Origin of the sequence: Thiobacillus denitrificans DSM 12475, from assembly GCF_000376425.1 — a bacterium.
In the GTDB taxonomy this organism is placed as follows: domain Bacteria; phylum Pseudomonadota; class Gammaproteobacteria; order Burkholderiales; family Thiobacillaceae; genus Thiobacillus; species Thiobacillus denitrificans.
In genome coordinates this window covers 1-56,291 of sequence record NZ_AQWL01000001.1, presented here as the reverse complement: position 1 = coordinate 56,291, position 56,291 = coordinate 1, and the positions used below count along the sequence as shown (strand labels likewise).

Genomic DNA, 56,291 nt, shown 5'->3' with positions numbered 1-56,291 from the left:
CAGGCGGTTGCGTTCGCCTTCCAGCGCGCTCTGGATGCGCTGATCGATCGCGCTTTCCCGCGCACGCAGGCGCTCGTTCTCGGCCTTGTGCTGCTTGTTGTCGCCGAGCGCGCTCTGCAGCTCGGTGCGCAACTGCTTCACCTGGGCGACCAGCGTGGCGACGGTATCGCGCGGGGTATCGCCTGCGATGCCCAGGGCTTTCATCTCCTCGGGCGTGAGCGTACTGGCCGCGCCCTTGGGGGCGGGCTGGCCGCCGGGGGCGCCGGAGAACAGTTTGATGCCGACGAACACCAGCAGCAGCGCCATCGGGATCAGCAGCCACTTGAGCAGCGGATTACTCTTCATCGCGCGCTCCTCCGGTCGAGCCGGCCGCGGCGGCCGGCGGCAGGTTCACGCTGGCGTCGATCGGGCTCAGCGCCGGCAGCAGCGACTCGGCCAGGCCGTGGCCGCGCGTGACCAGGTAGAGCACCGTGGTGTCGGACGGGGTGCCGGCCGGCCCCAGGTTCGGATGCTGGAAGGTCGCCGCCACGAAGTTCCCCTGCAGGGCGCGCGGGTCGAGGTCGAGCCAGCGCGCGGCGGTGTTGGTGAGCCGCACGGCCGTCACCCACTGGTCTTCCAGGCGCCACGCGGCCAATGCCCGCGCGCGTACCGACAGCGTCGGCAGCAAAGTGTCCAGCGCGAGGTCGCGGCGCAGGTTCACGCGCCCGATGCCGGCGACCGGCTCGACGGTGCGCAGCGGCGCGTACAGGTTCTGTGCGGCATGACGCGTCAGCACGACCGGCACCGGCGTTTCGCGCCGGGGAACGGATTCGTCTGCGGGCCCATCGGCCCGCTCGTCCGCACCGCTTGCTGCACTGCCGCCGTAGCGCTTCGCGGGGGCTTCCGCTGCCACGATGCGCACCGGCTCCAGTGGCGCCTGGCCGTCCTGCGCTAGTTCGGCGGCGATGTCGAGGAGAATGAACGCGCCGGACTCCACGTCCTGCAACTGCAGTCGCGTCGGCGGCAGCGGCTCGCTGGCCCGCAGGTAGATCGCGCCGCCCGCGCTCTGCACCCGCAGGTGCGCGGCCGCGCTGTCCGGTACGCCGACACGCACGTTGCGGTCGATGAAGATCACCCGCTCCTGGCCGACCACCAGCGGCACCGCCAGCGGCAGGCGTTCCCAGCGCAGGATTTCCACGGCCTGGCTGGCCGGCACGAAACCGAGGATCAGCAGGACGCCGGCCAGGGCCGACGAGGCGACGGATTTCATGGGGAGCCTCCCTGCAGGCGGCCGGATGCGTTGGCGGGCGCACCGGCCCGGGTCGGCGTCGGCGGCGGTTCGATGCGCTGGGGTGCGCCGGCGTAGCAGTCCAGCGCCAGGCCAAAGGGGTTGCGCTCGGGATCGATGTCCAGCCGGACGACCTTGATGGGGTAGCGCACCAGGGCGCGCTTGACCTGCTCGGAGCCGTAGTATTCGTCCGCGCTCACGTCCAGCGTGACGATCCAATCGCGGCCGGAAACCACCTTGACGCGCGTGGCCGGATCGTCGCCGTAGCCGCGGCCGGGAATCTCGTAGATGCCGCGCACGCGCCGACGCAGCTCGCCACTGGCGCGCCGGTACTCGTAGTCCTGCTGCAGGAAGGCCCGGCAGCTCGGCGTCAGGTAGGCCGACAGCGCGCGCAGGTTGCGTGGATAGTCTTCTTCGCCGTTCGTGGGCCAGCGCTGCACCTGCTGCCAGATGTAGAACGAGAAGGCATACACGCTCTCGGGCGGCACGTCCCACCACTTGCGCGTGCTGCCCGAGCGCAGGTCCGGCGGCACATGGATGGTCAGACTCTTCGGCGCACTCCACCAGCCGAAGCCGAGCAGCAGCGCCACCACGAACAACGCGCCGGCCCCCAGGCGCAGCGTCTTCAAGTGCGCCTGCAGGTGCGCAACCTCGTTCTTGAAACGGCTCACTGAACTACCCTCCTGTCGCTGACGCGACATCCTCCCCGAGGGAGGTTCGCGCGCCCTTCGGGCGGCCGTGCGGGCGCGCTCATGGCGCACCTCGATCGGCGTTGCGCCGGGTAGTCCAGTAGCCCGAGCGGGTGATGAGGCGCTGCCCGCCCAGGAGCGCCGCCAGCGCCGGGTGCCGCAGGGCCAGCCGCCACTGGAGCTGCCGGTACAGCCAGGTGTCGGGCCGGCCCCGCTTCTGCGCGCGCAGAAAACCACCGCCGACGAAGACGCCCAGCGCGATGCCGGCGACGATCAGCGTCGGCACCATGGCGATGCTGTGCGTGAGCCAGGCCAGCGGCAGGCCGAGCGCGAATCCGGCTGCGGCCGACAGGCCGGCGCAGATCCACAACTCGTCGGCGGTCAGCCCGCGCACGACCACCGGCTGGCGGTTCAGCCGGTGCGGCAGGAAGGTCACCAGCGTGTCTTGCGGGGTCTCCGGAGGGACGGCCATCGCTTGCCGCCCTCACAGCACGCCGGTGGCCTTGGTGAGCAGCCAGATGCCGACCACCAGGAGGATCGCGCCCACGGCGACCGTCAGGCCGAACTGGCCCCAGGTGGCGCGGCCGGTGTGGATCTCCGAGTAGCGCGTGTAGGCGTGATAGCAGACACCGACGAACATCGATGCGACCACGAGCAGCGCGATCAGCAGCACGATGTCGTAGCCGTAGTTCTGCAAGGTCTGCAGGATGCCGCTGCCCTGGCCGCGCGATGGGTCTTCCATGGTCGGCAGGCCCTGCGCGAAGGCCGACAGCGGCAGGCCCGCGAGCGCCAGCGGCAGCAGCGGAGCGGCGATGCGGGACGGAATGCGATGGGGTGTCGGTGGCGTGTTCATGGCGTATGGCCCTTCGTGACGGTCAGGAGAGGAGAAAGAAGGTCAGCATCAGGTACATCGCCACGAAGCGCACGATGACGCCGAGGAACTGACGTTCAGTGATGCGGTGCTCGGCCCAGCCGACGTAGGCGGTGCGCATGGCCCACACGCCCCACAGCAGCAACACGGCAAACACGAAAGCGAGCACCACGGCAGAGACGGCCGAAGGCGCAAAGCCGCCGTTGGCCTGGAAGGCGGCGACCTGATCGGCAGAGGGCGTCATGGCGACGGCTCCTCGTCGTCGGCGCGGTCGCGGCGGACATAGTCGCCGGCCAGCGGGACGGGATCGCGCGGCTGGGCGCGCTGGGGCACGAGGTAGTCCTGCAGGCCGGCGCGAACGCGCTTCAGGTCTGCGCGCAGTCGGGCGTAGTCGAAGTGATAGCGGGCGCGTTCCTGCGGGGCGGAATTGGCGGCGTGCTCGGCGAGGCGGTCGATCAGGTTGAGTTGGCGGGCAAGGGCCGCCAGTTGCTCGTGTTCAGCGCTGGCATCGTCGGCCGATGCGGGCGATGCGCTGGCCAGCGCGATGGTCAGCGCCAAGGCCAGGGCCGGCACACGGCGGCAGGCGGTCGTCAGGTTGCCAAGGGGTGTCATCACGCCGTTCCGCAGTCGTCTGGATGGCGGGATGCTGCGGCGTGAGGCCGGGGTGTGCCGCAAAGAATCGGAACGGGCGGCGCACCGGATTTGCCTCGATGGTTGGCGTAGCGCCGTTTCCGGACAAGGCCGGGAGTCCAGGACCTGGCTGTTAGAACAAGACAGGCCGGTCACTGATGTGGAAACCCTGCTGGCGCGGTGTGCCTACTTCTCTCCGACCGAAGCCGATGCATTCGCGGTGCTGGCCGAGGTCGTCACCGCGGTGGCTGCTTGGCGCTAGGTCGCACAGTGCCTGCTGGAGGGGCGATCCCCTTATACGAGCGGGCCCCTTCTCAGAACGGCAACCGGATCACCAACGACAATCAGGCACTTTTTCGGAAAAGTCGGTACTAATCGGCACAAAACGCTTGATTTTGGCAATCCATCAATGTAGTTTATGGAGGTTAATTTGCGGCACTGTGTCCGGATTTCGGGTTTCCCGGAGACCTTCGGGCTTTTACCGAAAANATGATGAACGAAGGACGAAGGCTATGGATGAGAGATGGCTGACGGTCGATGACATTTGCAAATACCTGAATGTAAGCAACGAGACGGTCTACAAGTGGATCGAACAACGGGCTATGCCCGGTCATCGCGTCGGCCGTCGCTGGATGTTCAAACAAGACGAAGTGGACGAATGGGTCCGCTCCGGCGGTGCGGCTGACAAATCCGATAAGCCGGACACCGAGCAATAAGGAGCGACCATGGCCGAGCCGATTCACGACAAGATAAAACGATCCCTCCAGGCAGCCGAAGGCTTGTATCACCGTCTGGTGTTGCTGGTGGGTGAGACCGGTTCCGGCAAGACCGGCGTTCTTCGGGATATTGCCGAGGAATTCGGCTCATCTGTCGTCAACGTCAATCTGGCGCTTTCAGGCGAACTGCTTGAGCTGACGGCAAAGCAGCGGTCGCTTCGGTTGCCGGGCATCCTCGATCAGATCGCGGACCAGGCTCAAGCACCGGTGGTGCTGGATAATCTCGAGATCCTCTTCGACAAGGATCTCCAGCAGGACCCCTTGCGCCTGCTGCAGTCCATTTCCAGAAATCGGGCCGTGGTGGCTTCGTGGAACGGAATTATGAATTCCGGGAGGCTTTTGTACGCCGAAACCGGCCATCCCGAGTACCGCAGCTATGACTCGGTCGATGCGCTGATTGTGGGCATGGATGGCACGGCCACGGTCGATTCGGCAAAAAATAATAGAGAGGCAGGACAAGCATGAAATACGGAGACCTTATCCAATTCGACCCGATTGAGTCGGTCGTTCAGTTGCGTGACGCGGACAAATCGAACGCCGCGCAGCACCTGGTGAACACCTATGTCATTTCAGATGAAATGGCCGAACGGCTCACCCAGCTTGTCATTCCTCAGATGCAGTTCGACCACCCGGTCGACAACAAGGGGCTGCTGGTGGTCGGTAATTACGGCACCGGTAAGTCGCACTTGATGTCGGTGGTCTCCAGCCTTGCCGCAGATGCCTCCCTGCTGGAAGGGCTGAAGAACGATGGTGTCCGCGACGCAGCCTCTCAGATCGCCGGTCGGTTCAAGGTCATCCGTACCGAGATCGGTGCCACCACCATGTCCCTGCGCGACATCCTGGTGGCCGAACTGGAAGAGCACCTCGAAAAACTCGGCGTGGAGTATGTGTTCCCCGAAGCCGGGACCATTACCAGCCACAAGCGGGCCTTCGAAGACATGATGGCCAAGTTCGGCGAGGTGTTCCCCGAACACGGCATGCTGCTGGTGGTCGACGAGCTGCTCGACTACCTGCGCACCCGCAAGGACCAGGAGCTGATCCTCGACCTCAACTTCCTCCGCGAGGTCGGCGAGGTCTGCAAGGACCTGCGCTTCCGCTTCATGGCCGGTGTCCAGGAAGCCATTTTCGACAGCCCGCGCTTCGCTTTTGTCGCCGACAGCATCCGCCGGGTGAAGGACCGCTTCGAGCAGATCCTTATCGCCCGCAGCGACGTGAAATTCGTCGTGGCCGAGCGCCTGCTCAAGAAGACCACCGAGCAACAGGCCAAGATCCGCGACTACCTGATGCCTTTTGCCAAATACTACGGCGGGCTCAATGAGCGCATGGACGAATTCGTCCGACTCTTCCCGGTGCATCCCGATTACATCGACACCTTCGAGCGGGTCACCGTGGTGGAAAAGCGCGAGGTGCTCAAGACCCTGTCCATGGGCATGAAAGGCATTCTCGGCAAAGATGTGCCACAGGACGAACCCGGCCTGATCGCCTTCGACAGCTATTGGGGTACCCTCAAGCAGAACGCTTCGTTCCGCGCCATTCCCGAAATCCGGGCAGTCATTGATTGCAGCCAGGTTCTGGAATCCCGCATCGAGAACGCCATCACCCGCAAACAATACAAGCCGATGGCGCTACGCCTGATCCATGCGCTGTCCGTCCACCGCCTTACCACCGGCGACATCTATGCCCCCATGGGCGCATCCGCCGAGGAACTGCGCGACCGTCTCTGCCTGTTTGATCCGCTGATCGCCGAGCTGGGTAGCGACGAACCCGACAAGGATCTCCAGACCCATGTGGAAACGGTCCTGCGCGAGATCCACAAGACAGTCAGCGGCCAGTTCATCTCCTTCAATGCTGACAACCGCCAGTTCTATCTCGACCTGAAGAAGACCGACGACTTCGACGCCCTGATCGACAAGCGGGCCGAAAGCCTGGGCCAGGCTCAGCTCGACCGCTTCTATTACGAGGCGCTCAAGCGGGTCATGGAATGCCAGGACGCCACCTATGTGACCGGCTACAAAATCTGGCAGCACGAACTGATCTGGCAGGAGCACAAGGCAGCCCGCTCCGGCTACCTCTTTTTCGGGGCACCGAACGAGCGTTCCACCGCCGTGCCGCAGCGGGACTTTTACCTCTACTTCATCCAGCCCAACGATCCGCCGCGCTTCAAGGACGACAAGGTCAACGACGAGGTCTTCTTCCGCCTGAAAGGCACCGACGAGGAATTCCAGACTGCGCTGAAGAGCTATGCGGCCGCACTGGATCTTGCAGCCACCTCATCGGGCCATGCCAAGGCCACCTATGAATCGAAGGCCAACGGCTTCCTGAAGAAGCTGGTCCAGTGGCTGCAGAAGCACATGAGCGATGCCTTCGAGGTCACCTATCAGGGCCGCGCCAAGTCCATGACCGAATGGGCCAAGGGCAAATCCATCCGCGACCTGTCGGGCCTGTCGCCTCACGAGACTATCAACTTCCGCGACTTGGTGAACACCATCGCCGGTGTCTGCCTGGCACCGAACTTCGAGAACCAGGCCCCGGACTACCCGTTCTTCTCGGTCCTGATCACCGGCAACAACCGCGCCCAGGCCGCGCAGGACGCCCTGCGAGCCATCGCCGGGCAGAACCGCACCAAGCAGGCCACCGCCGTGCTGGACGCCCTGGAGCTGCTCGACGGCGAGAAGATCGACCCCTACAAGTCGAAGTACACCAAGTTCATTCTCGATGCCGTCAAGGCCAAGGGGCACGGCCAGGTAGTCAACCGCAGCGAGATCATCCAGGACGACCACGGGCTGGAATACATGAACCCCGGCGGTGGTCGGCTTGAGCCGGAATGGGTGGCGGTCATCCTGGCTTCGCTGGTCTATTCCGGCGACATCGTGCTCGCCATTCCGGGCAAAAAGTTTGACGCCACCGGACTACAGCAGCTTGCCGCGACCGGCATGGACGAGCTGGTCCGCTTCAAGCACCTGGAGCAACCCAAGGAATGGAACCTGCCCGCGCTCAAAGCGCTGTTCGAACTGCTCGGCATGACGCCGGGCATGGCCCAGCTTGTCACCCAGGGCAAGGACGAGCCGGTGCAGAACCTGCAGCAGGCGGTGGGCAAGATCGTCAAGCGCATCGTCATGACCCAGCAGACCCTGCGCGAAGGGCTCTCCTTCTGGGGCCTGGACCTGCTCGCGGGAACCGACCTGGCCAGCCAGGCCAGCGGGCTGGACGAGGCCAAGGGCTTCTTTGAATCGCTCCAGGCCTACTCCTCGCCCGGCAAGCTGAAGAATTTCCGCTACAGCGCACCCGAAGTGCTGGCCCATGAAAAGGCCGTGAAGGCCCTGGACGAGCTGGACGCCCTGCGCGAGTTCATCATGGACCACAGCCCGACGGCATCCTGGCTCTCCACCGCCGAGGCGGTGCTGCCCGCCGAGCATGACTGGGTGGATCGCATGAAGACCACCCGGCAGGACGTGCTGGATGCCCTTAAGCAGGCCGACCTGACCGAGCTGGCCAGCCAGTCCCAGTCCATCGGGGCCAAGCTGCAAAAGCTGAAGAAGGATTACACCGTCGCCTACATCGGTCTGCATACCAAGGCCCGGCTGGGCGTGAACGACGACAAGCGCAAGGCGGGCCTGCTCAACGACCAGCGCCTGCAAACCCTGCTCAAACTGGCGGGTATCGACCTGATGCCACGGCAGCAGCTCACCGATTACCAGAACCGCCTGGCCGGGCTGAAGAGCTGCTTCGCCCTGACCGAGCAAAACCTCGACGCCTCGCCGATCTGCCCGCATTGCGGGTTCCGGCCTTCGGTGGAAACCTTTGCTTCGGCAGGCTCGCAGATGATCGACCAGATGGACGCCCAGCTCGACGCCATGGTGGCTGCCTGGACCTCTACCATCCTCAGCAACTTGGAGGACCCGATCACCCAGGCCAACATGGATCTGCTGAAGATCGACGACCGCGAGCCCCTGGAAGCCTTCATCAAGACGAAGGAACTGCCGGTGCCGCTGGACAGCAACTTTGTTCACGCCCTGAAGGAAGTGCTCTCCGGTCTGGTCAAGGTCACCGTCAAGGCGCAGGAGCTGCAACAGGCCCTGCAGGTCACCGACGGCCCGGCCACCCCGGCGGAGATGAAGAAACGCTTTGAGGAGTACATTGATCAGCTCACCAAGGGCAAGGACCCGGCCAAGGTGCGGATCGTCATGGAATAAGAGTGACTAAGCGAGTGACCAACTCCGTCGAGCTTGGTCACCCGCGAAGTAACCAAGCTGAGACACAAGACGAAAGCCAAGGATTATGAAGATGAAAGAAAACAGTTTGTTCGACTCGCTGCTTGAAGAGCCGCAGAAGCCCTCCGGCCCGGTGACTTGTCTCGGCATGACGTTCGAGAACGACGAGGCCCGCCGTGCTCACTTTACCGAGGAGCTGCGCAAGAAGATGCAGGACCCGGAGTTCCGCAAGATCGAAGGCTTTCCCATCGGCAGCGACGAGGACATCCTGAACCTGAGCGATCCGCCGTATTACACCGCCTGCCCGAACCCGTGGATCGCCGACTTCATCGCCGATTGGGAGGCGCAAAAGCCGGAACAGCCCGATGGCTACCACTACCACAGGGAACCTTTTGCGGCCGATGTAAGCGAGGGGAAGCAAGATCCAGTATGCATGGCGCATACATATCACACGAAAGTCCCGTATCGAGCTATTGTCCGATATATTTTGAATTACACCTCACCTGGCGATGTGGTTTTAGACTGCTTCGCCGGCACCGGGATGACCGGAGTTGCAGCACAAGCGTGCTCTGAGCCTCCATCAGACCTGAAAAGAGCAATCGAAGACTATTGGCGAGAAACCGGGCGAGAACAGCCCTCATGGGGAACACGCCATGCGATCATGGTCGATTTGTCTCCATTCGCAACTTTTTTGCAAAGAAACTTCAATTCCAGCCTTAGTTCACGAACCTTCCAAAAATGTGCGGAGAGACTCCTGAATGAAACGGAAAAAAATTTGGGCTGGATGTATGAGACTGACATTCCCGGTGGCAAATCGAAGGGAAGCTTCGAATACGGATTGTGGTCTGATGTAGTTTTTTGTGAATGTGGTGAGGAGGTGCTTCTTTGGAACCCGGCGCTTGATGAGGGATCTCAAGGTTTCAACGCAGAAATGAAGTGCCCAAAATGTGGAAGGGAGATTAAAAAAACAGCTTCCGGTCGGGCGCATACAACATATTGGGATGATGAGTTAAAGACTTCTATAAAACAAAACCGACAAGATTTGGTTCTAATCCAGGCTCGCGTAGGAAATAAGACTTTTTCAAAGCATCCATCTAAATTTGATCGAGAGCTAATGTCTCGCATCAATAGCTTGAAACCCACTTCGTTTTCGCCATCGGCCCCAATGATGTTCAATGGCGAAAGGTGGGGCGATATGTTTAGGGCCGGAATCCATTTTGGCATAACTCACGTCCATCATTTTTGGACGAAGCGTAATTTGATTGCACTATCTGAGCTATTTGCAGCAGCACAAAAAAGCTCATACCCTCATGAAATGGCCTTTTTATGCACTTCGTTCGCAGTAAAAACCGGCAGTCGAATGCACAATGTAGGCTTCAAGGGCGGGAAAATAAATCTAGCTGGCCAGACATATAACACCTTGCAGTTCCCAAGTGTCTCTGCTGAGCGAAATATTTTTGTACTTGCTAAAGGGAAAGTCAAAGACATCTCCAATGTCTTCGAACTGAAAAAACAGCCAGGCAGGACAATTTCAAGCACACAATCAGGAACCAATCTACAGCATATCCCGTCAGGTAGCGTTGACTATATCTTTATTGATCCGCCATTCGGAGACAACATCATTTATTCCGAGTTGAGCTTTCTGTATGAGGCATGGCTCAAGGTTTTCACTAAGCAAGACTACGAGGCAATAATTTCAGGAAAACAGAGCAAAGGCCTCAATGAATACAAAGACTTAATGACAAGGTCGTTTGGCGAGCTTTTTCGAGTCCTTAAGCCGGGAAGGTGGATTACCATCGCGTTCCACAATAGTAAGAACGCAGTTTGGAATGTTATTCAAGAATCTCTCGGGATAGCTGGCTTTGTGATAGCTGACGTGCGGATTCTTGATAAGGGGCAAGGAACATACAAGCAGATGACAACAGCCGGAGCTGTTAAGCAAGACTTAGTCATATCTGCATATAGACCAAATGGTGGTCTTGAGGATCGCTTTGAACTTGAGGCCGGAACCGAAGACGGTGTTTGGGACTTCATACGCACTCATCTTGGCCAGCTACCCGTTTTTGTTTCAAAGGATAGCCAAGTTGAGGTTATAGCTGAAAGACAAAATTACCTTCTGTTCGACCGAATGGTCGCATTTCATGTCCAAAGAGGCGTAGCTGTACCTCTGTCTGCCTCGGACTTCTACTCTGGCTTAGATCAACGATTTTCATTGAGAGACGGAATGTATTTTTTGCCGGACCAAGCGGCAATGTATGACAAAAAGCGAATGACTGTTAAGGAAGTGCTTCAACTGCAGTTGTTTGTAATCGACGAATCCTCTGCCATTCAGTGGCTCAAGCAACAGTTAATAAGGAAGCCACAATCATTCCAAGATCTTCACCCTTTATTTCTCAAAGAGACCGCTGGTTGGAGCAAGAGCGAAGTTCCGCTTGAACTGTTGACATTGCTGGAGCAGAACTTCCTTCGCTATGACGGCAAAGGCCCGGTACCCGAGCAGATCCACGCCTACCTCTCAACCAACTGGAAAGAGCTGCGCAACCTGCCCAAGGATGATCCGACCCTGGTCACCAAGGCCCGCGACCGCTGGTATGTGCCCGATCCCAACAAGGCGGGCGACCTGGAGAAGCTGCGCGAGAAAGCGCTGCTCAAGGAGTTCGAGGAATACAAAGAGGTCAAGAAAAAGCTCAAGGTCTTCCGCCTGGAAGCTGTCCGCGCCGGATTCAAGAAAGCCTGGCAGGAACGTGATTACGCCGTCATCGTCGCCGTGGCCGACAAGATCCCCAACAACGTTCTGGAAGAAGATCCCAAGCTGCTGATGTGGTACGACCAGGCGGTAACGCGGATGGGAGGGGAATAGCCCATGATCACCAAATGGAAGGTCTTCAACTTTAAATCGATTCGTGAGGAGACTGAGCTGGACCTCGGCCCACTCACGATCTTCGCTGGCGCAAACAGCAGCGGGAAGAGCACGTTCATCCAATCCGTCCTTCTCGTAGCACAGACTTTGGCCCATAAGGTCGGATCGCGATCTGTCGTATTGAATGGTGCTCTCACGAGCCTGGGCCAGTTTGACGACCTGAAATCCAATGGTGGTGCTTCAGACCAGATCACCATCAAATGTACCTGTCGGCCACTTCCGGATCAGGATGCTGCAATAGGCAGGCGGTCTCAGTTCGCGCCCCGTGGTGCTATTTACTATGGACCGCGCTCCAATCAGCTTCAGGAAATCGCTTGTGAGATTTCGTTCGACGCTGATGCTTCGAGCTCCCAGCGTGATTTGTTCCAAATCCAACCTCGGCTTTTTGCTACGCAGTTGTCCTGCATATCCAGGGACGAGGACAACGTGGATCAGAAAGCCGATATATCGATCCATCATTCCACCAAGGCCATCTCCGAGATTGAAGGAGCCGACAGCGCCAGTGAAATTGACGATCAGCTACGCGCCAGTTTGGCTTACGCTGTTGAGCTGGACGATGGCTCCATGGCTGAGGTGAAGGATGACTTTCGCTCGGCCAAGCCAATCGGCTGCATGCTTCGACACTTCCTTCCCGAGAGAATTGTTTACGCCATCGATACCATCGAAGAGGACGCAAACGCCATCGCCATGGCTCTTCAGGATGATGGCCGTCGTGCCATTGGCTTACGGCGCAACATGGGAAGGGAGATTCTCCTTTCCGAAGAGATCGTTGCGGTGTTGCGCGAAGTCCTCGAAGGCACAATCGATTTTGATCAGACTTTCAAGGACAAGTATCGGCAGGAGTCACTCTTCGGTTCCGAGGCCGATACGCTTACATTCAGGTCTTGGTATGAAAGGTTGCGCAGCCTCCCACGCGACGAGCGCCTGAAAGTTCAGCAGGTCCTGCGTGAGCGCGATGATCTTTTTGATCGCATCCACCAAGCCATGAGGGCATCAACGGCAGAGAAGCCCGAGACCCATGCCTTCGTCCAAGCCAGGCCACCTCGCTTGATAACGGAAGCTACATGGTATCTGGATAATTTCTTCGCCTCTGCCTTGAAATACCTCGGGCCGTTGAGGGATGCTCCCAAACCGCTGTATCCGCTCGCGCCAGCAGCGGACCCACATGACGTAGGCCTACGCGGAGAGCACACTGCTTCCATTCTTGAACTGCATAAAAACAAGAAGATCCGCTATATCCCGTCCGTAAATTTCAAAGAGCCGGTAGTTGACCGTAAAACAGTTACCCGGACTCTCGAAGCGGCGGTTATCGATTGGCTCCAATATCTGGGAGTCGCCAGCTCAGTCAAAAGCCGAGACCAGGGCAAATTGGGGCACGAGCTGAAGGTGGGGCTTTCCAATTCGGATAGCACGCATGACCTCACGCATGTGGGTGTAGGCGTCAGCCAGGTCCTGCCGATCCTCGTCATGTGCCTTCTCGCCGACACGGACTCTACACTCGTTTTTGAACAGCCGGAGCTGCATCTTCACCCGAAAGTTCAGACACTACTCGGCGACTTTTTCCTTTCGATGGCGCTCTGCAATAAGCAGTGCATTGTTGAAACCCACAGCGAGTATTTCATCGACCGCCTTCGCTTCCGAATTGCAGCGGCAACACCCGAGAAGGAGCTGAACAGTCAGACCAAGATCTACTTCGTGGAAAAGCCGTCGCAGGGTTCAGCTTTCCGAGAGGTGGTGATAAACGAGTACGGAGCCATCTCAGACTGGCCGGAAGGATTCTTTGATCAGTCCCAACAGCAGGCCGAGGAAATCCTCAGAGCTGCGGCGATGAAGCGCAAAGCAAGCCGGAGGAATAAAGATGCATAGCCTGCCCAGCGTAACAATTGACGCAGGCGTGCTCGCTGTTCCCCATGTTGATTGCGCCAAGGATGATGCTTTCCAGTATGTGGATACGCTACTGGACTGGAGCAAGTTGCTTGATGAGCCCTGGGTGGCCATTTACATGAGCGAGCGGGCTTCAGAGTCCCTGTTTGCCGACGGATTGTATCCACTGAGGGAGCAACTCAGAGAACTGTTCAATGCCCATGGCATAGTAGAGTACGACGTCAATACGGTTGCGAGAATTGCCAACCAGCTTCTGGCGATCACTCCATCCTTTGAAACCTACTATCGGGTCAAGGATGTCTTGGCAGAACATCTGGAAACAGATCCGGATGTTATTCGGCTGACAACACACGACGGCCTCCAGTCCGATCTTGCCCGATGCATCACGTTGATCGCCGTCCTACGCAAGCACTGCTCCCAACCTCTTGGCGGCCATTCGCTCATACTGAGAGAAGCGCCCAAACAGGTAATCCAGGTAAGAGCCCATATTCACGAGCTCGAGCATGCCAGAGACGATATCCCGGTTTTGCCGTGCCCACCCGAGTTCTTTGAAGGCGATGTGTTGGTCTGTGACGATTTTCGGGGCCTGATCGATTGTCTCGATGAATCCGCCATTCTGGTTGGCGCGTCTGACGACCTTGGAATTGAACTCGCCGTCCGAATCGCTCTATTCAAAAACGAGATTGCTCAAGGTGATTCCCCTGACTGGGGTGGCGTGATTGTTCCAGCCATTGGAGCCAGATTCCGGGAGTTGTGCCAGCAAGTTTGCGCCGACCAAGGGGATTCCGTGCCGCCTAAGATTCTCCGATCAATCGTTGAGACTATCAAAGGGCACAATCTTCCAGCCGTGCATGCTCTGCGGACAGGGCCAGGTGGAAATGATCCGCAAAGAATGCGTGGCTCTGATAAGGCGCAGCGTCGAGATATCGATAGGGAATTCCATCTTCATTACTGGGAGTGCGCCGACGGGACGGTCGAGTTAGCGTCCGTGGTTTATCACAACGATTTTTCAATTCCGGGATGATGCCGATGCAGGATGTTTGGCAATATAGCACCGTTCATAACAGCGCCTGCAAGGTCATCGAAGAACAGACCTTGTGGGGGCAGACGGTGTGCCGTGTCTGGTTGCCGAACCAGGACGCGGTAGTGCGCGTGCCCCGCTCCGCCTTGCGGCCGCTGAGTGCCGACCTGCAGCCGGAGATTGAAGCCGGGCGCATAGCCTATGTGGCAGCCGCAGCCAAGGTGGCCGAGGTGCTCGAAGGCTCCACCAGCGCCACCGAGGGCCATGTGCTGCTGGCTCCCATGGAGTCCAACGTCATTCCGCTGCCGCACCAGATCCACGCCTTGTCCCGGGCCATCTCCGGCGACCGCGTGCGCTACCTGCTGGCCGATGAGGTGGGTCTCGGCAAGACCATCGAGGCCGGTCTGGTCATGCGCGAGCTAAAACTGCGCGGGCTGGTTCGGCGAATCCTGGTCGTCTCTCCCAAAGGTATCGCCACCCAGTGGGTGGCGGAAATGCAGACCCATTTCAACGAGCAGTTCCAGCTCGTGCTGGGCGACGACATCGGCACATTGCAACGCCTGGCTCCAGGGGCGGATCACCGGAGCTCAGCCTGGTCGATGTTTGATCAGGTCATCGTCTCCCTGGATTCGGTCAAACCCATGGACAAGCGGCGCGGCTGGACTGCTGAGCGCGTTGCCGAATACAACCGCAGCCGGTTCGAGGATTTGATTACCGCCGGTTGGGATCTGGTGGTGGTGGACGAAGCGCACCGTCTGGGCGGCAGCACTGATCAGGTCGCCCGCTACAAGCTCGGCAAGGGGTTGGCGGAGGCCGCGCCCTATGTGCTGCTCCTTTCCGCGACTCCCCACCAGGGGAAGACCGATGCCTTCCATCGCCTGATGAACCTGCTGGATGACGACGCTTTTCCGGACATGGACAGCGTCTCCCGCGAGCGGGTGGCCCCGTATGTTATTCGTACCGAGAAGCGCAAGGCCATCGATGCCGACGGCAAGCCGCTCTTCAAACCCCGGCGCACGCAGATGGCCCCGGTGGCCTGGGAGAGCCGTCATCACCTTCAGCAGCTCCTTTATGAAGCGGTGACCGACTATGTGCGCGAGGGCTACAACCAGGCCCTGCGCGAGAAGAAGCGCCATATCGGCTTCCTGATGATCCTGATGCAGCGCCTGGTGGTTTCCAGCACCCGGGCGATCCGCACTACGCTGGAACGGCGGCTCGCGGCGCTAAAGGAAGGCGAACAGCAAGCCAGCCTGCGCCTGGCGGAGCTGGAAAACGGCGCGGATGGTTCGGAAAACTTCGACGAGCTGTACGACATGGACGGCCAGGAGCTGCTCGATGAGCTGCTGAAATCCCATGTCTCGGCTCTTCAGAGCGAAGGCAGCCATGTGGAGACCCTGCTGGATGCGGCGGTTCGCTGCGAACAGGCTGGACCGGACGCCAAGGCCGAGGCGTTGATCGAGTGGGTCTACGAACTGCAGGCCGAGGAAAACGAGCCGGACCTGAAGGTGTTGATCTTCACCGAGTTCGTGCCGACCCAGCAGATGCTGAAGGAGTTTCTGGAAGCTCGGGGCATATCGGTCGTCACCCTGAACGGCTCCATGGATATGGAGGAACGCAAGCAGGCCCAGGACGCCTTCCGCAAATCGCACCGCGTGCTGGTTTCCACCGATGCGGGTGGTGAGGGCCTGAACCTGCAGTTCGCCCATGTCATCATCAACTACGACATCCCCTGGAACCCAATGCGGCTGGAACAGCGAATCGGCCGTGTGGACCGTATCGGCCAGCCCAAGAAAGTGCGGGCAATCAATTTCGTGTTCGAGGATTCGGTCGAGTTCCGGGTCCGCGAAGTGCTGGAGCAGAAGCTCTCGGTGATCTTCGACGAGTTCGGCATCGACAAGACCGGCGACGTACTTGACTCCGCCCAGGCCGGTGAGATGTTCGAGGATGTGTTCGCCTCGGCCATTCTCAATCCTGACGGCATCGAAACCTCCGTCGATCACACGGTGGCCCGGCTTCGTGATGAGATTCAGCAGGTGCGCGAGGCCTCCGCCATCTATGGCATTTCAGAAGAACCGGATGTGCAGGCGGCTGAGCGTCTGCGTTCCCATCCGCTGCCCCATTGGGTGGAGCGGATGACGGTGGGCTATCTCAATTCTCACGGCGGCGCGGCCAGCCGCAAGCGCTCCTGGTGGGAACTGAATTGGCCGGACGGCCAGGAACATCGCAAGGCCGTGTTCAACGCCCGGGAAGCGGACCGCCTGGCCGATGCAACCTTGCTCAATCTTGAAAACAGCCGTGTCCGTGGACTGGCCTTGAACCTTCCGCAAATCGCGGCAGGTCAGCCATTGCCTTGCGCAACTGTGAGCGGACTGCCAGCCAGCATCTCCGGACTCTGGGGGCTCTTTGAGATCCGCCTTCAGGCCGGAATGCACCAGAAGACACAACTCCTGCGCATCCCCATGGTGCGGCGGGGCTATGTCAGCGTGTTCTTGAGCGAGGAAGGCAAACTGTTTCTGCCCACGGCCCGGCATATCTGGGATGCGCTACAGACAGCGGAAGCCGAAGTGCAAGCCACCCTCGGGCAGGATGAATCCATCACCGCGCATGAGCGTTTGCAGATTGCTGCCGAACAGGCCGGACAGGAGCTGTTCGACGCCCTGCAGCAAGCGCACCTCGCTTCGGTGAACCGGGAAGAGGAACGTGGCATGGTCGCCTTTACCTCACGGCGGAAGGCCATCGAGCGGGTGGGGCTGCCCGAAGTGCGCCAGTACCGTCTGGCTCGCTGTGATGCCGAGGAAACTGAGTGGCGGCATGAATTGCAATCAGCGCGGCAGATCGTACCGGAAATCCGGTCGTTGCTGATGCTGCGGATCATCAAGGGAAGCGCTCAATGAGTAGTTGGAGAGACGCCATCCTGAACGATTTTGTACCCAACGTCAGCAAGCTGACCCTGGTCGCGGACCCGGATTGTCTGCTGACCGAGGAGAAGCTGGCATTGGAGCTTCGCGGGCGCGGGTTCGACCTGATCGAGTTCAGTGACCCGGTCGAATTCAGATACGCCTATGAGTCAAAGTACCGTTCGATCTGGGACCGGGGTGAGCACACCGATCTGGTGGTAGTCCTCCGCTTGCAGGATGCGGAGCTGGAATCCTTGCCTTACGACCTACTCCAGGCGGGCCGCAAGCTTTCATTCAACTTGGGGGATCTCTTTCCCAACCTGAGCTATCCGGTCATTGAAAAGCTCGACAGGAGCTTGCTGGATTCGCTTTTTGAGGCCCAGCGCAAGTCGCCGCCGGATCGCATGGGCGACAACGCCACCAAGGATTTCATTCTCCGTCATGTGTTCGGCATTGCAGCGGAACTAATTGGGGGCGAGGTGGAGCTGCTTCGCGCATTGCTGCGCCTGCACTATGGGAAGCTACAGATCCCGCTGATGCTGGCTGAGCGGCTTATCCAGGTTCTCAAAGGGCATGATGGATTCAAGGCTTGGCCGCTCTCTGAAATCGTTCCGGACGATGAGGCGTTCTTCGCCTTTTTGCAGGAACGCTGGCCGCTATTTCTTTCCAGGCTCGGCAGCGCTCATCAGGTACGGGAGGATTCGCCGGAATACGGCCTCAAGTATCCCGGCCCTGATCGCCTGCCGTTCGACCATCAGGACATCAAGGTCTACATCGACAACCTGTTCCTGGAGGGGAAACTCACCCCTGTCGAGGCCAAAGGCATTGAAGTGGATGCCGGGTCCTGGGTTCGTAGCGGCATCGCCACGTCCGGCGTGGACGATGACGATCTACGGATCTCTCGCTTGTTTGGCCTTGTCGAGAAGGAGCTGCCCACTGCGGAAGCGCGTTACTCTGATTGGACCGCTTTCGCGCTGAAATGGGCCGAGCTCTCTTCGCTGGTTCATTGTGGCAACAGCACCGAGCATCAGACCCGACTCAAGGAAATCGGCGATGCACTGAACACGACCTTTGCCGGTTGGCTGGCGGACCACTACTCCAGTCTGATCAACTTACCGCCGACCAATCCGGCCATGCTCCACCATGTGCCGCGCCGCCTGGCTCGGGACATCGAGGACTCCGGTAGCAGCCGGGCCGCGCTGATCGTGGTTGATGGTCTGGCCCTGGACCAGTGGGTGACCATTCGCCAGCTACTGCAAAAGCAGGATGCCAATCTGGTCATGCGCGAATCCGCGACCTTCGCCTGGATTCCGACGCTGACCTCGGTATCGCGGCAATCGATCTTCTCGGGCAAGCCGCCGCTCTATTTCCCGTCATCCATCAACTCGACCAACAGCGAAGAGAAACTCTGGAAGCAGTTCTGGGAAGGCCATGGCCTGTCTCGGCTGGATGTCGCCTACCAGCGCGGCCTTGGCGACGGCGATGCTGCGGGCGTCCTCGACTCCGCAATCCATCCCGGAAAGACCAAGGTGGTTGGGCTGGTCGTGGACAAGGTGGACAAGATCATGCACGGCATGCAACTCGGCTCGGCCGGGATGCACAACCAGATCAAGCAGTGGTGCCATGCAGGGTTTCTTTCCGCGATGGTCGGCCAACTGCTGGATTACGGCTATGAGGTCTGGCTGACGGCCGATCACGGCAACATTCAATGCGAAGGCAAAGGCCGCCCATCTGAGGGTGTGATTGCCGAGACTCGCGGCGAGCGGGTTCGTGTCTATCCCACGCCGGAACTCCGCGCTCAGGTGGCCGGGGCCTTCCCGTTTGCCCACGAGTGGCAGCCGGTCGGGTTGCCCGCAGATTATTTCCCTCTGGTAGCCGGTGGCCGCGACGCATTCGTGAATCCGGGAGATGCCATCGTAGGTCACGGCGGTGTAGCCATCGAAGAAGTCATCGTGCCCCTTGTGAAGTTTGAAAGGAGAACACGGTGATGGGCAAAAGACATGAAGCCATTGGCATCAAGCAGGCGATCCGTTTCGAGTGGATGCAGAAGGCAGCCAATCTGCTGCTGGCAGGCCTCGACGCCAAAACCATCCGCCAGGAGCTGCATGAGTTCCTCGTGGACAGAAAAGGCAACGGCTCAGAGCGCGAACGAAGCGATCAGACCCGGACCTTCGTGGTCAACAACTTGATGAAGATCTGGGTCTCTCCTGACCCCGAGTTGATCCCGTTCCGGGATGCCTCGCTGGCGCTTCTGCGGGAAAACCCGGCCATGGCTCTGGCGGTCCACTGGGGGATGATCTCGGCGGTGTATCCGTTCTGGTTCAATGTGGCCCGCCAGACCGGCCGTTTGCTGGCCTTGCAGGATCAGGTGACCCAGACCCAGATCATCAACCGCCTGAAGGAACAGTACGGCGACCGGCAAACCGTCAGCCGCTATGCCCGGTTCGTCATCCGCTCCTTTGTCGCCTGGGGAGCCCTGAAGGATTCCGAGACCAAAGGCTGCTATGAGAAAGCCGCTCCGGTGAGCATTGCCGAGCCAAACCTGGCCATCCTGATGTTTGAATCCGCACTCCTGGCCACACCGGAGGCCAAGGGCGCATTGGGTCTGCTCCTGAACAACCCGGCATTCTTCCCATTCCAGCTCCCCGTGATGACCGGTGACTTTGTATCCCAACGCAGCGAGCGTATCGACGTGGTTCGCTATGGACTGGACGATGAGCTGTTGAAGTTGAAGGATCAGCAAAATTGTACATACAGTAAAAACTACTGCCGAGCAGATTAAACAGCCGGGTTCTTTCGAACCCAGTGAGGGGGTCCATGCATCAGCAGACGCAGCCAGCACCAAGAGAGCATCATTTCTACGTTGCGATTGCCAAGTTCCTTTTTCACCATCCGGAGCACGGCGTTGTATCAGTGCAGGACCCGATCAAGGTCAAGGACGCAGAGCGGTAGGGGCTCAGCCCCCTCATACTCTATGGATTGACCGTTGCCGGGTTGCCCATTCGGTGGATGACCTTTACCCCAGCCGATCAGCCCAGGGCCTTCCGGGATGTTCTTTTGGATGCGTGGCGTAACGCCAAGGGCTTGCGTGGCCGACCGGACATTCTGCGGATCAATCGCCACCTCGCGACGGCCAGCCCTGAACTGGTAGGGGAAATGGCAAGAATCGGAGTCCAGGTCGAGGTCGCTGATGCCAAGGAGAAATCCCTTCCAGCGTCTCTGCGCTCGGCCCAGGACTCCAGCCGGTGTCTGCTGAGGAAGCACGACGGAAAAGACCGATCTCTTACCGGGTCCATCCAGGCCCTTTGCCGGGACGCTCAGAATGACCACGATTTTCGTATCAGGGATGGTCACAGAGGCGTGAACAGCCGCGAGGTCGTGGTCAGAATCCAGCAGTGGCTGGCCTTACCGGCGCAAGTACCGGTGCCAACAATGACAGGTGGGCTCGACTGGGAACCCGGTCCATGGATGTCGTCCTGGGAGACCTCTCTGCCGCCCGATCAGCCCCGTTATTTCAACCTCGACGGGTTCGATGGCAGGACTTGGCTGGTGACAGGTGAGAAGGCACCGGACGGCATCGTTGAGGATGATGATTTCTGGGCCGACAGTGACTATGACAACGCAGCCGAAATCGCCAAGAACCTCGTGGCGTGCTGGCCCAATTCGCCTGCAGACGTTGCCAAGTGTGCAGGGATCACCCTGCGGGAACTTCAATGGTTCACCTCGGGAAAGGCTCCCCTGGGCCGACATGCACGCTTTGACCTGGAAGACTTGCTCGGCATCGAATACGACGAACGCATGGGTAGTTATGTAGGGGCCGGGCCTTATGTGCTGGTGGCCCACAAACCCCAGGCCATCAAGGAGGTCTACGAAGCCATGTCCAAAGGCGGAGACGCACGTCCCTGTGAGATTGTCCCTCGCCAGGGAGCCGCAGACCCAAGCTGGCGATACGTGTTGATCAATACGTATGGAGAGCCCCCGAGCATTGTGATGGCACCTCGCGGAGCAAATATCACGGAGCGTCTTCCGGACTTGCTTATGAATTATGACGGCATCAGGGCTGTCGCTCCGGAGTTCTACCGGGATGTCGTTTCTACCTGCGCCCGGGCCTGCCGCGAACCTGCCGTCAACATCCGGGAGATGAAAGACTTTATGAAACGCTACGAAGCGCACTGGGCAGATTGCGCCTGGCAGCCAGAGTGATCTACAGGTACTTCTTAAACGTCGCCGCCGCGATGCACACCGCCACGCCGAGCAATGCAGCGCTGGGCAGCAGGATCAGCAGCGGGTTCACGCTGACCGGCAGTGCCAGGTAAGTCACCCACGGCAGCACGGCCAGCGGGATCAGGCTGGCCCTGGCGCGGTGATAGATGAACCCCGACTCGCGGCCCGCGCCGAAGCGGCGGATGTCCCGGCGCACCAGGCCGTCCACCAGCCCGACGAAGGCGGCTATCAGGAACAGCGGCAGGGTCAGGCACAGCACCAGCAGCCGCACGAGGAAGACCAACGTCGTGTAGGCCGCCGCGATCAGGTAGCTCTCCACGTTCACGTAGACCAAGCCGATGTAGTAGCGGAAATCCTTGGTCGGGCGGTGGCTGCCGGCGCTGGCCTGCGCCGAGGCGTCGCGTATCCAGTCCAGCAGACCGCTCTTCACGAACAGCCAGTCGTAGCCCTGCTCGACCAGCCGGTGCGCGGTGCGCCCCGGCTCCTGCACCAGCGCGCTGCGCGTGAAATGCGTGGAGAGCTGGTCCAGCTCGTAGTGCAGCATGCCCTGCGCGTGGCGCCAGTCCTGATCGGGCCAGAAGAGGTGCATGCCGACGCATTCGATCAGGATGCACAGCAGCAGCGCGCCGCACAGCACGCCGAAGAAGCGGAACGGCAGCGTGACCAGGCCGGCGATCAGCCCCTGCTGTCGTTGCTGCTGGCGCTGTGCCGCGACGGCCGGATCGCTCATGGTTCGGCCTCTTCAGCGGCGGCCATCTGCTTGAAGTCGTCCAGCAGGTCGTCGGGCAGCGCCTTGTCCTGCAGGCCGGGGATGCCTTGGTTCTCCCACCAGTCTCCAGCCTCGACGTAGTGCTGTCGCATGTAGCCGGCCAGCTCCTGCAGATCCTTCGGCATGGCTTCGTCGGGGTCGGGTGCCGGCAGCGGCATGCGGACTTTCCAGAGGTTGCCGCCCTCGGTCAGCGCGAAGCACTGCCCCTTGGGCAGCGCCACCACATGCGCCGGCTCGATCAGCGGCACGCTGTTGCTGCTGATGCGGTCCTGGGTGTTGGACGTGAACGCGGTATTGCCGTGCGGGTCGGAGCTGTCGGTGGCGCCGCTCATCAGTGCCGTGGCGTACACCTCGACCTTGGGCAGTTGTCGCGTCAGCAGTTCGGCGGTGGCGGTCTCGCGCACGCGCAGCATGAACAGGTTGTTGAAGTTGCCGACCACCTGGCCGGCCTTGGCACGGTTGCCGATGCGCGCCTCGATGTCGCTCAAGGTCTGCGTGTAGGCCGTCACCTGCACGCCGGCGCCGCCGCCCTTGTTGACCATGGGAATGAACTCGTCGCCCATGAGTTCATTGAATTCGTCGGCGTGGACGTTGATCGGAATCTTGGCGCCCGCCGCTGCGCCGGGCAGCCCGTCGTCGATGCCGAACTTGTAGATGTGGCCGGCGACCGAGACCAGATCGCTGAACATCGAGTTGCCCACCGCCGCCGCGACTTCGGCGTCGGACAGCGCATCCAGTCCCACGTAGACCACCGCGCGTTTGCGGATGACCTGCATCCAGTCGAAGATCGGCCGCGGGTCGGACAGGTCGGAATAGTTCGGTGCGAGCAGTTGCGCGATCTTGCCGGTGGTGAGCTTCTCCAGCAGCGGCAGCAGCGAGGCGACGATCTTGTCGAAGTACGTCCGGTCGTAGCGCACGGCGCTGCGCAGGCCGTCGAGCACCGGGTCATAGACGCGCACCTGGGACAGGTACTGTTCGAGGGCCACCACGCGCTTCTCGCGCCCGATCATGTTGCGCGGGATGTTCTTGTCGTTCAGCTTGCCTTCGAGCTGGACGATGACCTCCCAGGCCTTCGGCTCGTTCCTGGCGAAGTAGTGCTGGGCGTACTCGATGAACAGCGCGTCGATGTTGATGACGTGGCGCTGGATCAGCAGGTAGTCCGGCCGCTGCCCCAGCTCGACCAGGGCGCGCGCGATGATGTTGACGAAGCGCCAGGCGAATTCGCGGAACGCGGCGCTGTTGCCTTCGCCCGAGAGCTGTCCGGCGATGCGCGTGGCCACCTCGGAGATCCGCCCGAACCGGCCGACGGCGTTGTAGCGCGCCGAGATGTCCGGCCAGCCCAGATGGAACACGTAGAACTCGCCTTCGCGCCCGGCGCGCTTGGCCTCGACGTACATGCGCTTCAACAGGTCCGCATCGCCCTTGGGGTCGAAGACGATCACCACCTCGTGCTGACCACCAACCTTGCGGCGGATGTCCTGGGTGATGAACAGCTCGGCCAGCCGCGTCTTGCCCACGCGCGTGGTGCCCAGCACCAGGGTGTGGCCGACGCGCTCGCCCAGCGGCAGGGTGACGTCGACCTCGGCCGGCTCAATGCCATGCAGGCGCGGCAGTCCACCGACTGGCGGCAGTGGCCGCGCCGGGTTGAGCGGGCTGTCCCAGGCCAACGCGCGCGCCAGTGTCGAGACGGGAAACGGCGCGAACTCAAGCCGCTCCTCCAGCCGCCGGGCGGCCCGGTAGATCGCCGTCGGCTCGACATAGCGGCGGAACCCCGGCCGGTAGGTCTGCATCAGCCGGTGCGTGTGCCGCTGCTCCCAGCGAAAGCCTCGGCCGACGAACAGCCGCTGTTGGCTCACCGGCACGTCGCGGCTGGTCATCACGTAGCGCGGCAGGCGGCGGATGTTGCGGCGATAGCGCAGGATCGCCCAGGCATCGCGCAGGCGAATCGCGCCGAAGGTCAGGAAGGCCAGCGCCGCGCCCAGGCCGAGCAGCGGGTTCAGCGCGAGCGACCACGGTGCCACCAGGCACAGAATCGCGGCGCCGGTGCAGACCGCCACGGTATGAAGCTCCACCGCTGGCCGCAGCAGCACCTCGACCGCATGCGGTTGGGCCATTGGCGCACCTACTGCTCGACGCCGGTGGACGTGATGAGCACCGGGTAGTGGCGCAGGCCCAGGCGCTGGGCCAGGTCGTCGCCGGAGGCCGGCGAGAGGGTCAGGCCGGGCGCCAGCCTGCGCAGCGCCGTCAGCGCGGCCATCGACTCCACGTTGACCACCAGGCCCACGGCCTGCAGCTCGCGCAGCGCGGCCTGCCGCTGCCGCAGCCAGGCGCGCGAACGCTCGTCGTCGCCGATCAGGAACAGCGCCGTCAGGCCCGGCGCCCGGATGACGCGGCGCTGCACCTCGCCCGGTGACAGTTGCGTCGAGCGCACCGGCAGCATGGCGGCTTCGGCGTCGGCCGCATTGCGCACGCGCGGGGCCGGCATCGGGGCCGGCGGCGTGGCCTGATCCGGCTGGGGATTCAGGGACCGGTAGTACGGCAGCGCGGAGGTGCCGCCGCGGTCTTCGACGACGATCAGGGGCGCGGAGGCGGTCTGGGCGAAGACGGTGGTCGTGGACAGCAGCCCGATGGCGGCGATGAGGACGATGTGGTTCATGGCGTGGTAGCCTGGAGGGTTGGAACGGGAACGTCGGGGTCGAGCACGCGGGTCAGGTGCCGATGCACGCTGCGCCGGTAGCGCGCCGCGGGTGCCCCGCCGGCGGGCCGGTGGTAGCGGCCGATGGCAAGCAGCCAGTCCTCGCCCGGCGTGTGCTGTTCGCGCAGGATTTCCGCAGCAATGGCGAGGTTGCGGTACGGGTCCAGCAGCTCGCAGGGCTGCGTGTAGCGATGCGTGTGGTAGCCGAGATTGACCTGGCCGAGGCCGGCGTCGATGCGATTGGCCGGCGTGTGGGCGAGCGCACGGTGCAGCCCCGCGCAGGCCGCGGCGCGGGTGGCATAGCGCTGCGGCGAGCCGGCGACGTTGAGCGTCCACGGCCAGGGGATCAGGCGCCCGCGCAGCATGGCGCCGCTCTCCTGCAAGGCCACCGCGTACAGCACCGCCGCCGGCACGTCTGCACGATGCGCCGCCAGTTGATAGGCCGGCGGCGGCACTTCCCGCGCCAGGGCGGCCAACGTCCAGCCGCCGGCGGCGAGCAGCAGCGCGGCGCTGGCGCAGCGGATGGCGACGCGGGATGGCCGACGCTTCCGGCCCGGAGTCCCTATTGCCGCTGCCACTGGCCGTTCACCTCGCGCACCACGGCCGGCAGATTGCCGGGCAGGCCCAGCGACAGCCAGCGCCCCGCATCGTGGTTGAGTGTGATGGTGCGGGCGCGCACCCTGGCCGGGTCGATGCCCGCCTGGGTGGCCCATTGCCGGATGCGCGCGTCGTCCTGACGGCTGCCGACCATGTAGAGATCGAAGGCCGTGCCGGCCGCCTGCAACTGCTGCACGCGCTGCGCGCACAGTGCGCAGTCGGCCTTGACGAAGACCGCCAGGCGCCCGGAGCCGGTGTTGCCGGCACCCTGCGCATTGGCGCCGGGCAGGCTCACGCGCGGCTGGCCGGGAAACAGGCGCTGCCACGCCGCGTCGTAGGCACGCTGGTAGGCCAGCGTCTTGCCGACGCGCCGGGCCTCGGCCTGCACCTGCAACTCGGCGTAGCGGCGGCGTTCCTCGTCCGTGCGCGCTTCGATCCCGAGGGCCGTGAGCGGGTCGAGGTTGGGCGAGTACACACCCAGCGGCCCCTGCATCAATTGGCGGTAACGCGCCCATTCCTCGGGCTGCAATCCCCAATCGCGCGCCAGGCGCTCGTCGAGTGCCGCATCGGTGTTGGGCTGTACCTGGCTGGGCACCACGCGCGCATTCGTCACCGGAGATTGCGCGGAGGCCCCCAGGGAGACGGACAGAAGCACGGCAGCAAGCATCGGCCGCAGGGTCATGGCCCGCCCTCCTACGGCACGGCAAGGCGCTGCACCTGGCCGTCCACGCGGAACACGGCGGCGCGAGCCTCGATGGATTGCAGGTGCCAGCCGCTCTCCGCATCACCCTCGCGCAGTAGCCGGACACTGCCGAGCGAGGTGGCGGCCATGGGTGCGACCGACAGGAAGCGCTCGCCGCCGCGCAGTTCCACGCCGACCACCTGGAACGGTGGAACCGGCAGCGCCGGCTTTGTCACCTCGGGTGCTCGACGGGGGGCGACGGCGGTAGCTTTGCGGGCTTTTTCCAAACGGGTTTCGATCCCGTGCACACGAGCCTGCAAGGTCTGCAGGTCGATGGCGAGGCTGTCCGCAGACTGTGCCGCCTCGACACGCGCGATGCGCTCGTCCAGCGCCCGTTGCGCGGTGGCGAATTCGACCTGCCCGAGCGGCGCAGGCCGGCGCCTGTCCACCTTGGCCTGCTGTTCGAGTTCGGCCAGCCGCAGGCCCAGCGCCTGGACCTGGGCGTCCTGCGCACTGGCCTCGGCCTGTTCGCTGAGACGCGACAGGCCGACGCTGTTGACAGCGGCCAGGGTGCTCGTGAGCAGCAGCCAGACGGTCGCGGCGATCTTGAGCCAGCGTGTGCGGGCGGCGGACTCGGACGGTGCTTGGGGGAAGCTCATCGCGTTGCCTCCACGACAGCATCGACGGCCGCTGCCACCGGATCGGCCACGCGGGTGAAGCAGACCTCGCGGCTCAAGTCATCGACCGACAGCGTCCAGGCCGGGCCGGCCAGGGTCAGCAGTGCATCGCGCAACAGCAGCGGGCCAAGGCGTAGATGCGCGGCTGGCAGCGGTAGCGCGTAGAGGGCGTCGGCGTCGATGGCATCGCAGAGCCGGTAGCCCGAGCGCAGCAGGACATGCCGCATGGCGTCGCCCACGTTCGCATCGAGCGTGGGCGGGATGGAGACTTCCACGGTCTGCTGCAGCAGATCGCGCTGGGCAGGCTCCGGCGCCAGTTCGACCAATGTGTAGCGGCCGTAGCGTACGACGGGGATTCGTTTGTCGGTCAGCGATGCCGAGACAGTCGGGGTCGGGGGATAAGGCGACGGGATCGGAGACGAGCTGGCGCAACCGGCCAAGCCGCTTCCGATCAGCAGGATGGTCGCGAAGACGCGGCGCCGGGCGCCGCTGGAGAGCAAGAAAGGTGGCACGCATCGATTCCCAGGAAACCGTGATGCGATACCTTCGCAAGGTAGGCTGGCTACATCTGCAGAAAATGGGAACCAGCGCTGCACCGCATTAGGGGGCAGTGGCATCTGAAGGATTGCTGAGGTCCTTGAGCGTGTCGATGCAGAGATCGTCGGACATTGGCTACTGACTTGAGGCAGCGCATCAGCATGGTGGCCGCCGACTAAAGGAATGATGCAGTCAACAGGCGGCCAAATGCCGCTGGATTTGCTCAAACTCTTTCAAGTTCGTCGACCTCGAACCAGCCTTGTCGGACAATGGCCGTCGCGAGTTCATCTGGACTCTCGGTGTAGGCGACGAGTGCCAAACTTTTCTGCGCCCTCGTGCAGGTGACGTACAGAAGACGGCGTGTGCGATCAATGCCGGTCTCACCGCCTTCAGCCATCCTCTGGTGATCGCCGTCGGACAGCGGTTTGGCGCCGAACAACTTCTCATATGAGAACAGGAACCCCTTGGCTTCGCTGTCGTCAAGCACGACGAGGACGCGTTCGAACTCCAGCCCTTTGACGCCTTGGTGGGTTCCATACGGCCCGTGGTCGCTGATGTACTCGATGAAGGGCACGATCTGGTTGTAGGGCGTTTCGAGAAAGGTGCGCCACGCTTGCAGACTCGACGGAGAAGTCTCGACGTCACCCTCATCGGCTTCCTCATCTAGGAGAGAATCTTGCGGGCCTTGACCAGTTTCCGCTTCGGTGGTCACGAACGGGCGCAAGCTGGCCGGGATTTCAAACAACCCGTGGACTGCCACGCATTCGAGAACATCGAGAAACTTTGTGGCTGGATGATCGACGTCGAGCGCTGTCAGCGCCTCGACAGCCTGCCGCGCCGCTCGCAAGGGGTGTCGGGATCATCGCTAATTGCGAGCGTCGCTCGCCGGAGGAGCGGAGAGGTTCTGCGAAGGTGTGCCATGACACCAAATTTGTCATTGGCGGCCGAGGTCGCGAGCAAAGGAGCGACACGTTCCGTGAAAAACCGGAGCCCGGCCAGGTCACCCTTTCTCAGGCCTGTCGAAAGCCGCGAGTCCTGATCGAGAGCCTGGAACATTGATAGGAATCCGCAGCGTGAGGCGGCCATATGATGTCCGAGCGTCAGGGTCTTGACGGCTGTTTCCCCTTCCTCCCAGCCTTCGTCATCGCAGATTTCCGCCATCCGCTCGCGGATTTGCTGCTCGACCGCGGGTTTGTCCAGCGTGGTGGCCGATGTGATGAACAGTCTGACGATGCCGGCCGCGCTATCGTCCCGAGCCAATTGGCGCTGACCGTCGACTGCAGATCGCAGGGAATTGCCCAACTGGATCACCCGCTGCGGCGACCGATGATTCATTCTCTTGACCGGCTTGGCCCAATCCTCAGGAACATCTCGCCCAAGATCCGGCTTGCCGTCCGCGTAAACTCTCTGCATGGTGTCGCCGAATAGTCCTAATGCAAATCGGCCCGTATTCGCCGCTGCCAGTGCGAGGAAGGCGTCCATCAGGACTTTGCTCGTGTCCTGACTCTCGTCGATGAGAAGGAAAGGGAACTTACTGACAAGAACAGCCTGCATCGATGGCTTGGAGACGATGAAGTCCGCGGTGATTTTCAAGACTTCGGAATGTGAGAGCGAGTCGGAGCCGAAGTTGTCTCCATTTGGGTTATAGGTGAAACGACGGGGTGTGTGAAGCCATCCGATGCGCTTGAGAATGGCTGTGATTCCACGCTCGCGATCCAGTGCGGCCTTCGTGCCGGCGCGCCCCTTGACCTGCTTCTCCTGCAACTCGGCAAGATCCCGCGGTAGGTTTGCGAGCAGCCAGGCTTGAATGTCAGCGTGATAGGAGCCGATCTGAGACCAACAAAAGCTGTGAATCGTCGAAATGGGAAAGAGCGGATCTTGACCGACACGCGACGCGATCTCGTCGGCAGCGGCATTTGTGTAGGTGATGACCGCGACCTTCTTGCCGGCACGCCGGAAGCCAGCCCCGTATCTCTCTCGAAAGCTTTGCAGAGCGCTCTTGAGAGAACGTGTCTTTCCTGAGCCGGCGCCGGCGTAGAGGAAGAAGCTCTTCGGCGCCTTGGCGTCCAGGCACGCGCCGATCTCGGCGTCGACAGCGTCGTCAGTATCAGATGAACCGAGTGCTATCACTTCTACAGTCATACGCTTACCGCCGTCGGTTCGTTTTCCGCGATGTCCTTCCCAACGGCGCGCTCGAACCAAGTCAGGCCGTCATGGATGTAGCGAGGCGGGATGACCGCCCTCGCGTCCTCCAGCATCAGGCAGTCAAGCGCGAACGCGGCCTTCTCCGCTGTTTTCAGCAGTTGGAATAGCTCATCCGCCAGTTCATCACCAGACAGGCCGTCCGTGACAATTGCCTTTATCTTGTCGCTTGTCCTTGATCCGGTAATGTTCGCCAGAACCTCGAGATTCTCCAGAATGAGGGCGTCCTCGAAGGTCCGCGGAATGATCTCAACTCCGCTACCGTCACCTGACGGTATCAAGAGTGGCTTCTGGTATGCGACGTAAAGGTCATACCCCTCGCAGCTCGATGACTCATGCTCTTCGGACTTGAGTGCCACAAGCTCGTCGATGAATTCCTTCGATGGGTGCCAGTCCTTGAGGACGGGATTGCCGGTCTTTTGGTCTGCTCCACGCTGGGGCTTCGTCGCCTTCCAGCGGATCGCTTCGGTTCCGGCCTGAGTCTGCACCTTTGTGGCGACGGTCGCATCGAGATCGGCGATGATCAGCGTCGTCAGCCCAAGTCCGTCGACAAGCCTCTTGAAACTGTGGGCGTGACTGCCGCCCAGATCAAGCAGGCTGATATAGCGGCGGGATAGCGAGTCGAAGTGATGCCGGATGAAATGGGGAACCAGAATGCGTTCAGCCTGGCCTTCGACGAATATGATGCCGTCGGCGAAAAACAGATCACAGTGCGTTGCTTTCAGATAGCGCTTGGCGAATCGCTGAGTTTCGTCCCCTTCACCGAAGATATATGACAGGTTGGCGACGGTCGTAGTCGGCGTCTCACCAGATGAAGTCGCCGGAAGTCTGCGGAAGTAACGCAGATTTGCGAAGTCAGCCTCATGCGCCACATGGCTCGAATGAGTGCTGACGACCAATTGCGTCGAGAACGTTGTGCTGTCGCCAAGTTCATCGTGCTTGCGCAGAAGCTTATAGGCCTTCTTAATGAAGACCTGCTGGACCTGCGCGTGAAGATGTGCCTCCGGCTCCTCCACCAGAACCAAGTGCAGCGGTTGGATCTGCGTTTGTGCCCCAGGGTCGGTGTCCGCCGAAGCCTTTCCCACCCGCATCCACTCGTCACGATAGCCCATCAGCATGAAAACCATGGCGATGAGGTTCTGATAACCGAGACCGGAATAGTCTTCCGGAAGTTGGAGGGGCTTTAATCCTTCTCCAGCAAGGTCCGTCACCTGATACTGCACCGCGGAGCCATGCTTCAGCCCGTCAGTCGCCCGCAGTTGTGTGGTGATTTTCAGTTTTGGATTGCTGATTCCGGGATAGCCAAGATCCTCAAGTTCCTCGAAGGCAGCGGCGAAACCAACCTCGAGGCGCTTATCGAAATTCTGCTCAGCAGTCTGGATTGCGTCGAGAGCCTCATAGTCCTCTGCGGATGGCGTTTTCGCAGGATCGAGGTGACGATCATAGTAAGAGCGTAGTTGGTCCGAAAGACGGCGCTTATACCGGCGTGTCGACATATCCTGGGAGTCCTCGCCTGTCGGAGCCCGCTCACCAGCATCGGCGAAGTCACGCTGGGCCGCGATTTCGTCAATTTTGATCAGCTGCTTGAAAGGATTCTTCTCCAGCGGAAGCATGTTCTCCGGTAATGTTTGCGGCGTCGCCAATCCTTTCACTGGGGGGGGTGTGGGCGGCAGGATCAAGGGCGAAAGCCTCAAGTGCGATGTAGGTTCGCAGGCGTCGTTCGAGGAATTCGGTGAGACAGGTGGGCCAGACTTGAATGTTTCCTACTTGACCTCCCGGGGCTTTCGCGCCCGCTTCGAGAGCGGCGCTGCGCTGTGCGACGTAGTCGGCTTTGAGCTTCGCGATCAGCTCGACTTGGTATTTCAGCCTAACGCCGAGCAGACCACCATTCCAGTCCAAGGTTGGAAGGATATGAACGACATGCTGGATTTCGGAGAGAGGGACATCGAGCCAGACGTCGAGGCTGGGTAGCAGATCATTGAGATTGACCTCCCCAGCTGCGCCGTTTTCCCAGGCATCTCCAATCGCGTCGATCGTCGGCCAATTGGCGATCGTAATGTCGCGCAGGGCTAGTCGGTTGGGAGAAACAAGGAAATATCGAAGAGCAACCATCGCGGATGTCTTACCGCTGTTGTTCGCGCCAACGAATATTGTTGTTTCCTTGTCGAAGTCGAGGTGCGTCGACTTCAGTCTGCGAAAATTCGATATTTCGACGAACTTGATCTTCATTAGCGCGCCCTCCCAGCTGAGCTGACGCATTTGTACTGCGCCTGATGTTCCAACGCCACGTAGCTACTGGATGTGAGTATATCGAAGGAATGTGCGGAGGCTCACATGGAGCACGGGCGAATCATGTCGGAGAGAGTCACGCCAGACACCATCTACTCAGCAAGCGTCGATCGCGATGAAGAACGCGGCCCCCGAAGGGGCCGCCAAAGATCAAGCAAAGCTCAGCGCACCAGCTGCCGCGCCAGCGCCACCTCCACCGAGTCGCCATCCTGGTTCAGGACATCCAGTCCGGATTCGGGCACGTCGCCCGAGGTGGATTGCGACACCATGATCTTCCTGGCCATCAACCCCAGGCAGGTCATCTGCGAGGAATTGGCGTAGCCGAGGTAGACCACGCGCACCGGCTGCTTCTGGCCGATGCGCCATGAGCGCCGGGCGGCCTGCTGCAGCGAATACACGTTGTAGCCGGACTGGAGGAACACGATGGTCGGGAACTCCAGCAGGTCCAGGCCGGTTTTCACCAGCTCGGGATTGGTTATGAGCACGTCGATGCCACGGTCCAACTGCTCGGCGATCCAGTCCTCGCGGCGGGAGGCATCCACGCTCGCGCGCAGTACCGCCACCTTGAAGCCTTCCTGCTCCAGCAGCACCTTCAAACGCGACGTGGTGTCGCGCGTGCCGGTGTAGACCGAATAGACCAGGGTCTTGCGACCTTCTGCCTTCTCCTGCTTGCAGATCTCGATCAGCTCGCGTTCCTTGGGCATCACTTCCAGCTCGTTGAACTGAGCCGGCACGAACGCCAAGGTGTTGCGCGTGCGCGGATGCACCACTGTTTCCGACCGGAAGCAGCAGTCCGGCCAGGCCAGCAGTACGTTGAGGACCACACCGAGCAGCGTCGTGTCGCGCTTCGCCAGGGCCTGCTTCAGCTCCTGGGTCAGCCGACCCGCCAGATCGCGGTAGGCCGCGGCCTGCGCCGTGTCCATCGCGACTTCGCGGAACTCCTCGTCGTAGGGCGGCAGCACGTTGCCACCGATGTCCTTCAACTTGAGGAAGACCGTGAACGGCAGGACGCAACGCAGCACGCCCTTCGGACCGAAGCCCGGCGCCTTGACCGTGCGCACCGATACCTTGGTGCCCTTGGCCGTCTTGTGCGCCGTGCCAGTGCTCTCGGAATAGATGTCCTTCAAGACACCGTGATCGCGCATGAACGCCATCGCGGCCGACGTCATGCTGCCGCTCTTCGTCGGCCGGTAGCCGTCTTCGATCATCCGCCCCGGCAGGGCTCGGAACAGCAGGTGGAACAGGTCGTCGCCGTAGCCGCCCATCAGCGTGCCGGTGAGCAGCAGCGTCTTGCGCGCCTTGGCCGACAACACCCCCATGGCCTGGCCCTGTGCGGAACCGCCGTTCTTGTACTCATGCGCCTCGTCGGCGATGAGCAGGTCGAACGTGCCTTGGGGAAGCTGCCTCTTGATGAACTCGGACGGCTGGTAGCCGCCCTCGCCGAAGCCGAACTCCATGTTGGCCATCGCGCGTTCCATCCGGTGGGCTTGCCGGTCCGAGAAGACCAGCTCGCCGTTGCCATCCATCAGGTTGATGAACTCGTGGATGTTGTCCCCGAGCATCGACGCGAGGAAGGCGTCACCGAACTTTTGCATCAGCTTCTGCGCGGTGACTTCCCCGATGGTTGGAATACGCTTCAGTGCCTTGAGCACGGTCGAGGACTGGTCGCTGGCGGACAGGCCTCTCGGACGGATCAACGACCACAGCGGTGCACGGCAGTGGCTGCACTTGCGGCGGGACTCCTCGGCTTCGAGTTCGACCGGGTTGATCGGCTCGCCGTCGAGGTCGGTGATGACATGCCCGCAATCTGGGCAGGCCCCCACGTCGCCGTGAGGCGTGCGCCGGCGAACGAAGACAGGTTTCCAGTGGAACCCCATCCGCATCCGCACGCGGCCCAGGACGAAGAACTCCTGGCCCTGCGCCGGCACGCCCAACTGCTCGCGCAGTTTCAGCAGCTTGACCAGCGTGTCCGGGCCATTGAGCACCCAGACCTTGGCGCCGGCCACCGTCTCCTGGATTTCGCGCCGCCACTTGTAGACCAGGTGCGGCGGAGACAGAACCAAGGTACGGCGGTAGCCTTCGGCATTGAGTACGGCGGCGGTGGCAATACCCACCGTCGTCTTGCCGCAGCCCATCTCGCCATTGACGATCGCGGCGCGTTCGCCACGATCGACCAACAGCTCGGTGACGGCATGGACCACATCGGCTTGCGCCGGGAACAGCTTGCGCTTGAGCGCGGCGAGGATCAGTTGCCGATGCACCCGCACCTGGCCGGTGTAGACCGGAGGATTGGCGCGGTTGAGCGAATCGAGCAGTTCGTCGCCGAACTCCGATACGAAGTCCTGCAGGCTGAGCGTGAGGGGTGAAGCGGCCGCTTCGAGCAGGTCGCCCTGCACAGGCGCGTCATCAGCGGTAGAGGGAACGGTTTCGAGAACGATGGACATGGTGATGCTCCAAAGAAATGGGGCATGCACCTCCCCACGGGGCGGTGACATGCCCCGGGGTGGGAAGAATGAAGCGGCGCGAGACCGCTGGATGCGGATCAGTATTCGCTGGGCAGCAGCAGCGTCGTGACGCTGCGATCCCATTCGGTGATGATCCAGAGCTTCAGGTCGCGCGTGACCTGGTAGGACGAGAACAGACGATCCTCGCCGGACTTCAGCGCGGCGTCGTTCTGCCGCCGATCGCTGTCGCTCAGGTCGCCCCATTCGCCATGAAGATGGCGGCGCAGGTACGGCGTGGGGTTGAGCCGGCCTTGTCGGACCAGCTCGTCGACGCCGGCGGTCATGACCACCTGCCCGGGCGAAAAGCGTGCTTGGGACGCGAGGTTGAGGACTGCGAGTGCCATGGTGGTATCTCCTTCTGGAAGATGGGGCCACGGCACCCCATCGGGGCAACGTGACCCCGGTGGGTGGATGAAAGCGACGGTGAACCGTCAGGGAACAGCGATCAGCGGATAGTCAGCACTTCGCCCCACGTGGGCGAGCCCAGCGTCAAGTCCCATGCACGAATGACCGGCACGAACTTGTCGGTGAGGATTCGCGTCTCGGCCACGGAGCCGTCGTCGCGCTCGGTGTACTCCGTCTGGAGCATCTTCTCCTTGTGGGTATCACCTTTGACGACGAGCACGCGCCCGCTCTTGGACGTCACCACGCCGGAGATCGCGCCTGCGGCCAAGGCCAGGGCGAGATGCCAGTGCGACAAGGCCCGCGCGGGCGGACGCAGCGATTGCTGCGCGGCGCCCAGGTGGGTATCGAGCGCCGGCCAGAGTCCTTGCAGCCGGCCGACTTCATCGGCGAACTGCTCGGGCTCCATCGTCACGCGATAGAAGTGCTCCGGCTCGGCCGGGCTGGCAGGGACGGTGTACGGCAGGAACGGCCATTCGAGCGGCAGCTCCTCGGCTTCGGCGTCGCCCTGTCCGATCTGCAGCAGCAGACCGCGGGTGGCCTTGACCGAATCCGATGCCTGGTCGCGTTGACGAATCCTGCGACCGAAGATCACCACCTGCTTGAACTGCGTTTCGACCGCACGGTAGATGCGCAGGTCGGCAAAGTGGCGCGTCAGCCATCCGACCAGCTCGGCGTCGAGCACGTAGGACGGCACGACGAAGATCAGCACGCCGCCGTACTGCAGCAGCGGCAGCGCGCGCTGATAGAACAGCTTTTCCAGCCGCGCACGGCCTTGGCCCTGATAGCCGATGTTGCCGTTCACGTCCTTGCTCAGGTCGCCATACGGCGGGTTCAGCCACAACAGCCCGAAGGACTGGCGCGAGATCAGCATGTCCATCAAGTCGCCGTGGATGCAGCGATCGACCAGTTGCCGTGCGTGGCGGGCCCGCTCGGCGTCGTACTCGACGGCGAAGGCCTGGACCTGCTCGCGCCCGAGGGCGTGGGCCGCTTCGGCAATCGCCACGCCTTCGCCGGCGCAGGGATCGAGGATGGACATGGAGCCGGGAGACGGCGCCAGTGCGGACAAGGCCCGCTCCAGCGTCGGCTCGTCGGTGGGGAAGTAGCCGTTACGGATGAAATTGCGCGCCAGGCGCGGAAACATGAGTGCCATGGATTACTCCTGATGATGGATGAGGGAAGGCGGGCACGCGCGGCGCGCATGCCCGTTGGGATGGCTCACGCCACACGCCGAAGCGGTGCGTTCGCGGCCAGTTCGTACTGCGTGGCGCCGAGGGTGCCGTTGCGGATCAGCTCGCCCAACGCCTTCGTCAGCGCCGGGACATCGAGGGCCAGCCGATGCCCTTCCAGCGGCCCGAGGGCCAAGGGGAGACCGGTCAGCATCCGCCGTGTCTGCAACAGCTCCAGCACGGTGTCGCGCCAGTGGTCGAGCAGTGGCAGCGGGCAGGTGTCCTGCACCAGCGTCCACAGCCGGTCGAGCCGGTGAGCGGAATCCCTGGGCAGAAGCGCCAGCGCGCTGGCGTTGGCCTTGTCTGGCTTCACGCAGCGACGATCGAACAGCCACACATTCGTCAGCGAACCGAACAGCGTTCGCCGATAGGCGCGGGTGATGCGCTTTTCCAGGTTCTCGACGTTGCCGACGAAGACCGGGATGGATGCGCCCTGCTCGGTGATGACGTGGAACTGATCCAGTCCCTGTTCATCCCGGCTGAGGGTCAGGCGGGCGAGGAACTCCTGAACGGCGGTGTCGCGCGCCCAGATCGACAGAAAGACGAGATTGCCCTGCTCGTCACCGACGCAACCGTCGGCCATGAGGTCGGGGCATTCGTCGATGCGGTACAGCGGTTTCGCGGAAGAAGGTGCAGGCATGGTGATGTCCTCTTGGAAATGAAGGAGCAACCACAGCCCGCGGGGCCGTGCTCGCCCCGGTTGGGTGAAGGAAGATGCGTGCCGCTAGACAGCGCGCCCCGCGTGGAAGCGGTGAACCCGCTCGCGCCACTCGGGGCTTTGCACCGGCGCCATGTCGAGATAGCGCAGCGGGCACGAGTAGTAGTACGGATGCACGGACTCATCGAGGGACTTGTAGCCCCAATCGCCGCCCGAGCTTTCCAGCAGATGGCAGCCGATGTAGCAGACGGACTCACCGGCCGCGAGGCCCATGACGCCCGCCTGCCTGGCGGTGACGCGAACCACGGTCCACAGAACGTCGCCGTCCAGCGTGTGGTCGATGACTTCGCAGCAAGCGCGTTCGGACGCCTGCGGAGCGATCAGCTCGCGGATCAACTGATCGCGCGTCTGACGAACGAAGGTCCAGCCCATGAAGGTCTCCTTGAAGAAATGGCCGGAGCCCTCCCCGTCGGGGGAGAACCCCGGCGGGTGGCGGAATGCCGCGCAAGGCGGCGGATGGATCAGGCAGTCTTGAGGTGCCAGTCCTGGGACAACGGAGCGAACTCGTAGCCCAGCTTGTCGAGACGGTCGCGCTGCTGACGCAGCACACGACGATCCACGGTCGCATCGAGCTTCACGGTCTCGCCCAGGGGCCACAAGGCACCGAACAGCGCCGCGTCGTCTGCCTCGGCCGAGGCCGCAGCGGACACGGGAGCCGGTTCGCTGCCGAACGGCGTGGTATCGACCAGGGGATCGCGCGGACTGCGCGGCTTCGCCTTCGGCTTGGCCGGGGGCGTTGCCGGCACGGGCGCCTGCGCTTCCTCGTCGATCGGATCGACTTCCTGCGGACTCAGCCGGCGGGCTTCGTCGCGGCTTAGGGCGTCGATGTTGGACAGCGTCATCCCGCCCAGATGGGCGCGGATCTCGATGACCATGCGGCCGTTGGCGTTGTACGTGGAGGGGCGAATCTCGACGATGACGAAATCACCGTCGTACTTGCCCTCGCGGTACTGATCGAGCTCGGCGTTCTTCACGACGAACTCGCCGATCGAGGTCGCCAGGCGGCCGACGTTGAAGTCGCCGTTCCTGCCGTGGATGGTCTTGATGGCCAGTTGGCCGGGGATGGTGATCATGAAGGTCTCCTGCTGACGAAGAGAAGACAAGGCCCCGGGGATGGGGCCTTGCGGATCAGAACGACTCGGCAACGGCCAATGCGGGGGCATCGGCAGCGTCGTCGGCAGCATCGGCGAGGGGCTTGGAAGGCTCCGGTGCCGAGGCTTGCTGCGCGGCGGGCGCGTCGGACGTCACAGGGACTTCCGGGTCCCGCTCGTCGGTCTCGGTCGGCTTGGGTTCGGCCTTGTAGACGAGCTTGCCGTCGACCTTGATCCAACTGACGAACAGCAGGCGGGCCTTGAGGCTCACCCCCTGCTCGCCGGCACGCTTGCCCTTGGAGTAGGTGAAGGTGTCGGTCCACAGGTCGCCCAGGCGGAAGCCGATCATCACCTTCTTCTCGGCGTCGACCGCCTGAATGCAGCGGCGCACCAGGTGCTGCGCTTCCGATCCCGATACGCGCGTGTCGAAACGCACGTACGAGACGTCATCGCTGGGACCGTTCAGGGCCGCGATGTCGCAGGCCAGGAACGCATCGCCTTTCTTGGGCTTCACTTCGCGGATGCGATTGAGATACCCGAGGCCGGTGATGTGCAGATCGAAGTAGGACTTGTCGGTGGAAGTGGTCATGGTGAATCTCCTGAGAACAATGAGGCGGAGACACACCCGACCCAGGCGGGGAAGGTGTGGAACCCCCGCGTGGGTTGAAGGAACAGCTTGGTGGCATCGCCATCGAGAACCGATGGCCGTTCGCGCATGGATGCCGGTGCGAACTGGGGTGATCTACACGGTCGGAACCGCGTCGCAGCCTTGAAGATCGTGGCTGCCTGGGCATGTCGCTGACGGACGTCAGCGGAACATGGCCGGAAGCGTCGCGCCGGGACGGCGCGCAGGCGAGCGGCAATCGGCACTCGCGGCTGTCCGCATTGCCGGGAAGAAAGAGGCCCCCGGAGCGGGGGCCAGGGATGGGCGGTCAGTTACCGCTGGGCGTGGGAGGAACCGCCTGCAGCGATAGGTGTGTCGCGGAGGCGGACACGTCGAGGTCGTCCTCGCTGCGCAGGATGCGCGCAAACACGCCCTCCTGCGGATCGAAGAACTCGCCGAAGTCGTCGCCACCGAACTCGGCGCGCGCCAGCTCCCACCAGTCATCGAAGGCATCGACATCCGGGTTGCAGCCAGCGGCATAGGCGATGGTCTTCTGGCGACCATCGGGTCGGCGCTCGCCGCACTCGGCCAGGAAGTACACGCCCTGATCCTTGACCAGGATGACGCGGCATTGATTCGCCACCGCTTCGGCGAGCACGGGCCGCAGCTCCGTGCCTTTGAATCGAACAGTCATGGGTGTGATCTCCAGGGGGCAGGAAAAGAGGCTTCCCGCCGCGAGGGCGGGAAGCTGCTGTGAGATCAGTGCCGGATAGCCTTACGACACGACAGGCACTGCACGCGGATGCGCCGCCAACTCCCGTCGTCGATCAGCCGTTCCAGCGTCTCGCCGAGGGTGTCGAAGAACACCTCATCGACCCGTTCGACCAGCTCGCCGTCGCGGTGCAGCTCCACCGCGTAGAGGTCGAGGCCACGCTCATACAGCACGGTGACGCGACCCTGGAACTTCGTCGTGGCGACGGTGAAGCCGATGGCCGGCGGCGTGCGGATGATGTCGGCGGGCAGCGGATCGACCCAGGTGATGTCCCGCGCGCCGGCATCCACCAGCATGTGGGTGACGCGCCGGAAACCGTCGGGAGCGGGCAACTGCTCCAGTTGGTCGACCAGTTCCTGCAGCTCGGGGCAGCGCGGCTCGGGGATCGGCAGCTTCGCCGGTGCGGACCCGAGCACGAACCGCTTCACCGTGTAGGGCTGGCCGTCGGCGGTGAACTCGGTCTGCTCCTCGGGCGTGTCCGCCCGCTGACCGTCGAAGCGGCGTCTGACATAGGGTTCGACCTGCACCTTGGCGCCCTCGTCGGGCACTTCGGTCACGAGCGTGCGATCGAGCACCGCGAACTCGGCTCGTCCCGTCTTGACGACGATGGCCTCGTCGGTGGTGGCGATGACCTTGCCCTCGAAAGGCTTCGGGTCGATGTGAAAGCCCAGCGTCGAAACCTTGGGCTGGCCGTCGAAGATGTTGAATTTGAACGAACGGACGTTGGAAGGCACATGACCGACAACGAGCGTCGGCATCTGTGCGCGGATGGCTTGGGTATCCATGGGGAGACTCCTTGTGGCAACCAAGGGACTCCCGCCCGCAAGGGAGGTCTGTCCCTTGAGGGTGAGGTGGATGGACGCGGGTGCGCCCGGAGAACGAAGCAACCAGCACGGCGAACCGCGCCGCAGTCTTGAAGGTCTCGACTGCCTGGGCATGCTGCCGGCAACGCCAGCGAACATGCGGCCAGCGTGCGGCACATGGCGGCGACCGTCCGTTGGGAATCGGCAATGCGCCGGCACCGCGTTCCGCGAAAAAGAAGAGCCCCGACGTGGGGGCTCGAATGGGTTGCGGGTTACTCGTCGTCGTAGAGCGTCAGCCCGTCCAGCACTGGCGCGTCGGCATCGAACACCAACATGCGAACGTCGGCGAGCGCAGCCAGGTGCAACACTTCCACGAGGGACTCCGGCACGCCCTTGGCCCGGTGCTCCTGCCGCAGCTCTTCGGCGGTGATGCCCTCGACATGCTGCAGGTTCGCATCCGTCCAGGGCGTGGCGATCAGCTTCACGCCGACCGCCGGGCTGTAGGGAATGCGGAAGGCCACGAACAGAAAACCGCTCGGCGTGGCGATGTCCGCCAGTTCGGCGAGGAAGCGACCGGCCTCCTCGGTGATGTGCGCCGAACTGATTTCCCAGGCACGGCTGTAGAACCCGGTCTCGAAGCGCAGGCGGCGTACCACCTCGCGCGCGGCTTCCTCGGAGTAGGTATCGCCGACGTGCAGCGGCTGGCCGGCTTCTTCTGCCATGACGGCGTAGACGAGGTTTCGGGCGATACCGTGGCTGGGGCACTGCGCGTCCAGCTCGGGCGGCACGTTCTGGCCCTCGGTGATCAGCGCGAAGTCGTCGTAGAAGACGCAGGCATGGCGCTCGACCTGGCTGTCCGGCAGGTGCGACTGCGAGACGTGCAGCGGCAGGTAGCTCAGCGGGCAGTCGTCGTCGTAGGAAATCGCCAGCAGCCGCTGCACGGACAGGCCATCGTAGCCGCGGGCGAAGGGATTGTTGGAATGGGACATGGGATTCCTCCAGCAGAGGATGGCCGAGGCAATCCCCTGCCGGGGATTGAACCCCAGCGAGTGGATGAAGTGGCAACCGGTCAGCCGGCCGCGGCGTCGGGCCGCCCTGGTGGCGGGCGGTGCAGGTCAGTGGAAGATGGTGATTCGGGACATGGCCGCTCCTGCGAAAAGAAGGAGGGACATGGCCCCGAACGAGGACGCATGTCCCTCGTGGGGTGGGATGAAAAGACGGTGGGTTGCCAGGCGCGGCTCACCAGCCGTTGTAGTGCAGCGTGAGGTCAGCGATGACCTGGCGCCGTTCCAGATCGAGGCCGCCGAAGTCGGACAGCCCCTCGAAGCCGCAACGCTTGAGCATCGCGCCGCCCTCGCGGGAGTTGTAGAAGCTCACCATCGCGGACAGGAACATGCGTTGACCGCTGCTCAGCACGCCCAGGGCGTCGTTGAGCATCAGCATGTTGGGCCGCAGGTCCCACTTGGTGGTGGCACGCTGCAGACCTTCGCGTGTGCCGTCGCCGAACCACTCGTGGCCGGCGATCTGCGCGCCGCGCTTCCAGGCCTCGAAGAAGGCCTGCGGTGCAGCGTCGAAGTGCGCCTGTTCCAGCGCCATCTGATCGAGCACGTCTTCGGGTAAAGACAGATTCATGAGAGAACTCCTTGAAGGGTGGGAATCAGGGGTGAGCGCGCTGTGTCCAGGCATGGGTATCCAGGGCGCGCTGTGCTGCGAGGTGGGTCGGGAAATACTCGACGGACTCCCGCGATACCGGTCCTTCGTCGTCTTGTGTGCCGATGTAGTGGCCGGCCGCGCTGCGCAGCACCTGTAGCGGCAAACGCTTGCCGGTCCAGGTCAGCGCCAGCGCACCACTGCGCACTGCGGTTGCAGAGGAAGATGCGGAAGGTTCAGACATGCCGTGCTCCTTGGTGGGTCGGGGAGCACGCATCCCGCAGGGGATGGGGTTCCCCTCGGGTGGTTGAGAAAAGTGCATCGTCGCCAGGCCGGCGAGCGTCCGCGGTGGGCGATGCGAAGCGGACTGGATCGGTCGACGCGGCGAACCGCGTTGCAGTCTTGAAGACCGAGACTGCCAGGGCATGCCGCTGACGACTGTCAGCAACGCATGGCGTGAGGATGGGCGCGAAGCATGGCTGCCGTCGCAGGGAAAACCGAATCGCGGACGGCCCGCTTTAGGGCAATGGCCCGCGTCACGGGACAAGGCAAAGACCAGGGCGCCGAAGGCCACACGGGCCTTCGGCTGAAGAGAATGGAAAACCACCTGTGGGCTGCGTCAGCGCAGGCCGTCGTCAAAGCCGTTCGCTGCGTCAGCAATCGCACCCGGCCCGTTTCGTGGCTGGGGCCGGAAACCTCTGGCGTGCATCCACACACAAAGGGAGCCCGATGTTTCGCCGGCGGGCACCGGCACGGAATACCCTCGGCCCAAGGGGCCTCCTCACGGCTCGCGCGGCGGCAAGGCGTCAGGAAGCCCCTCGTGACCGAGGCAAGGCACACCGATCAAGGGAATGGCGGCGGGCGCGATTCGTGGAGCAATGACCTTCTCGCCCCGTCGCCCGACGGCGGGCAGACGGGGCGCGCACACCGTTGCAGAAGGAGACGCGCGCTTTGGAGTCCCGCGCGGTGCGGGACGTTTGCCTCGCCGCCAGTGAAGTGGCCGGCGCGGCAGGGGGAAGCGAGGATCAGGACGCCTTGGAGGCAGCGCGCCGCTTGCGCGGTGCGCTGCGCCGGCCCGTCGGGGACTCGATCGGCAACGTGCCCTTGCAGTCCGGGTAGCGCGAACAGGACCAGAACGCGCCGCTCTTGCCCGTGCGCTGCTGCATCGGTGCGCCGCACTGCGGGCAGGCCGGCGCCGGCGGCAGCTTGAGCGAGAGCGTTGCGCCGCGGTACTGCTGCACGAGCTGGCCGACCCACACGGACTGCTTCTCGATGAAGGTGTCCAGCGCCATCTGGCCGGCCTCGATCATGTCCAGCGCCTGCTCCCACACCGCCGTGGTGCCGGGGTCGGCGATGGCCGAGGGCACCGCGTCGATGAGCGTGAATGCCGCGTCGGAAGCGCGGACGGCGCGGCCTTTCTTGACCAGGTAGCCGCGACCGATCAGACCGTTGATGATGTTGGCGCGTGTCGCCTCGGTGCCGATGCCTGTGGTATCTCGCAGCTTCTGTTTCAGCCGCGGGTCGGTCACGAACTTGGCGACAGTCTTCATGGCCTTGATCAGCTCGCCCTGCGTGTAGGGCTTGGGCGGCAGCGTCTTCAGCGCCTTGAGATCCACCTTGCCGACCGGGCAGGACAGGCCCGCATGCAGCGCCGGCAGCACCTGGCTGCGCTGCGCATCCTCGCCGTCGGCATCGTCCGGCCCCGGCGTCGCCAGCACCTCGCGCCAGCCGGTGACGGCGATCTGCTTGCCCACGGCCGCCAGCGACTGACTGCCGCACGAGAACTGCGCTACCGTCCGGTCGAACTCATGGTGCGGGAGGAACTGCGCGAGGTAATGAGCGCGGATCAGCCGGTAGACGGCCAGTTCCTTCTCGTTCATGGCCGACAGGTTGGCGGGCTCCAGCGTCGGGATGATGCCGTGGTGAGCCGACACCTTGCCGTCGTTCCAGGCGCGCGAACGCTGGTTGCGGTCGAGCTGGCCGATCAAGGGCCGCAGGCTGGGATCGGTGGCGAGCAGTGCATCGAGCACCGCCGGCACTTCCGCGAGCATGCTTTCGGGCAGATATCCCGAGTCGCTGCGCGGATAGGTCGTCGCCTTGTGCGTCTCGTACAGCGCCTGCGCGATGTCCAGCGTCTCCTGCACATCGAGGCCGAGCTGACGCGAACACACTTCCTGCAAGGTGCCCAGATCGAATGGCAGCGGCGGTGCCTCGCGCACGCGCTCGGTGTCCACCGACACGACCTGCGCATCGCGTGCCGCGCGAATGCGATCCGCAGCCTGCTGCGCCACCGGCTGCTGAAGGCAGCGACCCGCTGCATCCGTGCTGCCTTCGGGCGGTATCCAGCTCGCGGTGAAGGACCGGCCGGCATGGGATAGCAGCACATCCACGGCCCAATACGGCATGGAGACGAATCGCGCGATCTCGCGATCACGATCCACCACCAACTTCAGCGTCGGCGTCTGCACGCGCCCCACCGACAGCACGCCGGTGTAGCCGGCCTGCCGACCTAGAAGCGTAAACAGCCGGCTCAGGTTCATGCCGATCAGCCAGTCGGCGCGCGATCGGGCGAGTGCGGAGAAATACAGCGGCAGCGTCTCGGCGGACGGCTTGAGCGCACCCAGCGCTTTGCGGATCGACGCATCGTTGAGCGCCGACAGCCACAGGCGCTGAATCGGCCCGCGGTAGCCGCACAGGTCGATGATCTCGCGGGCGATCATCTCGCCCTCGCGGTCGGCGTCGGTCGCTATCACCAGCTCGCCCGCCTTGGCGACGAGCTGCTGCACGACCTTGAATTGCGCTGCGGTCGCCGCCTTGGGCTCGACACGCCAACGCTCAGGAAGAATGGGCAGTTGCTCGATGGCCCAGCGCTTGTATTGCTCGCCGTAGCCTTCGGGCGGAACCGCCTCTACCAGATGACCGATGCACCAGGTCACGACGACACCCGCGCCGCTGTAGCAGCCGTTGCCGCGTTGACCGGCACCCAGCACACGGGCGATGTCCTTGCCCTGGGACGGCTTCTCGCACAGGAAAAGGCGCATGAAGCCTCCTTGGAAATGTGCGGTTCATCGGATGGGCGTCAGCTTGGCGGGGCCAGGAGATGCCGGCAGCAAGGAAGTCGATTGATGCAGACACCGCTTTGTGATCGGCAGGCGGTTCGTTGCCGCAGCGGTGTGCATAGATCGTAGGAGCTGGCACAGCAAGAGCGTCGTTTCGGGAGGGCGGCTGGAACTCTGTGGACGACCTTGGAGCTATCCCCTGGGGATAGCTCGCTGGTGCATCGCGGGCGTATGACGGTTGCTACAGCCGCCCTCGGGGGACCGGCGATGGGCGAACTACTGTCCGCCGGCCGGCTTGGCGCTGAGCGCCACCGACTCGATGCGGTACGGCAGGATGCCCACGCGCCGCGCCTCGACCTTGAACGTCACGCGCTCGTTCTCGTCGGCGTCCTCCCATTCGTCGCGCACGGTGCGGCCCTCGACCAGCACCCGCATACTTTTCTGGTACAGCGTCTTCCAGTGCTCGGCGTCGCGGTGCCACAGCTCCACGGGCGCCCAGAAGCCGCCGCGATCTTCGTACTCGCCGTCCTTCTTCGGGATCGGGTTGTCGAAGTAGACGTTCAGGCGAAGCAGCCGGCGCGGCTCGTCGTTGCCGTTCGGGAATTCGCGGTAGTCCGGCGCAGAACCGATGTTGCCCTCGCCGACGAAGTGCGTGCTCATGGTGACTCCTTGGTGGTGGGTGGAACGGACGCGGTATGCCCGTGGACGCGCCGCAGGTAAGCCGCTTCGGCCTGGGCGGCCTTGCTGGCGCATTCCAGGGCTTGGCGAGCGATGCTGTGGGTCAGGCTGATCTGCATGTTCAGCACGATGCGCTGCAGTTCCATCGCGTACAGCTCGTCGATCAGCGAGGCCGGCGTCGCGGGGTTGGCCAGCAGGGCCTCCCACAACGCCACGCCCATGGAGGAACGGTCGAGGTTGCGCCAGCGCAGGAAGGTCGTCCCTGCGCCAGTGGCCTGCTGGGCCAGTTGCACGTCGAGCAGGCTGAAGGGGTAGGCGCGCGCCTGGGGCAGCACGCGCCGCTGCGCCAGGCCAATCACGTCGTCGCGCAGCGCTGCGCACTGGCTGGCCCAGGTCTCCAGACTCCCCTTACCCTTAAAAGGCTGTAAAAGGCCTTTTAGGTAGCCTGCGTGTTCCAGCCGCTGGAAGTCCGCCTGTTCCAGCGCCACGAAGCGCGTGGAGTGGCTGATGGGGGGCGATGCCGTCATGCGTCAGCACCCTCATTGCCCGTCGCTGGATTGGCTGCGCCATCCGTGTGAGCCGGCGCATCGGGCTCGATGGCGGGCGCAGCATGCGGCGTGCCGGGCTTGGTCGTCCGCCGCGCGATGGGTGGCGCGAAGCGCGAGCGGCGCGTGCCTTCCAGCACGTCCTGCGGCAGCTCGCCGAACTTCTCCAACGCCGCTCGCGCCGCGGCGTTCTTCGCCGCGAAGTCGTCGCGCGTCGTGCCCGAGTAGCGGTACTGCTGGGCCAGCGAGAACAGGCTGCGCAGCGCGTGCGCGCCATCATTGAGCCAGCGCTCCAAGGTGCTGCGGTCGATCAGCGCCGTGTGGTGCGCCAGGATGAGTTTGCGCGCCAAGTCGTCGTAGTCGGCCAGCAGGTACACCGCCATGAAGCCGAGCTGGGCGTTCACGAACAGCGGCAGCTTCACCGGCTGCACGTTCATGTTCTCGCCCAGCGACAGCGCCGGGGGCACGTCGGCCAGGGCCTGATCCACCTGTTCGCGCAGGGTCTGCAGACGGGTCTTGGTGTCGGCGAGTTTGTCCTCGATCCGCAACATCCACCAGTCCGAGTACGGATCGTCCTGCTCGGCGCCGCGCTTCATCTTGTTCATCGCACTGATGAAGCCGTTGAGTCCGATGATGCCGGCGCGCCCCTCGGTCGGCGCACGGCCGTGCCAGATGCGCGAAGCGTGGTGCGTGTGCAGCGTCAGCGACATCGCGCTGCGCAGCGACCCGAGATTCAGTTGCAGGGGTTCATTGGCCATGGGTGACGACTCGCATTAACGGAACGAGTCGCCAGCATCGGCACCGCCCGGAAGGCCGTCAGTCAACAAACCGCAATCGGCGTGCGCCCGGTTTGTCGGTGGCGGGAAGGCTGGCTGTCCCAGCTATCCCCTGGGGATAGCCTCGCGGCGGGTAGCGACGGCAAGCGCCGCCTGCTGTCCCAACTGTGCAATGAAACCTTCGAGTTGGCCGTCGGCAACATCGGCATGGCGGCCGGCGGCGATGTCGGCCCAGCCCATGCAAGCTGCTTCCTGCAGCGCCTTGAGTTTGGCTGCTTCAGGCTCCTTGGTATTCATGGTGAATCTCCAGTGAGGAAAACCTCCTTCACTCCCGTGCCGGCGGCCACTGCTGCGCGGCGTGCAACACGCGCAGGATGGACACCGCGCGGGTGTCCTCCATGTAGACCACCACGTAGTTCGCACGCACGACCATCTCCCGCGTGCCGGCCACGCGGCCAGGCCGGTAGAGCTTCGGGCGCTCCGGCAGCTTCGCGGCCTTGGCCTCGATGTCGTCCTTCAACCGCTGCGCGGCATCGGGGTTGTCGTCCGAGATGTAGTCAACAATCGCCAGCAGGTCGGCGCGGGCAGCTTCCCGCCACTCAAGTACGCGCACGCCGCTTCCTGTCGATCAGGGCCTGCGCCTCATCCATGACCTGCTGGTGCGGCACCGGCGGCCGTGTGTCGGCCAGCGCCTCCTGGACCTTCGCCCGGAACCAGGCATCGTAGGCCTCCGGGTCGGCCGTGAGGCCAGCCGGCAGTGCGCCTTCCTTGACCACACGGGTCAGCAGGATGCGCACGGCGTCCGAAACGGTGAGGCCGACCCCGGCGAGTTTCTCGGCTGCATCGGCCTTGAGCTTATCGTCCACGCGGATGTGCAGCATCGAAGTCTGTGCGGCCATCGTTGCTTCTCCTGTTATGCATTAGCCCCTATTTTGTATCTCAATTGAGACCTTGGCAAGAGTGTAGCCGGATTGACCCGCCGGAAGGCTCCCTGTCCCAGCTATCCCCAGGGGATAGCTCGGCCGGTCACGGGTCGCGCAGGGCCGCCCGCAACCGCGCCAGGTGGGCGCGCGCCACTTCGGGGGATACCGGCGGTGCCGATGGCGCCGGTGCCGGTGCGGGTGGACGGGAAGCAGGCGGCACCGTGGCGCTGTCGCCCGCCCAGGCCTTGAACTCCCCACGGATCGCCTTCTGGATGATGCCGAACAGGTAGCCAGCCGGGTTGCGCACCGAGCTGTTGCAGCAGCGCGCCTCCCATTCGTCCAGCACCGCCTGCCGCAGGGCTTCGTCCACCTGCCGCAAGGCCACCAGCGCGCCGGACTGCTGCTCGTGCTTCAAACGCTGGAAGCGGTCTGGCAGCCGCAGGTTCTGCAAGGCCCTCGCGCGCGGTACTGTACGTACTTCATTTATACGATCATTACGTACTGTACGGTCCTGCTTCGGAATCCGAAGAGAGCCGTCCGGCGCGGGTTTCGGCCCTGCTTCGGATTCCGAAGACGGGCGCGCAGCATTCCGAAGAAGGGCTTCCTGGCCTTCTTCGGATTCGTGGTCCGCACCCTCCTGTGGATAACCTGGCGTCGTCCAGCCATGCCGCGCCATGCGCTGCGCCAGCACTTGCAGGCGGGTCGGCAGCGTGCGCCCGCTGAGCAGCGGGTCTTCGGCGATCTCCCGCAGCGTGTTCATGCCCACGACCTGCACCGCCTTCGCCGCGTGCGTGAGCGCCTGACTGACCAAGCCCAGGTAGTCCGGGTCGAGCTGCATCGCCTCGAAGGGCGACAGCGGTTCGTCGTGCAGCACGTAGAGGTTGCCTTGGATACGGCCGGTCCTGGGATCGCGCCGCCGCCGCACCAGGCTGAGCCAGCGTGTCAGCCGCAGCAGCGTCAAGGCGCGCGCCACGGTCTCGTGCGAGGCTTGCGACGCACAGGGCATGGACGCCAGATAGGGGCGGAGCTGGTCGTAGGTAGGAAAGGCGGTCACGCCGTCGTCGTTGAGCTGCAGGCGGAACACCTGCCAGGCATTGCGCTCCAGCGGCGTCAGGCGCCGGTCGAGGAACAGCGCGCGCGGGACGCTCTCGTGCCGGTTGCCGCTGTAGAGAAAGCAGTCCTGGCTCGGCGCCGTGCCCTGCGCCGGTTCCTTCGGCTCAAGGTGCCGCAGCGCCTCGTCGAACAACGCCGACAGCGCAACCGGGCCATCGCGCCGTGGTGCGCTGCCCGTGGTCATGGCTACACCAGCCCCTGGTCGATCCAGTTCCGTATCGCCGACCAGATCACCGACATGGGCAGGGTCATGGCCTCGGCCAGGTCCATGGTCAGCGCCAGCATCGCCATGTCGTCGGTCAGGGCGATATGGCGCTCGGTGACGCCGGCCTTCCAGCGCTCCCACAAGGCCACGTCCTGCGCCTCGTCGAGTACCGGATGCCGGCCCTTGCGCTTGGGCAGCCCGAGGATGTCGCGGCGCAGCGCCACTTCCTGATGCGTGAGGCCGTAGAACTTGCTGACCATCTCCGTGCTCGCCCCCAGGCGCAGCATGCGGTCCACCGTGGCGATCTCCCGCTCCACGTCGTGCACCTGGCTCAGCAGCCGCTTCAACACCTCCTGGTTCACCGACACCGAACACCATGACACCGTGGCATTCACCAGCATGCTCACGAGTTCAGGGTGCTTCAGCGCATCCAGCTCCTCCTCGCCGAAGCCCATGGCCTTGCAGCGGCGCAACTGGCCGTTGCGCAGGTCATGCAGGGCCTGGGCGATCACGGCCTGGTTGAGCGGGTGCGGTGCCGACATGCGAGAGCCTCCTGCGCTCAGGATTCCTGGCCCGCTTCGCCGGCTTGCAGGTCCAGCAGCCGGCGCGCCAGGCGCAGCAGACGGAACAGCTTCACCAGCGCAGCATCGCTCAGGCGTGTGGCCGAGCCGCCGTGGCCATGCAGCAGCGCCGCCAGCTCGTCGGCCAGCCGCGCGCGGTCCAAGCCGTTCGCGGCAGGCGGCGCCGCACTCAGCGCATGCAGCAGGGTGAGCACCGCCCGCGCGAACGCCGGCAGCGCTTTCGCCTGGCCCACGGCCGGCGCCACGCAGACGAAGCCGATGCCGCCGTCGATGGCCTCGATGTGGTCGGCCACCGCCGCGTCCCCGGCAATCTCGCGCGCGAACTGCGCGATGTGCACGCGCAGGCGATCCGGCGCGTCCAGCCCCGGCTCGATATACCAGACGTCCGAGATGGGATAGAGCCCGCCAGCCTGCACGGGGATCGCACGCAGCGCGTCGACCTCGAAGTCGGGCAGCTTGTCGCCGAGCTGGTCCGCGACCATCCGTTGGATGGACAGCAGGCGCTCGGTGGTCGGTGCCGGTGTCACGATGTGCCCTTGCAGACGCTCGTCGCGTTGCCCGTACTGTTCCTCCGGCGCTCCGGGCGGTGCAGGCGGTGTTGCTGCTGGCGCCGGAGGCGCGACCGGCGTGGTGTCGCGCGGCACAGACGAGGCGGGTGGCTGCCGAGGCGCGGAGACCGGCGAGGGCGGTGTAGCAGGCAAGACAGGTGCTGCCGGGGGCGTCGGCGCTGCCGGTTCGCTGGTCAGCGCACGCTGGCGGCTTTCGCTGTCGTTGATCTCCAGCGCCAGCGTGTCGTAGTCCGCCACCAGCAGCTCGGCCATCTGGCCCACGAGCTCGTCCTGCACCCGCTGCGGCGAGAAGTCGTCTGGCTGAGTGTCGAACTGCGTCAGCACGTCCTGAAACAAGGTGGCGAAGTCCACGGCCACGGTGCGGCCCAGCGCACGCCGCTCCCAGGTGCGCTCGCACGCCTTGCGCAGCACCGCGAGCCGGTCCACCTGATGCCGGCCCAATCCGCCGTACAGCAGCGTCGGGATCGCCGGCAGCAGATAGCGCACCGCATCGTTCATGCGGCTGATGTGCGACTGCGGCACCGGATAGCCGTCGGCAGTCAGCCGCCGCGCGAGTTCGCTCTGCGACAGCGCCTGGCCGCTTTCCTGCTCGTAGAACTCGCGCGCCTTCTCGATGCCCAAGGCCCGCTCGATGAAGGTCAGCCCGCCGCGCAGCTCGTTCTCGGCCAGATGCCCGGTCAGCGCCACGATTTCGCCGCGCGCCGGCCACGGGCGGAACAGGCACGCAATGCGGAAGAAGCGTTCCTCCTTGGTCTCGCTCCACAACTCGCGCAGGATCGCCAGCCGCGTGTTGCCGCCGTTGCGAATGATGTAGTGCGCCTCGCCCGGCCTGCGCGTGATCGCGGGGGGCGCGTCCAGCCCACGTTCGCGGATGGACGCCTTGATCTCCGCATAGGCCGGGTTGCGCGTCACGCGCGGGTCGTGGTCGTAGGGCCGCAACTGGTTCAGCGTCACCATCATCGGCGTGTCGGCGATGGGGTCGCTCAAGGTCGCGGCCGAAGGGCCGCTGCGCTCGAAGCCGGTGGCCAGCAGCTTGGCAGCCATGTCCTGCGGCGTCAGCTCAGCCACGGCCGTTCTCCTGCGCCTGCCGGTCGGCCCGGCGAAGTTGCGCGCGGGCATTGCGGTCGGCACGGTGGTCGCTCGCAGTCGAACTGGTGTAGATCGACGCGCAGCCTGGTTTCGTGAATTTCAGGTGCCCGCCGGACGTGCGCACCACGCGCCAGCCTTCGCCCAGCGCGAACTCGATCAGCGCGCGCAGCCGTTCACGGCCGCGCGCCAGTTCATGTGCGCTCGCCATGGCTGGCCCCTCCCGCATCGGCCCGGCCGGTGACCAGCGCGAAGCACTCCCGCCACGCGGGGAACAGCTCGCCGGCCAGCGTGCGCATGGTCTCCAGCGCCGCGGGCGCCGTGCGCCCAGCCGGCTGCCGGTACTCCACCCGGTGCACTGGCAATCCTCGTGTCGCAGCGCGCGGATAGGCTTCGATGGCCGGCACGTCGGTGCCCAGCACCTGCACGCCGGCCTGTTCCTGGAACACCTGTCGCAGCGCCTGCTGGACCAGCCGCGCGTTCGACGACACCGGATGCACACGGTTGATGAGCAGGCGCAGCGGCGGCGGCTCGATGCCCAGGTGCCGATACGGCGCGATGTCCTCGATCAGTTGCAGCGTGCCGCGCCGCAGCTCGCGCGCCGCGAGGATTTCCGGCGTCACCGGCGACAGCGCCAGGTCGGACGCCAGCACAGCCATCTCCAGCAGCACGCTGCGCGCGCCCTGGGTGTCGATCAACAGCAGGTCATAGTGCGTGCGGAAGACGGGCAGCAAATGGCGCAGTCGCAGGCGCCCATCCGGAGCGTGCAGCAGCAGCGTGTTCAGTTCGCCGCGGTCGTCGTTCGAGAGCACCAGGTCCAGGCCCGCGATCGCGGTGCGCGACACCAGTTGCTCGATGCGCCGCTCGTTGAAGGCCAGCATCTCGTAGATGCCGCCGGGCGCGCGCACGTCCAGCGTGAAGTAGCTCGACAGCGTGGGCTGCACGTCCAGGTCCAGCAGCAGCACGCGCAGCCCGGCATCGGCGATGAAGCCGCCCAGGTTGGCCGCAGTCGTGGTCTTGCCCACGCCGCCCTTGGTCGAAATGATGGACACCACCTGCATGAGCTTCTCCTCGTCGAATGGCATGAACCGAGAAGAAGCGTCAGGCGCGTTCTTTGAGGCGATCGGCGATCCACTGTTCGATCTCCACCGAGTCCCAGCCCACCGCGCGCACGCCCAGACGTAGCGCCTTGGGGAACTTGCCTTCCTTCATCAGGCTGTAGATGTGCGCGCGCTTGAAGCCGGTCTTGGCTTCGACCTCGGCGCGGCGCAGGATGCGGTGTTCGGTCGGTGCTGCCGTGGCGGCGGTCTGCGAAGACATGAGGGTCACTCCTTAACGCTCAGTGGCGCTGATTGGCGTGACTCGAATTAAGAACGCCGCGTTGAAGAAAGACACCGCAAATGCGGTATTCGCGACCGCAGATACGGTCTGGCATCGCTCAGGAAGTTGTGCTCTGCAAATTGCGCCGAGCCAGTGCGAACTTGGCCTGCAGGGTGCGCTCGGTGATGCCCATCGCGTTGCCGTGGTGCGCCACCATCGCGCTGATGATGGCCTCCTGCGTCAGGAAGCTGGAATACGGCATGCCGCTGGGCGACTTGCCCAGCAGCAGCGTCAGTAACCCGCCAACGATGTTCAGGTAGGTCGATTCGCTGCGCGGCCCCGGCGTGTTCGCACGCTCCGCGTCGGCCGCGCAGGCGGCGTGCGTTCTGAGCAGCGCCTCATGCTCGGCGCGCAGCGTCTCGTGCACGCCCAAGTGTTCCGCCAGCCGCGCCTTGATCGCTTCCCGCTCGACCAGCAATGCGCCCACTGTGTCCAGGCTGATCGCCGGGTGAAGCGCACGCTCGATCTCATCGAACAGAAACGCCGGTTTCTCGCCGGGGTAGTAGTGCGCCATCCAGGCTTTCAGATCGACGTGCCGCACCGTCAGCGACGAGTCGTCCATCGCCAGGCCTTGCGTGTCCCGCCCCAAGCCCTCCTTGCCATACGGCATGTCGCCGTGAGCCATCGCATCGAAGATTCTTTCGGCGTTCAACCGCAGCATCGGCCAGCGCGGAAACTCCGTTGCCTCCGGCAGAGGCCGCTGTCCCAAGGTCGCCAGGATGCGCCGCTCGAAGCGCAGCAATCCGCTCCAGCGGATTGCCGCCTCGATCGGGCGGTAGTAGATCTTGGCGCCATCGGCCAGGCTGCTCGACTTCGGCATATCGCGCGCCTCCATTCGTCATCGCACCGAGTCCAAGCACGCGCACCCGCCGTACAGGCGGCGTGCGTGGCTGTCCAGGAATCTCCGGGCGAAACGAGCAGGTGGCGAAGCGGCGAAGACCGTGGCATCGGTGATGCCGCCGGTTTCGTTGCGAGATGCGCGCCTTGCTGCGCATGGCGCCATCACTCACAATTCGCAAGCCGCGAAACACGCTGTCACCAGCGTCATTCGCGGGCACCATGCTTGACCCGGATAACCAGGCCAAAGTCTTTGCAGGGAAAGAGGCCCAGTAAAGCGCGATCAGATCAACACGCCAGAGCCGATGCGCATACGGCAAGCACTGTTGCGCCGCGCGTCTTCGCTGTGATGCGCCACGATGGGCATGCGAGTTTCACGCAGGATGCCAACCGCAACCGCGAGCAACGCCTGAGTGCAGCGCGCCCGTGCACCGCGTCAATGGAAACCCGCTTTGACAAAACAGGTCTGCCGGTTTGACCAAAATGGAATCGGCCAACCCGCCTGAAACAGCCTCATGCGAGCCGTTGCGTATCCAACGGCATATGGCCGACACGCTGCGCACGGTCGATGAAGTGGCGCAGTGGCTCCGACATCGCGCCCTCGGGATGTAGCAGGTAGGTCGTCAGCGCCGCCGAGTCTTCATCCAGCGGCCGGACGATTACGTCCGCCTGTCGGCATGCCACCACGTGCGCCGCGGTGGAAAATCCCACGCCATAGCCGGCCGCCACCAGGGCCAGCATCAGCGAGTGGGTCGTCACGTACTCGGCCACGACCGACGGTGTCTCCACCAGGCGCAGCAGGCGCTCGCATTGCCGGCTGCACTCCGCACACACCTGCGGGTGGCACAGCACCAGCGGGTAGCCCACCACCTCTTCCAGCGGCACCCGCTTGTGCGCCAGCAAGGGGTGCCGCGCGGGTATGGCCACCACCAGCGGATCTTGCCACACCGGCATGGCGACCACCCCGGCCTCCATCTCGCCGGCCATCGCAAAGGCCGCGTCGTACAGGTCGTTGCCCAGCCCGCCCACCACCTGCGACAGCGGCGCCTCGAACAGCCGGATGCCCACTTCCGGCGCCTCCTCCCGGCACAGCGCGAGCAGCGCCGACAGCCGGGTCCGCCCGACGCCGCCGGCCAAGGCGATGCGCAGGGTGCCCCGGTGTCCCGCCGCCACCGCCCGCGCCTTGGTCTGGGCTTGCTCAAAGGCCAGCAGCACGCGCCGGGCCTCCTCCAAGAACACCTGCCCGGCCGGGGTCAGGCGCACGCCGCGCGACGTGCGCTCCAGTAGCGTCACGCCCAGGTCCGCCTCCAGTTGGCGAATCGTCCGCGACAGGGGCGACTGCTCCACATGCAGCCGCCGCGCCGCCCGGCCAAAGTGCAACTCCTCGGCCACGGCGATGAAACAGCGAAGATGGCGTAAGTTCATGTAATTCCCCCCAGAAAGTGGAGTCCATTCCTCTGGCCGTAGGGAACGGCATGAGTGCTTCCCGGTGGCGATGCCGGTCACAGAGGCTTTCCAGTTGCCGCCATCCGGCCTTCCAGTCGCCGGCGAGGGGGCGAGTGTCCAGGCAAGGCCGGGTTATTCCATCGGTGTTGCCATATCACACGAAACCACGGACAATCAATAATAGTTCTCATTAGCATCTGTGTCTGAATGGAGTGAAGCCGATCAAGCCCGACGTGGCGAACCTGTCCGTCACCACCCACGGCAGCGTGTTCTGGAACGACGAACGCATGGGCGACGAGCAGCTCGTGCAGCGGCTGCAGGCCTCCGCGCCGCGGCAACCGCAGCCCGAGGACTTCATCCGCGGCGACCGCCTGGTGGATCTACGAGCGCGTCGCCCAGGGGATGGCGGCTACGCAGAAGTCCGGGGTGTTGGAGCTGCGCTTCGTGACCGACTAGGTGTTGAGTTTCAGCAGGTTGTTCATGGCCGGTATGCGGGTCATGGGTGGCTGGTGGTTGATGGCCGAGTGTGGTCGATGCCAGTTGTAGCGGTGGATGAAGGGCTGCAAGGCGGCTTCCCGCTGGGCTGAACTCTCGTAAGGGCGTGCATACGCCCATTCCCGCAGGCTGGTCTGTACGAAGCGCTCGACCTTGCCGTTCGTCTTGGGTGTGTACGGCTTGGTGCGCAGATGGCGAATGCCCAGCTCCACGCACGCGGCCCGGAAGGCATTCTTGTACCCACTGCCGTTATCGGTCATTACACGGTCGATGCGCACACCCAGGCTCGCATAGTAGGCCACGGCCTCACGCAGAAACTGCACACAGCTCGTGGCGGTCTCGTCGGCTTTGATGCGGGCGAAGGACACCCGCGAGTGGTCGTCGATGGCCAGGTGCACGCTGTCCCAGCCGATACCGCGGCTGCGGTGCTGGCGCTGGCCGGTGATGCGATGTCCGATGCCATCGATCCGCCCCAGGCGCTTGGTGTCGATGTGCAGCAATTCGCCAGGCGTCGCCCGTTCGTAGCGCACGACCGGCTCGACGGGGTCGAGTGATTTCAGGCGTGCCAGCCCGATCCGGCGCAGATGGCGACTGACCGATGCCAGGCTGTTTCCCGTCTCGGCAGCAATCCGCCATTGCGGCCAACGCTGGCGTCGTAGCGACTCCCAGTACTCTTTCCGTTCCGGAGGAATGGCGTGCGGGCAACGCCGAGGACGTGAACTGCGGTCTGCCAGGCCGGCTTCACCTTCCTCCCGGAAACGCGCCAGCCATTTGAACCCGGTGCGTTGACTGACGCCGGCAGCCTCGCTGGCTTCCCGCACTGTCCAGCCCTCTTCGGTCACCCGTTTCACCAACAGGGCTCGACCTTTGGCCGTCAATCTCGCATGCTTATGGCTGTTCATCCGTACTCCTGAGATGGGGGTTGCTGTCTCGACAACACCAGCTTCCCAGATCAGATACGGATGAACAACCTACTGAAACATCACA

At 63.5% G+C, this 56,291-nt stretch carries 57 protein-coding genes (1 of these 57 running past the window's edge); 11 read left to right on the top strand and 46 right to left on the bottom strand.

Going from position 1 to position 56,291, the window contains the following annotated elements; translation table 11 throughout:
• The 7 genes in view from B059_RS0100285 to B059_RS0100255 are tightly spaced (at most 49 nt apart) and all read right to left on the bottom strand, a layout consistent with a single transcriptional unit that may run on beyond the window.
• Positions 1-345, bottom strand: the 5' portion of a protein-coding gene (locus B059_RS0100285) for a TIGR03752 family integrating conjugative element protein (protein ID WP_016446153.1). Its footprint begins 1,089 nt before the window's first position; the window shows 345 of its 1,434 coding nt (coding positions 1-345); it begins with the start codon at positions 343-345; its stop codon lies off the left edge, out of view.
• Positions 335-1,249 (bottom strand): TIGR03749 family integrating conjugative element protein, encoded by a 915-nt coding sequence (locus B059_RS0100280; RefSeq protein ID WP_018076245.1) that lies wholly within the window; start codon positions 1,247-1,249, stop codon positions 335-337. Before B059_RS0100280 ends, B059_RS0100285 begins: the two co-directional genes overlap by 11 nt.
• Positions 1,246-1,968: a PFL_4703 family integrating conjugative element protein gene (locus B059_RS0100275; RefSeq protein WP_473242989.1), complete on the bottom strand. Its 723-nt coding sequence runs from the start codon at positions 1,966-1,968 to the stop codon at positions 1,246-1,248. Before B059_RS0100275 ends, B059_RS0100280 begins: the two co-directional genes overlap by 4 nt.
• A gap of 49 nt (positions 1,969-2,017) precedes the next feature.
• A complete protein-coding gene (locus tag B059_RS0100270; protein ID WP_010792126.1) occupies positions 2,018-2,428 on the bottom strand; it encodes a TIGR03750 family conjugal transfer protein in 411 nt (136 codons plus the stop codon).
• A 12-nt stretch (positions 2,429-2,440) separates the two neighbouring features.
• A complete protein-coding gene (locus tag B059_RS0100265) occupies positions 2,441-2,809 on the bottom strand; it encodes a TIGR03745 family integrating conjugative element membrane protein (RefSeq protein WP_016446157.1) in 369 nt (122 codons plus the stop codon).
• 22 nt (positions 2,810-2,831) lie between these two features.
• On the bottom strand, positions 2,832-3,071 hold the full coding sequence (locus B059_RS0100260; protein WP_018076243.1) for a TIGR03758 family integrating conjugative element protein: 240 nt from the start codon (positions 3,069-3,071) through the stop codon (positions 2,832-2,834).
• A complete protein-coding gene (locus B059_RS0100255) occupies positions 3,068-3,439 on the bottom strand; it encodes an integrative conjugative element protein, RAQPRD family (RefSeq protein WP_018076242.1) in 372 nt (123 codons plus the stop codon). The genes B059_RS0100260 and B059_RS0100255 overlap by 4 nt, the downstream gene beginning before the upstream one ends.
• A gap of 31 nt (positions 3,440-3,470) precedes the next feature.
• On the opposite strand from B059_RS0100255, the gene B059_RS0100250 reads away from it, so the two are divergent.
• From B059_RS0100250 to B059_RS18415, 11 genes are all read left to right on the top strand, one after another.
• Positions 3,471-3,719, top strand: coding sequence for a hypothetical protein (locus B059_RS0100250; RefSeq protein WP_018076241.1), 249 nt, complete (start codon positions 3,471-3,473; stop codon positions 3,717-3,719).
• Between the two features lie 250 nt (positions 3,720-3,969).
• The gene (locus B059_RS0100245; RefSeq protein ID WP_011927933.1) at positions 3,970-4,173 is read left to right on the top strand and encodes a helix-turn-helix domain-containing protein; all 204 of its coding nucleotides are present in this window, start codon (positions 3,970-3,972) and stop codon (positions 4,171-4,173) included.
• Between the two features lie 9 nt (positions 4,174-4,182).
• Positions 4,183-4,698: a BREX-3 system P-loop-containing protein BrxF gene (brxF, locus tag B059_RS0100240; protein ID WP_018076240.1), complete on the top strand. Its 516-nt coding sequence runs from the start codon at positions 4,183-4,185 to the stop codon at positions 4,696-4,698.
• Positions 4,695-8,426, top strand: coding sequence for a DUF6079 family protein (locus tag B059_RS0100235; RefSeq protein ID WP_018076239.1), 3,732 nt, complete (start codon positions 4,695-4,697; stop codon positions 8,424-8,426). The genes brxF and B059_RS0100235 overlap by 4 nt, the downstream gene beginning before the upstream one ends.
• Before the next feature lie 91 nt (positions 8,427-8,517).
• Positions 8,518-11,304 carry a DNA methyltransferase gene (locus tag B059_RS18420; RefSeq protein WP_019751244.1) on the top strand — a complete coding sequence of 929 codons (2,787 nt, stop codon included), beginning with the start codon at positions 8,518-8,520 and terminating at the stop codon, positions 11,302-11,304.
• Positions 11,305-11,307: 3 nt separating this feature from the next.
• Positions 11,308-13,230, top strand: coding sequence for an AAA family ATPase (locus B059_RS0100215; protein WP_018076235.1), 1,923 nt, complete (start codon positions 11,308-11,310; stop codon positions 13,228-13,230).
• A complete protein-coding gene (locus B059_RS0100210; RefSeq protein ID WP_018076234.1) occupies positions 13,223-14,272 on the top strand; it encodes a hypothetical protein in 1,050 nt (349 codons plus the stop codon). Before B059_RS0100215 ends, B059_RS0100210 begins: the two co-directional genes overlap by 8 nt.
• Entirely contained in the window at positions 14,269-17,163 is a 2,895-nt protein-coding gene (locus B059_RS0100205) for a DEAD/DEAH box helicase (RefSeq protein ID WP_018076233.1), read from the top strand. Before B059_RS0100210 ends, B059_RS0100205 begins: the two co-directional genes overlap by 4 nt.
• Entirely contained in the window at positions 17,160-19,154 is a 1,995-nt protein-coding gene (gene pglZ / locus B059_RS0100200) for a BREX-3 system phosphatase PglZ (RefSeq protein ID WP_018076232.1), read from the top strand. The genes B059_RS0100205 and pglZ overlap by 4 nt, the downstream gene beginning before the upstream one ends.
• Positions 19,151-19,948 carry a hypothetical protein gene (locus B059_RS0100195; protein ID WP_425480046.1) on the top strand — a complete coding sequence of 266 codons (798 nt, stop codon included), beginning with the start codon at positions 19,151-19,153 and terminating at the stop codon, positions 19,946-19,948. The genes pglZ and B059_RS0100195 overlap by 4 nt, the downstream gene beginning before the upstream one ends.
• Positions 19,949-20,175: 227 nt before the next feature.
• Positions 20,176-21,369 (top strand): hypothetical protein, encoded by a 1,194-nt coding sequence (locus B059_RS18415; protein WP_018076230.1) that lies wholly within the window; start codon positions 20,176-20,178, stop codon positions 21,367-21,369.
• A gap of 1 nt (position 21,370) precedes the next feature.
• Here B059_RS18415 and B059_RS0100185 read toward each other — a convergent pair whose 3' ends face one another.
• The 39 genes from B059_RS0100185 to B059_RS0100005 form a co-directional block, all read right to left on the bottom strand.
• On the bottom strand, positions 21,371-22,120 hold the full coding sequence (locus B059_RS0100185; protein ID WP_003294205.1) for a TIGR03747 family integrating conjugative element membrane protein: 750 nt from the start codon (positions 22,118-22,120) through the stop codon (positions 21,371-21,373).
• A complete protein-coding gene (gene traD, locus B059_RS0100180; RefSeq protein WP_018076229.1) occupies positions 22,117-24,273 on the bottom strand; it encodes a type IV conjugative transfer system coupling protein TraD in 2,157 nt (718 codons plus the stop codon). The genes B059_RS0100185 and traD overlap by 4 nt, the downstream gene beginning before the upstream one ends.
• 8 nt (positions 24,274-24,281) lie before the next feature.
• Positions 24,282-24,815, bottom strand: a complete 534-nt coding sequence (locus B059_RS0100175) for an integrating conjugative element protein (protein ID WP_018076228.1) — start codon at positions 24,813-24,815, stop codon at positions 24,282-24,284.
• Complete coding sequence (locus tag B059_RS0100170) at positions 24,812-25,432, bottom strand: lysozyme family protein (protein ID WP_018076227.1); 621 nt, start codon at positions 25,430-25,432, stop codon at positions 24,812-24,814. The genes B059_RS0100175 and B059_RS0100170 overlap by 4 nt, the downstream gene beginning before the upstream one ends.
• A complete protein-coding gene (locus B059_RS0100165; RefSeq protein ID WP_018076226.1) occupies positions 25,417-26,133 on the bottom strand; it encodes a TIGR03759 family integrating conjugative element protein in 717 nt (238 codons plus the stop codon). Before B059_RS0100165 ends, B059_RS0100170 begins: the two co-directional genes overlap by 16 nt.
• 11 nt (positions 26,134-26,144) lie before the next feature.
• Positions 26,145-26,792, bottom strand: coding sequence for a hypothetical protein (locus B059_RS0100160; RefSeq protein WP_003452511.1), 648 nt, complete (start codon positions 26,790-26,792; stop codon positions 26,145-26,147).
• Positions 26,789-27,322 carry a PFGI-1 class ICE element type IV pilus protein PilL2 gene (pilL2, locus tag B059_RS18410; RefSeq protein WP_245538693.1) on the bottom strand — a complete coding sequence of 178 codons (534 nt, stop codon included), beginning with the start codon at positions 27,320-27,322 and terminating at the stop codon, positions 26,789-26,791. Before pilL2 ends, B059_RS0100160 begins: the two co-directional genes overlap by 4 nt.
• 248 nt (positions 27,323-27,570) lie before the next feature.
• Positions 27,571-28,194, bottom strand: coding sequence for a hypothetical protein (locus B059_RS21160; protein ID WP_211206862.1), 624 nt, complete (start codon positions 28,192-28,194; stop codon positions 27,571-27,573).
• Positions 28,161-29,489: a UvrD-helicase domain-containing protein gene (locus B059_RS18405; RefSeq protein ID WP_211206861.1), complete on the bottom strand. Its 1,329-nt coding sequence runs from the start codon at positions 29,487-29,489 to the stop codon at positions 28,161-28,163. Before B059_RS18405 ends, B059_RS21160 begins: the two co-directional genes overlap by 34 nt.
• Positions 29,486-31,162, bottom strand: a complete 1,677-nt coding sequence (locus B059_RS18400) for an ATP-dependent nuclease (protein ID WP_018076224.1) — start codon at positions 31,160-31,162, stop codon at positions 29,486-29,488. Before B059_RS18400 ends, B059_RS18405 begins: the two co-directional genes overlap by 4 nt.
• Positions 31,116-31,778 (bottom strand): AAA family ATPase, encoded by a 663-nt coding sequence (locus tag B059_RS21155; protein WP_211206860.1) that lies wholly within the window; start codon positions 31,776-31,778, stop codon positions 31,116-31,118. Before B059_RS21155 ends, B059_RS18400 begins: the two co-directional genes overlap by 47 nt.
• Positions 31,779-31,999: 221 nt before the next feature.
• The gene (locus B059_RS0100140) at positions 32,000-34,282 is read right to left on the bottom strand and encodes a helicase-related protein (RefSeq protein ID WP_018076222.1); all 2,283 of its coding nucleotides are present in this window, start codon (positions 34,280-34,282) and stop codon (positions 32,000-32,002) included.
• A 98-nt stretch (positions 34,283-34,380) separates the two neighbouring features.
• Positions 34,381-34,686, bottom strand: a complete 306-nt coding sequence (locus tag B059_RS0100135) for a hypothetical protein (RefSeq protein WP_016851994.1) — start codon at positions 34,684-34,686, stop codon at positions 34,381-34,383.
• 101 nt (positions 34,687-34,787) lie between these two features.
• Positions 34,788-35,897 (bottom strand): DUF6094 domain-containing protein, encoded by a 1,110-nt coding sequence (locus tag B059_RS0100130; protein ID WP_018076221.1) that lies wholly within the window; start codon positions 35,895-35,897, stop codon positions 34,788-34,790.
• Between the two features lie 65 nt (positions 35,898-35,962).
• Positions 35,963-36,613 carry a hypothetical protein gene (locus B059_RS0100125; protein WP_018076220.1) on the bottom strand — a complete coding sequence of 217 codons (651 nt, stop codon included), beginning with the start codon at positions 36,611-36,613 and terminating at the stop codon, positions 35,963-35,965.
• Positions 36,614-36,697: 84 nt separating this feature from the next.
• A complete protein-coding gene (locus B059_RS0100120) occupies positions 36,698-37,063 on the bottom strand; it encodes a hypothetical protein (protein WP_018076219.1) in 366 nt (121 codons plus the stop codon).
• An 89-nt stretch (positions 37,064-37,152) separates the two neighbouring features.
• A complete protein-coding gene (locus tag B059_RS0100115) occupies positions 37,153-37,794 on the bottom strand; it encodes a DUF3275 family protein (RefSeq protein ID WP_462724069.1) in 642 nt (213 codons plus the stop codon).
• Positions 37,795-37,819: 25 nt separating this feature from the next.
• Positions 37,820-38,371, bottom strand: coding sequence for an STY4534 family ICE replication protein (locus B059_RS0100110; protein ID WP_018076217.1), 552 nt, complete (start codon positions 38,369-38,371; stop codon positions 37,820-37,822).
• A 343-nt stretch (positions 38,372-38,714) separates the two neighbouring features.
• Positions 38,715-39,080, bottom strand: coding sequence for a DUF3085 domain-containing protein (locus B059_RS0100105; RefSeq protein WP_010792167.1), 366 nt, complete (start codon positions 39,078-39,080; stop codon positions 38,715-38,717).
• 65 nt (positions 39,081-39,145) lie between these two features.
• Positions 39,146-39,943: a hypothetical protein gene (locus tag B059_RS0100100; protein ID WP_003141039.1), complete on the bottom strand. Its 798-nt coding sequence runs from the start codon at positions 39,941-39,943 to the stop codon at positions 39,146-39,148.
• 290 nt (positions 39,944-40,233) lie between these two features.
• Positions 40,234-40,950: a DUF5983 family protein gene (locus B059_RS0100095; protein ID WP_018076216.1), complete on the bottom strand. Its 717-nt coding sequence runs from the start codon at positions 40,948-40,950 to the stop codon at positions 40,234-40,236.
• Positions 40,951-41,200: 250 nt separating this feature from the next.
• Positions 41,201-41,593, bottom strand: a complete 393-nt coding sequence (locus tag B059_RS0100090) for a hypothetical protein (RefSeq protein ID WP_003141051.1) — start codon at positions 41,591-41,593, stop codon at positions 41,201-41,203.
• Positions 41,594-41,618: 25 nt separating this feature from the next.
• Positions 41,619-41,855, bottom strand: coding sequence for a hypothetical protein (locus B059_RS0100085; protein WP_016446173.1), 237 nt, complete (start codon positions 41,853-41,855; stop codon positions 41,619-41,621).
• Between the two features lie 781 nt (positions 41,856-42,636).
• On the bottom strand, positions 42,637-44,652 hold the full coding sequence (locus tag B059_RS0100080; RefSeq protein ID WP_018076215.1) for a DNA topoisomerase III: 2,016 nt from the start codon (positions 44,650-44,652) through the stop codon (positions 42,637-42,639).
• Between the two features lie 294 nt (positions 44,653-44,946).
• Entirely contained in the window at positions 44,947-45,330 is a 384-nt protein-coding gene (locus tag B059_RS0100075) for a single-stranded DNA-binding protein (RefSeq protein ID WP_016852001.1), read from the bottom strand.
• Positions 45,327-45,875 carry a DUF3158 family protein gene (locus B059_RS0100070; protein WP_017244812.1) on the bottom strand — a complete coding sequence of 183 codons (549 nt, stop codon included), beginning with the start codon at positions 45,873-45,875 and terminating at the stop codon, positions 45,327-45,329. Before B059_RS0100070 ends, B059_RS0100075 begins: the two co-directional genes overlap by 4 nt.
• Positions 45,872-46,651: a PFL_4669 family integrating conjugative element protein gene (locus B059_RS0100065; protein ID WP_017244811.1), complete on the bottom strand. Its 780-nt coding sequence runs from the start codon at positions 46,649-46,651 to the stop codon at positions 45,872-45,874. The genes B059_RS0100070 and B059_RS0100065 overlap by 4 nt, the downstream gene beginning before the upstream one ends.
• Positions 46,652-46,774: 123 nt before the next feature.
• Complete coding sequence (locus B059_RS0100060) at positions 46,775-46,966, bottom strand: hypothetical protein (protein WP_011805449.1); 192 nt, start codon at positions 46,964-46,966, stop codon at positions 46,775-46,777.
• Positions 46,967-46,994: 28 nt separating this feature from the next.
• Positions 46,995-47,282 carry a type II toxin-antitoxin system RelE/ParE family toxin gene (locus tag B059_RS0100055; RefSeq protein WP_009618209.1) on the bottom strand — a complete coding sequence of 96 codons (288 nt, stop codon included), beginning with the start codon at positions 47,280-47,282 and terminating at the stop codon, positions 46,995-46,997.
• The gene (gene relB / locus B059_RS0100050) at positions 47,269-47,568 is read right to left on the bottom strand and encodes a type II toxin-antitoxin system RelB family antitoxin (RefSeq protein ID WP_009618210.1); all 300 of its coding nucleotides are present in this window, start codon (positions 47,566-47,568) and stop codon (positions 47,269-47,271) included. Before relB ends, B059_RS0100055 begins: the two co-directional genes overlap by 14 nt.
• Before the next feature lie 127 nt (positions 47,569-47,695).
• Complete coding sequence (locus B059_RS0100045; protein WP_017244810.1) at positions 47,696-48,889, bottom strand: STY4528 family pathogenicity island replication protein; 1,194 nt, start codon at positions 48,887-48,889, stop codon at positions 47,696-47,698.
• Between the two features lie 2 nt (positions 48,890-48,891).
• The gene (locus tag B059_RS0100040; RefSeq protein WP_018076214.1) at positions 48,892-49,452 is read right to left on the bottom strand and encodes a DUF2857 domain-containing protein; all 561 of its coding nucleotides are present in this window, start codon (positions 49,450-49,452) and stop codon (positions 48,892-48,894) included.
• A 17-nt stretch (positions 49,453-49,469) separates the two neighbouring features.
• Positions 49,470-51,128, bottom strand: a complete 1,659-nt coding sequence (locus tag B059_RS0100035) for a ParB family protein (RefSeq protein ID WP_018076213.1) — start codon at positions 51,126-51,128, stop codon at positions 49,470-49,472.
• Positions 51,121-51,357 carry a type II toxin-antitoxin system HicA family toxin gene (locus tag B059_RS0100030; protein WP_013982111.1) on the bottom strand — a complete coding sequence of 79 codons (237 nt, stop codon included), beginning with the start codon at positions 51,355-51,357 and terminating at the stop codon, positions 51,121-51,123. Before B059_RS0100030 ends, B059_RS0100035 begins: the two co-directional genes overlap by 8 nt.
• Positions 51,341-52,207 (bottom strand): ParA family protein, encoded by an 867-nt coding sequence (locus B059_RS0100025; RefSeq protein ID WP_018076212.1) that lies wholly within the window; start codon positions 52,205-52,207, stop codon positions 51,341-51,343. The genes B059_RS0100030 and B059_RS0100025 overlap by 17 nt, the downstream gene beginning before the upstream one ends.
• 40 nt (positions 52,208-52,247) lie before the next feature.
• Complete coding sequence (locus B059_RS0100020; RefSeq protein ID WP_018076211.1) at positions 52,248-52,466, bottom strand: AlpA family transcriptional regulator; 219 nt, start codon at positions 52,464-52,466, stop codon at positions 52,248-52,250.
• 118 nt (positions 52,467-52,584) lie between these two features.
• Complete coding sequence (locus tag B059_RS0100015) at positions 52,585-53,346, bottom strand: hypothetical protein (protein WP_026177189.1); 762 nt, start codon at positions 53,344-53,346, stop codon at positions 52,585-52,587.
• A 530-nt stretch (positions 53,347-53,876) separates the two neighbouring features.
• The gene (locus tag B059_RS0100010; protein WP_018076209.1) at positions 53,877-54,788 is read right to left on the bottom strand and encodes a LysR family transcriptional regulator; all 912 of its coding nucleotides are present in this window, start codon (positions 54,786-54,788) and stop codon (positions 53,877-53,879) included.
• Between the two features lie 473 nt (positions 54,789-55,261).
• A complete protein-coding gene (locus B059_RS0100005; RefSeq protein WP_018076208.1) occupies positions 55,262-56,206 on the bottom strand; it encodes an IS481 family transposase in 945 nt (314 codons plus the stop codon).
• Between the last annotated feature and the right edge of the window lie 85 nt (positions 56,207-56,291).

Coding starts and splice junctions, on each gene's coding strand:
- B059_RS0100010 (WP_018076209.1), bottom strand. CDS start 54,788: ATGAACTTACGCCATCTTCGCTGTTTCATCGCCGTGGCCGAGGAGTTG.
- relB (WP_009618210.1), bottom strand. CDS start 47,568: ATGGCCGCACAGACTTCGATGCTGCACATCCGCGTGGACGATAAGCTC.
- B059_RS0100025 (WP_018076212.1), bottom strand. CDS start 52,207: ATGCAGGTGGTGTCCATCATTTCGACCAAGGGCGGCGTGGGCAAGACC.
- B059_RS18405 (WP_211206861.1), bottom strand. CDS start 29,489: ATGACTGTAGAAGTGATAGCACTCGGTTCATCTGATACTGACGACGCT.
- B059_RS0100045 (WP_017244810.1), bottom strand. CDS start 48,889: ATGACCACGGGCAGCGCACCACGGCGCGATGGCCCGGTTGCGCTGTCG.
- brxF (WP_018076240.1), top strand. CDS start 4,183: ATGGCCGAGCCGATTCACGACAAGATAAAACGATCCCTCCAGGCAGCC.
- B059_RS0100020 (WP_018076211.1), bottom strand. CDS start 52,466: ATGTCTTCGCAGACCGCCGCCACGGCAGCACCGACCGAACACCGCATC.
- B059_RS0100030 (WP_013982111.1), bottom strand. CDS start 51,357: ATGGCGAGCGCACATGAACTGGCGCGCGGCCGTGAACGGCTGCGCGCG.
- B059_RS0100280 (WP_018076245.1), bottom strand. CDS start 1,249: ATGAAATCCGTCGCCTCGTCGGCCCTGGCCGGCGTCCTGCTGATCCTC.
- B059_RS0100245 (WP_011927933.1), top strand. CDS start 3,970: ATGGATGAGAGATGGCTGACGGTCGATGACATTTGCAAATACCTGAAT.
- B059_RS0100015 (WP_026177189.1), bottom strand. CDS start 53,346: ATGCCGAAGTCGAGCAGCCTGGCCGATGGCGCCAAGATCTACTACCGC.
- B059_RS18415 (WP_018076230.1), top strand. CDS start 20,176: ATGACCTTTACCCCAGCCGATCAGCCCAGGGCCTTCCGGGATGTTCTT.
- B059_RS0100235 (WP_018076239.1), top strand. CDS start 4,695: ATGAAATACGGAGACCTTATCCAATTCGACCCGATTGAGTCGGTCGTT.
- B059_RS21155 (WP_211206860.1), bottom strand. CDS start 31,778: ATGAAGATCAAGTTCGTCGAAATATCGAATTTTCGCAGACTGAAGTCG.
- B059_RS0100085 (WP_016446173.1), bottom strand. CDS start 41,855: ATGTCTGAACCTTCCGCATCTTCCTCTGCAACCGCAGTGCGCAGTGGT.
- B059_RS18400 (WP_018076224.1), bottom strand. CDS start 31,162: ATGCTTCCGCTGGAGAAGAATCCTTTCAAGCAGCTGATCAAAATTGAC.
- B059_RS0100125 (WP_018076220.1), bottom strand. CDS start 36,613: ATGCCTGCACCTTCTTCCGCGAAACCGCTGTACCGCATCGACGAATGC.
- B059_RS0100080 (WP_018076215.1), bottom strand. CDS start 44,652: ATGCGCCTTTTCCTGTGCGAGAAGCCGTCCCAGGGCAAGGACATCGCC.
- B059_RS0100270 (WP_010792126.1), bottom strand. CDS start 2,428: ATGGCCGTCCCTCCGGAGACCCCGCAAGACACGCTGGTGACCTTCCTG.
- B059_RS0100060 (WP_011805449.1), bottom strand. CDS start 46,966: ATGAATACCAAGGAGCCTGAAGCAGCCAAACTCAAGGCGCTGCAGGAA.
- traD (WP_018076229.1), bottom strand. CDS start 24,273: ATGGCCCAACCGCATGCGGTCGAGGTGCTGCTGCGGCCAGCGGTGGAG.
- B059_RS0100040 (WP_018076214.1), bottom strand. CDS start 49,452: ATGTCGGCACCGCACCCGCTCAACCAGGCCGTGATCGCCCAGGCCCTG.
- B059_RS0100140 (WP_018076222.1), bottom strand. CDS start 34,282: ATGTCCATCGTTCTCGAAACCGTTCCCTCTACCGCTGATGACGCGCCT.
- B059_RS0100205 (WP_018076233.1), top strand. CDS start 14,269: ATGATGCCGATGCAGGATGTTTGGCAATATAGCACCGTTCATAACAGC.
- B059_RS0100175 (WP_018076228.1), bottom strand. CDS start 24,815: ATGAACCACATCGTCCTCATCGCCGCCATCGGGCTGCTGTCCACGACC.
- B059_RS0100135 (WP_016851994.1), bottom strand. CDS start 34,686: ATGGCACTCGCAGTCCTCAACCTCGCGTCCCAAGCACGCTTTTCGCCC.
- B059_RS0100130 (WP_018076221.1), bottom strand. CDS start 35,897: ATGGCACTCATGTTTCCGCGCCTGGCGCGCAATTTCATCCGTAACGGC.
- B059_RS0100120 (WP_018076219.1), bottom strand. CDS start 37,063: ATGGGCTGGACCTTCGTTCGTCAGACGCGCGATCAGTTGATCCGCGAG.
- B059_RS0100255 (WP_018076242.1), bottom strand. CDS start 3,439: ATGACACCCCTTGGCAACCTGACGACCGCCTGCCGCCGTGTGCCGGCC.
- B059_RS0100105 (WP_010792167.1), bottom strand. CDS start 39,080: ATGACTGTTCGATTCAAAGGCACGGAGCTGCGGCCCGTGCTCGCCGAA.
- B059_RS18420 (WP_019751244.1), top strand. CDS start 8,518: ATGAAAGAAAACAGTTTGTTCGACTCGCTGCTTGAAGAGCCGCAGAAG.
- B059_RS0100210 (WP_018076234.1), top strand. CDS start 13,223: ATGCATAGCCTGCCCAGCGTAACAATTGACGCAGGCGTGCTCGCTGTT.
- B059_RS0100160 (WP_003452511.1), bottom strand. CDS start 26,792: ATGAGCTTCCCCCAAGCACCGTCCGAGTCCGCCGCCCGCACACGCTGG.
- B059_RS0100275 (WP_473242989.1), bottom strand. CDS start 1,968: ATGTCGCGTCAGCGACAGGAGGGTAGTTCAGTGAGCCGTTTCAAGAAC.
- B059_RS0100265 (WP_016446157.1), bottom strand. CDS start 2,809: ATGAACACGCCACCGACACCCCATCGCATTCCGTCCCGCATCGCCGCT.
- B059_RS0100005 (WP_018076208.1), bottom strand. CDS start 56,206: ATGAACAGCCATAAGCATGCGAGATTGACGGCCAAAGGTCGAGCCCTG.
- B059_RS0100065 (WP_017244811.1), bottom strand. CDS start 46,651: ATGGCCAATGAACCCCTGCAACTGAATCTCGGGTCGCTGCGCAGCGCG.
- B059_RS0100095 (WP_018076216.1), bottom strand. CDS start 40,950: ATGTCCCATTCCAACAATCCCTTCGCCCGCGGCTACGATGGCCTGTCC.
- B059_RS0100110 (WP_018076217.1), bottom strand. CDS start 38,371: ATGACCACTTCCACCGACAAGTCCTACTTCGATCTGCACATCACCGGC.
- pglZ (WP_018076232.1), top strand. CDS start 17,160: ATGAGTAGTTGGAGAGACGCCATCCTGAACGATTTTGTACCCAACGTC.
- B059_RS0100070 (WP_017244812.1), bottom strand. CDS start 45,875: ATGACGGCATCGCCCCCCATCAGCCACTCCACGCGCTTCGTGGCGCTG.
- B059_RS0100090 (WP_003141051.1), bottom strand. CDS start 41,593: ATGAATCTGTCTTTACCCGAAGACGTGCTCGATCAGATGGCGCTGGAA.
- B059_RS0100215 (WP_018076235.1), top strand. CDS start 11,308: ATGATCACCAAATGGAAGGTCTTCAACTTTAAATCGATTCGTGAGGAG.
- B059_RS0100185 (WP_003294205.1), bottom strand. CDS start 22,120: ATGAGCGATCCGGCCGTCGCGGCACAGCGCCAGCAGCAACGACAGCAG.
- B059_RS0100260 (WP_018076243.1), bottom strand. CDS start 3,071: ATGACGCCCTCTGCCGATCAGGTCGCCGCCTTCCAGGCCAACGGCGGC.
- B059_RS0100250 (WP_018076241.1), top strand. CDS start 3,471: ATGCTGCGGCGTGAGGCCGGGGTGTGCCGCAAAGAATCGGAACGGGCG.
- B059_RS0100165 (WP_018076226.1), bottom strand. CDS start 26,133: ATGACCCTGCGGCCGATGCTTGCTGCCGTGCTTCTGTCCGTCTCCCTG.
- B059_RS0100100 (WP_003141039.1), bottom strand. CDS start 39,943: ATGGATACCCAAGCCATCCGCGCACAGATGCCGACGCTCGTTGTCGGT.
- B059_RS0100075 (WP_016852001.1), bottom strand. CDS start 45,330: ATGAGCACGCACTTCGTCGGCGAGGGCAACATCGGTTCTGCGCCGGAC.